Raw genomic sequence first — 57,671 nt, forward strand, 5'->3', positions numbered from 1 at the left:
TGCACGGCGGCGCGTGAGCGGCAAATCGTCTTCAGCGCCGACGACGTGTGCGCCTTCCGCACCGTCTACGACAACATCGTGCGGGAAGGCGAAAGGGCCAATCCCGTCGCCAGCGGACGCGTCAAGCAATCGACCACGGTCAACCTGCTGCGCCGCTTCCGTCAGTACGGCGACGCCGTCTTGCGCTTCATCGGCAACTTCACGGTGCCGTTTACAAACAACACGGCCGAGCGTGCAGTCCGTATGCCAAAAGTGAAACAGAAGGTTTCCGGCTGCTTCCGCACGCTTGATGGCGCCGAGTATTTCTGCGTCATTCGCTCCTGCCTCGACACCCTGCGCAAGCAAGGCCACAACATGCTTGCCGTGCTGCAGCAGGCCTTCGCCGGCACTCCTATTCAGTCAGCTGCATAGCGGCTGAATAGTTACCCTAAAAGTTATATTTCCACTAGGTTATTTCATTGGATAGCGCCGAGCGCCTGCGCTTATTCTGAATTGATCACATAACGTAATGCAAAGACATTACTTTTACAATATTGCCGTACTTGCATCCAAGTGCGGCCACCCCGCCCAAGAGAACCCCGAGGAGATTACCCGTGAAGTTGAAAAAAATCGCACACCTGATTGCCCTGATCGGCGTCGTCGGTCCGGCAATGGCGCAGGAGGCGCAACCGCAGCAATCGCAGCAATCGCAGCAAGCGATGCAGCGCGTGGAAATCACGGGTAGTTCGATCAAGCGGATCGCCAAGGAGGGCGGGCTGCCGGTTGAAATCATCACCAAGAAACAGCTGGAAGAGCAGGGCATTGTCACCGCCGAGCAACTGATCATGACGCTCAATGTCAACGGCAACGGTTCGGACAATCTGGCCAGTAACGCCGACGTCACCTCTGGCGCCCAGCGCGGCAACAACGGTGCGTCGTCGGCCAACTTGCGCGGCCAGGGCGCCGACAGTACCCTGGTCCTGCTCAATGGCCGCCGCGTGGCGACCCACGGCATGAAAGGTTCGGCAGTCGACCTCAACTCGATCCCGTTCGCAGCAGTCGAGCGCGTTGAAGTGCTCAAGGACGGCGCCTCGGCGATCTACGGCACCGATGCCATCGGCGGCGTGATCAACTTCATCCTCAAAAAGAATTACACCGGGCTCGAAGCGCAGGCATTTACCGACGTTGCCCAGGCCGGTGGCGGTAACATCAAGCGCGTGTCGGTCGTCGGCGGTTTTGGTGACCTGAACGAAAAAGGTTTCAATATCCTCGTCACCGCCGCCCACAGCGAGAACGCGGCCTTGCGCGGCAACCAGCGCGACTTCATCAACACGTTCCAGCCTGACCGCGGCCTGTCAGTCGACACCCGCGGCGCGCCGTTCGCCAACCTGTTCGCCACCACCGTCGGCCCGTCGTTCATGGCGCGCACCGGCGGCACTGGCCCGACCATTCCGGGCGCAAGCACCCAGACCTATAACGGCATTAGCCTGCTCGACCTGCCGGGCGGCGCCGGTTGCGCAACCATCGACGGCATGGGCGTGTACGATGAAAAACTGTGGGATACCGCCTCCGCCAAATACGGTTGCGCATGGGATACTGGTCGCGCCGCCGTGCTGCAGCAGCCTGTGTCGAGCGACAACGGCGTGATCCGCGCCACCATGAAGCTGGGCACCAGCCAGGTGTTCGCCGAAGGCGTCGCTTCGCAAACCACGGTCAAGAAGAGCTTCTCACCGAACCAGGTCTCGCCAAGCTCGTTGAACTTCCCCGCCAGCACGTTCTACCCGAGCACCGGCGCTGCCTATAACGGCGTCGTCAACGCCATGGTCGCGGCATTCCCGACGCTCGAAGCGAACCGCGGCCTGCCGTTGGCTTACCGCTGGCGCTGCATGGACTGCGGCAACCGCGAAATAGAAACCACCACCAAGGCTGGCCGCTTCCTGATCGGCGCCGATGGCCCGATCGGAAAATTCGACTACCGCGTCGGCATTTCGCGCGCCTCCAGCGAGTCGCAGTCGACCGTCGGCAGCGGCTACAACTATACCGTAGCGCTGGGCGCCGCCCTCGGCACCGGCATCGTCAACCCGTTCCTGAAAGCCGGCGAAAAGCAAACCCAGGCAGCGACCGACCTGATCAACAGCACTTCGGCCAAGGGCGTTGTCCTCTATGGCGGCAAGACTACCCTGACCCAGGCCGACGCCGCGATTTCAGGCGAGCTCTACATGTTGCCAACCGGCGCCATCCTCGGCGCCATCGGCACCGACCTGCGCCGCGAAGAGTACGCGTTCAATGGCGACGCGCGCGCCGCCACTGCCCGCCCGGCGATCCTCAATGCGCCGTTCGACGATGCCAATGCATTGCTGCACGCGCAGCGCGACATCCGCGCCTTCTACGGCGAAGTGATGATTCCGGTAATGAAGTCGCTTGAAGTAACGCTGGCCGGTCGCCAGGATCACTACACCGGTTTCGGCAGCACCTTCAACCCGAAAGTATCGTTCCGCTTCCAGCCGGTCGACCAGCTGCTGTTCCGTGGTTCGTACAATACCGGTTTCCGCGCGCCGTCGTTCAACCAGCTGTTCAACGGCATCACCGAGTCGCCGTACGCCGGCAAGGACCTGGCCGACCCGGCCAAGTGCCCGGGGGCGAAAGCGGACAGCACCAAGCCGGGCTGTGAGTCGATCACGCCGACCACCGTGACCGGCGGCAAACCTACCCTCGGACCCGAGACCGCCAAGCAGGCCACCATCGGCGTCGTGTTCGAGCCATCATCGCGTTTCTCGGCCAACCTCGACCTGTGGGAAGTGCGCAAGGAAAATACGATCGACTCGATCACCGTGGCCACCTTGCTCGCCAACTACGAGCTGTTCAAGGATAGCTTCCTGCGCGACAGCGCCGGCAACCTGATAGGTGTCGACCAGCGCTGGGTCAATGCCGGCAGCCGCATCACGCGCGGCATCGAAGTCGGCGCCCGCACCAACGGCAAGGTTTGGGACGGCGTATGGTCGGCCGGCATCGACGGCTCTTACCTGCTGGAGAAGAAATCCCGCGCCAACGACAACGCCCCGTTCGGCGCCAGCGAAGTGGGCAAATTCACGTTCACCGGTGATCTCGGCCTGAAGTGGAAGCACACTGCCAACGTCAGTTTCAAGAAGGGCGACTGGAGCACGGCCTTGTACAATGTCTACCGCGCCGGATACAAAGACCAGGTGTTGCCAGGCGTCGCCAATGGTTTGGTCAAGCCAAGCAATTACCAGTCGAAAGTCGATCCATACTCGATCTTCCACGCCAGCGTCAGCTACGGCGGCATCAAGAACCTGACCCTGACCGCCGGCGTGAAGAACATCTTTGACCAGGATCCGCCGTTTGCCATCACATACGACGGCAACACCGGCGCCGGCAGCTCGTGGGAGCCACGCGTGGCCGATCCACGCGGCCGTTCGTTCAACCTGTTCGCCAATTACAAGTTCATATAATTGCAGCAAGGTAGCAAGCTGGCGGCCCGTTGCACATGCCTTTCGGCCCTTGTGCAGCGGGCTTTTTTCATTTGCATCCACCTAGTCAGCGAGCAGCGATGTCGAGCAGTAGCAAACCAATCAGCCGGCGCGGCTTCGGCACGTTGGTCGCAACCGCGCTGGCGCTGCCCGGCGTGGTCGCCGCCGCCGATGCGCATCCGCACCGGTTGCACCATCCCAGGAAACGACCGTTGATCAAACCACCCCGCCTGCGCGAAGGCGATCTCGTCGGCCTGATCGCGCCGGGCGGCCACGCCAGCGATGCGTCAATCGAGAAATCGGTGCGCCGGATCGAAGCACTCGGCTTTCGCTGCAAGCCTGGCGCCAACCTGCGCGCGGTGCACGGCAACTACGCCGGCTCGGTGCAGCAGCGATTACATGACCTGCACGCCATGTTCGCCGATCCCGAAGTAAAAGCGATCTGGTGCCTGCGCGGCGGCTCCGGCTGCATTTCGCTGCTATCGAAGCTCGACTATGCGCTGGTGCGCGCCAACCCGAAAGTGCTGCTCGGTTACTCCGACATCACCGCGCTGCACCTAGCAATCGGGCGCCACGCCGGCCTGGTGACGTTCCACGGTCCGGTGGCGTCGTCGACGCCGTCCGTTTATTCGACCGCCCACATGCTGGCGGTGCTGATGGATCCGCAGCCGACCTACACCATTCCGATGGCAATGGAAAACGACCTGCGCGCCCGCGTCGAGCCGCATTACGCGATCCGCACGGTGCACGCCGGCCAGGCAAGCGGAATTTTGACGGGCGGCAACCTGAGCATGGTCAGCGCGCTGGCGGGCACGCCTTACGCCGCCGATTTGCGCAACAGCATCCTGTTCATCGAGGAAGTCAACGAGGCGCCTTACCGGATCGACCGCTGGCTGACGCAGCTCGATTTGTCGCTCGGCCTTGGCACGGCGGCGGCGGTGATGATCGGCATCTGCGACAACTGCGGCGGCACCGACGAGGACATCACGCTGACGTTGGAAGAGACGCTCGACATCCACCTGCAGCCCTTGAAAGTGCCGGCGGTGACGGGTTATTCGTTCGGCCACATCGGCAACCAGTTTACGCTGCCGATGGGGGTGCGGGCCAGGCTCGATACCGAGCGGCAGACGGTGACGTTGCTGGAGGCAGCGGTCAGCTAATCACACAGTCATTGGTTCCCCGCATTCGCGAGGACGACTGCTCACTTCGATCATCAGTGCGTGACGATCTGCGACAGCACCGAAAACGCGGCGCCGGCCTGCGACTGGTCGAGCAGGATGGTCAGCTCGGAAAACGTGCACATCATGTTGACCACGCTGATCTTGTCCCACGCCAGTTTCTTCAGCACCGAGTGATACACGCCCGGCGTGCGCCGCGTTTCGGGATTGAGCCGCAGCGTCAGCGCAGTCAGATTGTCGACCCGCGCCAGCAGGCGCTCGCCGGCGAATGCCTGTTCGACCATGCGATCGAGCGGGCGGCTGCACGCCACCAGCACTTCGTGCACGCCGCGCGTGACGCTGACGAAGGCGCCGGGACAGGACTCGGCCAGTGCCAGCAGCTGGCGCTGGCATTCGTTGCTGCTGTCGGACAGGCGGTAGGTTGAAATGGCCAAGTCGGCGCGGGTGGTCAATTCGCCCGTGCGCGGCGCCAGCACAATCGGCGCTGCCCGGTCCTGCGGCGGCAGGCGCTCCGAAATGCGACGCAGCGCCATCACCACGGCGGCCTGGCCAACCGGCTTCCACAGGTCCGATTCAAGCTGCGGGCGCAACTGGCGCGCCAGTTCGGACAGGTTGATTAGGCCAGCGGCGATCCCTTCGGTCAGGAAGGGCGACTCTGACACTAACTGTTCAACTTTGTTGGCGATCGAGAGCATAGGTATTCGATTTCCCCTCCGGGCCGAGGCGCCCGGTACAGTACTTGTTCAATTGTTCGCCAAGCCGGCCGGCCAGATGCATCGCGCGCGAACGAGGGTTGGCTCCTGCGTCGTGCTTGACGTCGCCGCTGGTTGCGTGTGGCTGGCGAATGTGGATGGTTGCGTATGGCCAGGTTTGCCTGGGCGGGCAGCGTGGCGCCGGTCAGCGCGCGCCGGCCGTATAAGGCGCGCGGCCGCTAGATTGCGGTGAAGTCATGTTGGTCTCTTGAATGGCGCCGTAGGCGGACGCTTGCCCGGTGCTTTTTATCGACGCCACCTGACGTTTCCGCCGGTAACTTGTAACGAGTGTAGGCCCTATTTATTAGAAATTGCAATCAAATTGCGCTATTGAATCTATCGAATTGTTTCGTTTTTGCAGCACCAGCGTGCGAAATCGTTTGCCGTACTGAAGCGAACGCAAAAATGCGATGTATGCATATACAAAAACAAAACATTAGTTGGCATTCATTAAAAACCACCAATTAATAAAAAGCTATTAGTTTGAACAGCTTATCCAAATGCCGCAGTTCGGTAGTGTTGCAAAATTGCCAAAGTGTGCTGAAAAAGCGCCGATTCGACCGAAAAACTTGCGGGGGATGCTGCTGCGCGCCAGCCGATGTCACATTCCAGCCATGGAGTAAAAGTCTGTCCAGCAAGACTCATCGTGATTAAAAATGTCCAGATTTAACATTTTTTGCGGGCTCGTCCAAATTGGCGAGATTTTTGACTTGCCCGGCATCAAGGGAATACCGTCGCTTTCTCGATGGCGATGGCGCGGTGGCATACACCGTCTGGCTGTGTCGAGGCACACGATAAATCAGATCTACGACCCACCCAATGGAGAAGACAATGAATTTACGCAAAACCCTGATCGCCGCATCGTTGGCCGCGCTGCCGATGATGCTGTGCAGCGAAGCGGTGGCCGCCGGTCCGATGATGGGCTCGCCGATTGTTGCCGCCGCCGCATCGGACCACGGCGCGCTGGTCGCCAAACTTCACGCCGCCAACGACAAGCGCGGCCTCGACGCCAACCACGGCTACGCCGTCGCCAGCGCGCATCCGGGCGTCGCCGGCACCAGGATCAGCCGCGTCGACCACACCTATAAAGGCGTGCGGGTGTTCCACTCCGAATCGGTGCTGGTCACCAACGACGCCGGCAAGATCGTCAGCGAATCGGTGACCGACCGCCGTTCCGGCCTCGGTTACGGCGCTGCCAGTGGGAAAATGTTTGGCCGCTTTGCCAGCTTCAGCGTGCAGCCGTCGATATCGGCGGCGGCGGCGATCGATTCGGTGGTGGCGGCCGTTTCGCCCGGCGCGGTGCATGCGGCCAAGCCGAGCACCGAGCTGATCGTGTTCCCGATCGTTGTCTCGGTGCGGGTGCCGGCGGCGGCCAACAAGATCGAGAGCGACCTCAACGCCCTGGACCTGGAACAGCAGGTCACCGGCTACGAGCTGGCCTATCTGGTGCAGACCCGCATGATTGCCGGCGGCAACCGGCCGGTCTATGTCGACACCGTGGTCAGCGCCAGCGACGGCCGCGTGCTCAAGCAGTGGCAGGCGCTGCAGACCGTGACCGGCACCGGCAACAGCCAGTACAACGGCGTCGTGCCGATCAGCACCACCTTGTCGGGCAGCACCTATACGATGAAGGATGCCAACCGCGGCATCGGCGGCGCCTTTGGCGCGATGGCAATCACCAACGCCAACCACGGCACCACTGCCGGCGCCATCTATACCAACACGACCAACACCTGGGGCGACGGCCAGCAGTACATCGCCGGCGGCAGCACCACCAATGCCAACGGCCAGACCGCTGCGGTAAATGCGATGTGGGGGCTGATGAACGCCTACGACATGATGAAAAATACGCTCGGCTGGCAGTCGCTCGATGGCAACAACACCGCCACCTACATTGCCGTCCACGTCAACACCGCCTACGACAATGCTTACTACAGCGACACTTGCAAGTGCATGTTCATTGGCGACGGTTCGTCGTTCAAGAACCTCGGTGCGATCGACGTGATTGGCCACGAAATGGGCCACGGCGTCACCGCCGCCACCAGTAACCTGACCTACTCGGGCGAGTCCGGCGGCTTGAACGAGTCCAGTTCCGACATCAACGGCGAAGCGGTGGAAGCCTATGCGCGCGCCGGCGGCACCGGCACCACCATCCCGAATACCGGCAACGACTGGGTCACGGGCCTTGAAATCAGCAAGACCGGCACGCCGCTGCGCTACCTCTACAAGCCGAGCAAGGACGGCAGCAGCCCGAACGCCTGGAGCAGCACCGTCGGCAGCCTCGACGTGCACTACAGCAGCGGCCCGAACAACCGCATGTTCTATTTCCTCGCGCAGGGTTCCAACTCGACCTCGACGAGCGACTATTACAGCGCTTATTTGAACAAGGCACCGCTGGCGATGACCGGCATCGGCACCGACAAGGCCTACCGTATCTGGTTCCGCGCGCTGACCACCAAGTTTACCGCCTCCACCAATTACGCCGACGCCCGCGCCAAGGTGCTGCTGGCGGCCCAGGAACTGTACGGCGTGGGCAGCAAGGAAGCGACCGCGGTGCAGCGCGCATACGCGGCGATCAACGTCGGCGCCGACGTCGCCGAAGCGGCTAGCGGCGGCGCGGTGGCGATCAGCACGAACCCAGCCAGCGTCACCGTGACCGCGGGCGCGGTCGCCAATTTTTCCGTCACCGCGACCGGTGGCAGCGCGCCCTACACGTACCAGTGGCTGCGCAACGGCGCCAGCATCGCCGGCGCCACCGCGGCCAGCTACAGCCTGACGGCGCAAACGGGCGACAACGGCGCCGGCTTTAGCGCCAGGGTCACCGACTCGGCCGCAACGCCAGGCAGCGCGACCAGCAGCACCGCCACGCTGACGGTGTCCTCAGGCGGCGCGACCGAGAGAATCGTCAACGGCAGCTTCGAGTCGGGCACCACCGGCTGGGCCGGCACCACCGGCGTGATCGGCGCTTACGCCGGCCAGAGCGCGTACGACGGCACCCGCTTTGCCTGGCTCGGCGGCAACGGCGCCACGGCCAGCGAAACCATCACCCAGGCAGTGGCGATCCCGTCGGCGGCCACCGCGGCTTCGCTGACGTTTGCGCTGCACATCGACACGGCCGAGACCACCACCACCAGCGCATACGACAAGCTGGTGGTGACGGTGAAAAATTCGGCCGGCACGGTATTGGGCACCCTGGCGACGTATTCCAACCTGAACAAGGCAACCGGCTACCAGGTCCGCAGCTTCAACCTGCTGGCGTACAAGGGCCAGACGGTGACGCTGTCGTTCGCCGTGAAGGAAGACGCGTCGCTGCAAACTTCATTCGTGGTCGACAAGGTCAGCCTGGTGACGCAGTAAGCACGGCAAGCCCCAGATAAGCCCCGGCTTCGGCCGGGGGTTTTTTTCGTCGCGCCTTTGCGCGATAGGTATTTTTCTTGCGCTGGCGAAACACCAAGTGGCCCGCGCCCTGCGCGCCATCAAGCCTCCGCTCCAGCGCTCGCTCGAAGCGCGCAATCCCGCGGCATCGTTCAAGCGCAATCACGTCTGAGTATGGACGAGCCAGACCACGCGTCCGGCCAGCACCATTTTTTCATCGACCGCCCCCTTGCTCGCCGTATTTCCTCTCGTGTTGTGCAACGCCGCACTGGTGGCCAGCAGTACACCGGCGGCAGCACCACCAACGCCAACGCCCAGACCGCGGCGGTGAATGCGATGTGGGGCTTGATGAACACCTACGACATGCTGAAAAACACCCTCGGCTCGTATTCGCTCGACGGCAACAACACCGCCACCTACATCGCCGCCCACGTCTTCAGCAACTACGACAATGCCTTCTACGACGACCGTTGCAAGTGCATGTTCATCGGTGATGGTGCGTCGTTCTACAACCTCGGCGCGATCGACGTGATCGGCCACGAGATGTCGCACGGCATCACCGTCGCCGCCACGTCCAATCTCACCTATTCGGGCGAATCGGGCGGCCCGAACAACCGCATGTTCTACTTCCTGTCGCAGGGCTCGAACGCCAGCGCCAGCAGCGACTACCACAGCGCCTATCTGAGCGGTGCGCCGCTGGCAATGACGGGCATCAGCACCGACAAGGCTTGCCGTATCTGGTTTCGCGCTGACCATCCAGTTTACTGCCTCGACCAATTACGCCGGCGCCCGCGCCCGGGTGCTGTTGTCAGCCCAGGAACTGTACGGCGCCGGCTTCAGCGTCAGGGTAACCGATTCGGCCAGCGTGACCACACTGACGGTGTCGTCGGGCACCACGAGCGAGAAAGTCGTCAACGGCAGCGTCGAGTCCGGCACTAGCGGCTGGGACGGCAGCACCTCGGAGACCAGCGCCGAGATTGCCTACGACAAGATGGTGGTGACGGTAAAAAATTCCGCTGGAACGATGCTGGCCATGCTGGCCCCCTACAGCAACCTGAACCAGGCGCCCGGATACCAGGTCCGCAATATCGACCTGCTGGCCTACAAGGGACAGACGGTGACGCTGTCGTTCGCCGCGACCGAGGATGAATCGCTGCAGACCTCGTTCGTGCTCGGCGGCGTCAGCCTGGTGACCCAGTAAAGGCGGCAAATAACAAACCACTGCATATCCGGCTACAGCGCGCGCGCGATCAATATCTTCTGGATGTCGCTGGTGCCTTCGTAGATCTGGCACACGCGCACGTCGCGGTAGATGCGCTCGATGGGGAAATCGCTGACGTAGCCGTAGCCGCCGAATACCTGCATCGCCTCCGACACCACCCGTTCGGCCATCTCGGAGGCGAACAGCTTGGCCATCGCCGCCTCTTTCAGGCACGGCAAGCCGGCGTCTTTCATCGACGCCGCATGGCGGATCAGCTGGCGCGCCGCTTCGATCTTGGTCGCCATGTCGGCCAGCTTGAACTGCACCGCCTGGTGCTCGAAGATCGCCTTGCCGAAGCTTTCGCGCTCGCGCGCGTACGCCAGCGCGGCGTCGAACGCGGCGCGTGCCATGCCGACCGATTGCGCAGCGATGCCGATGCGCCCGCCTTCGAGCCCCGACAGCGCGATCTTGTAGCCTTGCCCTTCCTCGCCGATCAGGTTTTCAAGCGGAATGCGGCAGTTCTCGAACAGGATCTGCGCCGTGTCGGACGAGTGCTGGCCCATCTTCTGTTCCAGCCCGGCGACGATGTAGCCGGGGTTTGAGGTCGGTACCCAGAACGCGCTGATGCCGCGCTTGCCGGCGGCCTTGTCGGTGACGGCCATGACGATGGCGACGTCGCCGTATTTGCCGCTGGTAATGAATTGCTTGGTGCCGTTGATGACGTATTCGTCACCAACGCGGCTGGCGGTCGTGCGCAGCGCCGAGGCGTCGCTGCCGGTGTGCGGCTCGGTCAGGGCGAAGGCGCCGAGCATGTCGCCGCGCGCCAGCGGGCGCAGCCACTGTTCTTTCTGCGCGTCGTTCGCATACATCATGGCGATGCTGCACACCGGGCAGTTGTTGACCGAGATGATGGTGGACACGCCGCCATCGCCGGCGGCGATTTCTTCCAGCACCAGCGCCAGCGACACGTAATCGAGTCCCGCGCCGCCAAGGTGTTCCGGCACGGCGACGCCGAATGCGCCGAGCGCGGCCAGCTCTTGTAGTTCTTCCTTTGGAAAATGGTGTTCCTTGTCCCAGCGCGCCGCGTTGGGCGCGAGGCGCTCCTGCGAAAAGCTGCGCAGCGCGTCGCGGATCATCTGGTGTTCTTCGGTCAATATCATGCGGTCTCGCTTGTTGTCCGTGCTTGGGAGTTGAGGCTCACCACGCGATCGGGGTGCCGTCGTAATTGTAAAATTTGCCGTTATCAAGCGCGCTCAAACGGGCCAGGGTGGCGCGTAATCCGGCCACGCTTTGTTCGACCGGCAGGTCGGCGCCAAGGCCGCCCATGTCGGTTTGCACCCAGCCCGGATGGAAGGCCAGGCAGGTGGCGCCTTGCGGGCCAAATTCGATGCTCGCGTCTTTCAGCACCGAGTTGAGCGCGGCCTTGCTGGCGCGGTATAGCGAGCCGTTGGCGGCAGTGCGCGAACCGATCGATCCCATCCGCGAAGACAGTACCGCCAGCTTTCCGCGCGATGCCGCCACAATCGGGGCCAGCAGCGGCAGCAGCCGCATCGCCGCCAGCACGTTGGTGTGCATGACGGCGTCGAACTCGGCGTCGGTCGGAAAACCGTCGTTGCGCGGACCGTACAGGCCGGCGACCAAGAAGGCGACGTCGAGCTGTTCGCCGTCCAGGTGCCAGCCCAACGCCGCGATCGAGTCAACGCTGGCGACGTCGAGGTCAAGCGCCTCTGCGCCCATCGCCGACAGGGCCGCGCACTGCGCTTCCGTGCGCGCGGTAGCGATGGTACGCCAGCCGTCGGCCAGGTACTGGCGCGCCATCTCGCGGCCGATGCCGCGCGAGGCGCCCACGATCAGCGCGGTCGGCATGGCTACGCCATTTCGAACGCCATCGCCGTCGCTTCGCCGCCGCCGATGCACAGCGCCGCGACGCCGCGCTTGCCACCGGTCTTTTTCAACGCGCCCAGCAAGGTGACGATGATGCGCGCGCCGGAGGCGCCGATCGGGTGGCCCAGCGCGCAGGCGCCGCCGTGGATGTTGATCTTGCTGTGCGGGATATCGAGTTCGTGCATCGCCGCCATCGGCACCGCGGCGAACGCTTCGTTGATCTCGAACAGGTCGACGCCGGCAGCGCTCCAGCCGGTTTTGGCCAGCAGTTTTTGCAGCGCGCCGATCGGCGCCGTGGTGAACAGGTTCGGCTCCTGGGCGTGGGTGGCGTGGCCGACGATACGGGCGATGACGGTCAAACCCAGTTTGGCGGCGGTCGATTCGCGCATCAGCACCAGCGCGGCGGCGCCGTCGTTGATCGACGACGACGAGGCGGCGGTGATGCTGCCGTCTTTTTTGAACGCCGGGCGCAGCGACGGTATCTTGTCGAGCTTGGCCTTGAGCGGGCCTTCGTCCTTGTCGATGACGGTGTCACCAAGCCGACCGCTCACGGTAACCGGCGCGATTTCCCACTTGAAGTGGCCTTCGCTGGTGGCGGCCTGGGCGCGCTTGACCGACTCGATGGCGAACGCATCCTGCGCTTCGCGGGTGAACGCATACTTGGTGGCGCATTCTTCGGCGAAGGTGCCCATCGATCGGCCGCCGCCGGTTTTTTCGTCTTTGCTGTAGGCGTCTTCCAGGCCGTCGAGCATCATGTGGTCGTACATCATGCCGTGGCCGATGCGGTAGCCGCCGCGCGCCTTCGGGATCAGGTACGGCGCGTTGGTCATCGATTCCATGCCGCCGGCGACGATCACTTCGGCGCTGCCGGCAAGCAGCGCGTCATGCGCGAAAATCGTCGTCTGCATGGCCGAGCCGCACATTTTCGACAAGGTCACGGCGCCCGCCGACAACGGCAGGCCGGCCTTGATGGCGGCCTGGCGCGCCGGCGCCTGGCCCTGGCCGGCCATCAGGCAATTGCCGAAATAGACGTGCTCGACGAGGTTCTTGTCGACGCCGGAGCGTTCGACGGCAGCGGCGATGGCGACGGCGCCGAGGTCGTTCGCGCTCTTGGAAGAAAAATCGCCCTGGAACGCGCCCATGGGTGTGCGGGCTGCGCCGACGATAACGACTGGATCATTCATTGTGAAGGTTCTCCATATAAGGGGAAGTATAGACCGGCGGTGTTGCGCTTGCCGGGGTGGTCAGGGTGATCGGAGTCGATGTTGATGAAGCGAGATTGCAAAAACGGATCTGCTGCGGGTACGGATAGACGTCTTCAATAAAACCATCCAGGATGCGCTGTTTGCGCGCTTGCCAGAAATCGCGGGTGAGCAAGTCGGCGTGGTGGGCCATGAAGGCCTTGCGGATCTTGGCGTTGCCGAGCAAGAAGACGCCGAACTGTTCGGGAAACACGTCGTGCTTGCCGATCGAATACCAGGGCTCGGCCGACATCTCGTCTTCCTCGTTGCGTGGCTGCGGGATGTCGCGGAAATTACAATCGGTGATGTACTCGATCTCGTCGTAATCGTAGAACACCACGCGGCCATGGCGGGTCACGCCGAAGTTTTTATACAGCATGTCGCCCGGGAAAATGTTGGCCACCACCAGCTCCTTGATGGCATTGCCGTATTCGACGACGCCGTGCTCGATCAGCGCGTCGTTGCCGGCCTGCTCGGCCTTGGACAAAAAAATGTTCAGCGGCACCATGCGGCGCTCGATGTACAGGTGGCGCAGGATGATCTGGCTGGCCTCGATCTCGACCAGCGACGGCGCATGGTGCATCAGTTCGGCGATCAGTTCCTCGGAAAACCGCGCAAGCGGGAAGGCAACGTTGGAATACTCGAGCGTGTCGGCCATGCGGCCGACGCGGTCGTGGTTTTTCACCAGCAGGTATTTTTCCTTGATCTGGGCGCGCGTGGTTTCCTTCGGCGCTGGAAAAAAGTCCTTGATCACTTTAAACACGTACGGGAACGACGGCAGCGCGAACACCAGCATGACCAGGCCGCGGATGCCGGGAGCGATCTCGAAGCGGTCCGAGGTGTGCTTCAGGTGCTGCAGGTAATCGCGGTAAAACAGCGTCTTGCCTTGTTTTTGCAGGCCGAGGATGGTGTAGATTTCGCTCCTGGGTTTGCGCGGCAGCAGGCTGCGCAAAAATTGCACGTAGGCCGACGGCACTTCCATGTCGACCAGAAAATAGGCGCGGGTGAACGAGAACAAAATCGCAATCTGTTCCTGCTCGTACAGCACGGTGTCGAGCACCAGCTCGCCCTGGCCGTTGTGCAGGATCGGCACGACGAACGGATACTCGCGGTTGCCGTTGATGCCCTTGCCGACAATGTAGGCGCCCTTGTTGCGGTAAAACAGGCTGGAGAGCACCTGGATCTGGTGGTTCGGTTCGAGCGTGTCGGGGCCGAAAAATAGTTTCAGCCGCGCTTCGACCTGCGCGATGTCGCCGTCGAGGTTGGCAAATTTGGTGTCGAGCTGGAAGTTGGTGACCACGCGCTCGAGCGTGAAGCGCAAGCCGTCGACGTGGGGATAGTAGACGCGGTAGGTCGGCAGCAGTTCTTCAGTTTCGATGTACTCGGTGGACACTACCGGCCGCACGAAAATAAAATCGTTGTGAAAATAAGTTCGGTGCAGGATGTTGCAGCAAACCGAATTGAAAAAACTTTCGGCAAGTTCCGGCTGCTTGTAGTCGGACAGCATGCCAATGTAGTGCAGCTTCAGTTCGCGCCACACTTCGTCCGTCAGCTCGCTGTGCGAATACTCGTCCTCCAGCGCCTGCACGCATTCCTGCACGCGCTGGTCGTAAAAGCCGATGCGCTCGCGCGCCGCCTGCTGCGCTACCGCCCACGCGCCGGTTTCGAAATGGCGCTTGGCGCGCTGACTGGTCTGGCGAAACAGGCGATAGTGCTTGTCGAAGCCGTCGAGAATCGTGCGCGCGATATCGAATGCGATCTGGGAGGACAGCAGTTTCGGGAACGCGGCTTGGGTCATCGTGCTTCTCGTTTAAGTTGAACCACTACATTCTACCGCCGTCGTCCTGGCAAATGCGGGGACCCCATTTTGCACGCGGCACTGAAACGCCAGCAAATGAGACCACCGCGTTCGCGAGGGCGACGTTAGCTGGTTTCGGCGTACAGTTCACGCCCGATCAGCATGCGGCGAATTTCACTGGTGCCCGCACCGATCTCGTACAGCTTGGCGTCGCGCCACAGCCGCCCGACCGGATAATCGTTGATGTAGCCATTGCCGCCCAGCGCCTGAATCGCTTCGCCGGCCATCCAGGTCGCCCTCTCCGCGCTGTACAAAATGGCGCCGGCGGCGTCCTTGCGCAGGTTGCGGATCGCTTCCGGCGAGGTGGCGCGGTCGCACGCCTGGCCGACCGCGTAGACATACGCGCGGCACGCCATCATGGTCGAGTACATGTCGGCCAGTTTTCCCTGCATCAGCTGAAATTCGCCGATCGGCTGGCCGAACTGGCGGCGCTCATGCAGGTAGGGCACCACCGCATCCATGCAGGCGGCCATGATGCCGAGCGGGCCGCCCGACAACACGCTGCGCTCGAAGTCGAGGCCCGACATCAGCACGTTGACGCCCTTGCCGAGGCCGCCGAGCACGTTTTCGGCCGGCACTTCGCAGTCGACAAATACCAGTTCGCCGGTGTGCGAGCCGCGCATGCCGAGCTTGTCGAGCTTTTGCGCCACCGAAAATCCCTTGTAGCCTTTTTCAACCAGGAAGGCGGTCATGCCGCGCGCGCCCGCTTCCAGGTCGTTCTTGGCGTACACCACCATCACGTCGGCGTCGGGGCCGTTGGTGATCCACATCTTGGTGCCGTTCAGGACCCAGCGGTCGCCCTTGAACTCGGCGCGCAATTTCATGCTGACGACGTCGGAGCCGGCGTTCGGCTCGGACATGGCGAGCGCGCCGACGTACTCGCCGGAAATGAGCTTGGGCAGGTATTTGCGCTTCTGCTCTTCGGTGCCGTTGCGCTTGATCTGGTTGACGCACAGGTTCGAGTGGGCGCCGTACGACAGGCCGACCGAGGCCGAGGCCCGCGAGATCTCTTCCATGGCGACGATGTGGGCCAAGTAGCCCATCTGGGCACCGCCGTACTGCTCGTCGACCGTGATGCCGAGCACGCCGAGCGCGCCCATCTTGCGCCACAAGTCCATCGGGAACTGGTCGCTGCGGTCGATTTCCGCAGCGCGCGGGGCGATTTCGACGGCGGCAAACTGTTGCACCGCTTCGCGCAGGGCGGCGATATCTTCGCCATGATCAAAGGTCAAGCCAGGCAAGTGCAACATGTAATCCTCACGGAAATTGGGCAAAAGAGGATAATACGCCGAAGTGACGTTAACGTAAACGTAAAGTAAAGCCGGGTCAGGTGGCAGCCTGGACTTGCGTCGCCTCGGCCAGCATGCGCCGGCATTCGTCCTCGTGGGCGGCGATTTCGCCCAGCGCCATTTCGATGTCGGCGCGCTGTTGTTCGAGTGTTTCGCGCTGGTGGGCCAGAATGCCGAGGAAGCGGTTCATCTGCGCCACGGTGTCTTTCGGCGACTCGTACATGTCGACGATGCTCTTGATTTCCGACAAGGTCAAGCCGAGGCGCTTGCCGCGCAGCGTCAGTTTGAGGCGGGTGCGGTCGCGCGCCGTGTAGACCCGGCTGCGCCCGCCGGCGCCTTCGCGGCTCGGGGTGAGCAGGCCGTGGTCTTCGTAAAACCGGATGGCGCGCGCGGTGATGTCGAATTCACGCGCCAGTTCGGCGATGGTATAGGTTGGCATGGCGGTCGTGGTGGCGGTAAAAAACGATAAAAATTGCAAAATCCGGAATCGCTTAGAATGGCGTGGACATTTTCCGTTTACGTCAACGTCAAGCACATTGTAGCGCGCCACCCGGCTTTATGAATACCGAAAGATCCGCCATGAATGCTCTCGAGTCGCAACTTGCCTACCCGTTCGGCGATGTTCTGCCCGCCATCGGCGCCGTCCACCAACTGGCCCCGGGCCTGGGTTGGCTGCGCATGCCGCTGCCGTTCGCACTCGACCATGTCAATCTGTGGCTGATCGCCGACGAGGGCGAGGCCGGGGCGGGCTGGAGCGCCGTCGATTGCGGCGTCGCCAACGATGCGACACGCGATGCGTGGCAACAGGTGTTCGCCAACGGCATGGATGGATTGCCGCTGTTGCGGGTCATCGCCACCCATTGCCATCCGGACCATATCGGCCTGTCGGACTGGTTGTGCCGCCGCTTCGACGCGCCGTTCTGGATCACCACCGGCGAATACGGTTTCGCTCGCATGATGTCCGCTGCGCTGCCCGGGGTTGACGGCACTGCGGCGATTCCCCATTTCCAGCGCCACGGCCTGGCCGGCGCCGAACTGCTCGAACAGATGCAAACGCGGCGCAATTATTTTCCATCGCTGGTGCCGGCCGTGCCGGCGTCGTACGCGCGCATGCAGGACGGCCAGCAGGTCGCCATCGGCGAGCACAGCTGGCGCGTGATCACCGGCTTCGGCCATTCGCCCGAGCACGCGGCGCTGTATTGCGCGGCGCTGGGTGTGCTGATCTCGGGCGACATGGTGCTGCCGCGCATCTCGACGAATGTGTCGGTGTTTGCGATCGAACCGGAAGGCAATCCCTTGCAGTTGTACCTCGATTCGCTGGCCAGGTTCGAAGACTTGCCGGCCGACACGCTGGTGCTGCCATCGCACGGGCGGCCTTTTCGCGGCCTGCACACGCGCATCTGTCAACTGCGCGCCCACCATGCGGCGCGCCTGGCCGAGGTCGTCGAAGCCTGCGCGAGCCCTTGCTCGGCGATGGACATCGTGCCGATCATGTTTCGCCGTCCACTCGACGCCCACCAGCTCACGTTCGCGCTGGGCGAAGCGCTGGCCCACCTGCACAAGTGCTGGAATGATGGCGTTGTGCGGCGGGCAATCGGCGCCGATGGCATCATCCGCTTTAGCGCATAAACAGGGGTGAGGGTTGAGGGCCGCGCGTTACGTAAAAGCGGACTGAACCATGAGTTTCAGCGGTATCTCGCACTTTTTTCAGTCGATTGAATGCTATCGGGCGGTGCGCGTTTCCTGCGCCGTATATACTCATTAAACTGTTACTTAGGTAGAGGAAACGGTCACGATTGGCTTGGCAGGTCAAGCAACTGACTTTCATCCCTATGCGTGAAATAGTGTTAACGATGAATTCATCCAACGAACGGGAAAGTTTCAGTGCGCGCTTGCAACAGTCACTGAAGAACGCCCATTACTCGCCCGACAGCCCCACCCGCCTGGCCCGCGAATTTAACATCCGCTTCGACGGCCGTCCGATCACCGTGCACGCAGCCCGCAAATGGTTGGTGGGAGAAGCTATTCCTACGCAGGAAAAACTGCGCATGATTGCCCAATGGCTGGGCGTGCCGGCGGAATGGCTGCGTTTCGGCGGGGCCGATGCTGCCACGCCACATGGCGACGCCTTGAACGGCTTGGCGCGCTTCTATTCGGAAGATGTCAAGTTAATCGCCGATTTACAGCGGCTCGATGAACATCATCGCCAAATCGCGCGCGAATTTGTCCGCATGCTGGTGAGAGTCAATAACCAAAAGTAGCAATTCGTATGTATTTGTGTGTAAATTACTTTGTTCTTCTGCACTTAAAAGACACATTAATTTCGATAAATCTCACATTTTGATGTCGCCGCGCCTTTGACCGCTTCAACACACTTGAACAAGTGTAACAAGTGTTCCCAACGTAGATTTGTCATTGCATCCGCGCGCAATTAATGCACAATATTAAGATTGCTTGCGCGCCAGGCCGGTGCAATGCAGTGCAGTGCAAAACCTGATAGTGGGCCATAATCACAGCAGTGACGGCCACTATTGTCACCTTGATACGAAACCAAGCCAAGGATCGTTGTCATATGAAAAGCAACTACAGCAACACCGCGCAACTCAAGGATTTGATGACAGTTCCGCCAATGACGGCAGCCCAGCATGCGGAAGTGATGCGCAAACGCATCCAGCACCGCAGGATGGTCGAGGAAGCAAAAGAGATGAAGAAGGCCGACTGCTGTCAGTTCGACAAGCGCTAACCGGCGCGCTCGGCCCGGGCATTCGCCTGAGTCAGGCGTCGGCGGGTGGCTTCATGCCGGCCCAGCGCGGCGCCAGCGCGTGCTCGATTGCGAACAAGTCGAGCACCCGCGCCACCGTATGGTCGACCATGTCGCCGATCGATTGCGGGCGATTGTAAAAGCTCGGCAGCGGCGGAAAAATAATGCCGCCCATTTCCGTCACCGCCGTCATGTTGCGCAAGTGCGCCAGGTTGAACGGCGTTTCGCGCACCATCAACACCAGTCGGCGGCGCTCCTTGAGCACCACGTCGGCGGCGCGCGCGATCAGGTTGTCGGACAAGCCCAGCGCCACCGCGGCCAGGGTTTTCATCGAGCACGGCGCGACGACCATGCCGTCGGACTGGAACGAACCGCTGGCGATCGCGGCGCCGACGTCGCGGTTCTTGTGCACCACATTGGCCAGCGCCTCGACATCGCGCCGCTGCATGCCCACTTCCTGGTGCAAGGTCAGGTTGGCGGCGTCGGAAATGACCAAGTGCGTCTCGACGCCGCCAATTGCCGCCAGTTGCTGCAGCAGCCGCACCCCATACACCGCGCCAGTGGCGCCGGTGATGGCAATGACCAGCCGCCGCGGCCGCGAATCAGGCATCGAGCAAGGTTTTGAGTTCGCCCGATGCGAACATCTCGTTCATGATGTCGGTGCCGCCGACGAATTCGCCCTTCACGTACAGCTGGGGAACGGTCGGCCAGTTCGAAAAATCCTTGATTCCCTGACGCACTTCCGGATCGTCCAGCACGTTGACGGTGGCGATGTTCTCGACGCCGCAGGCTTTCAGGATCTGGATCGCGCGGCCGGAAAAGCCGCATTGCGGGAACTGGGCAGTGCCCTTCATGAACAATACGACCGGGGTGGTGCTGACGGTCTCTTTGATCCAGGTTTGTACGTCGCTCATGGCTGCCTCGGTGAAAAAAATGAATGGATGACGGCATTTTATAAGAAAACGCCGCTGCTAGTGGCGGCAGCAGGAAATTGCTTGCCGATCAGCCGCGCAGCTTGGCGAACGCTGCCGCCATGCTGCCACTGGCCGGCGCCGGCGACTTCTCTTGCTTCTGGTGCTGCGCCAAGCGCTTGCCATCCACGCGGTCGCCGCGCTGCTCGACCTTCGCACCCGGCTGCGGCGCGCTGTCGGTCAGGCGCATCGTCAGCGCGATGCGCTTTCTCTTCTCGTCGACTTCCATCACCTTCACCCGCACCACCTGGCCGGCTTTTACCACCGAATGCGGATCTTTTACGAACGTGTTCGACAGCGCCGAAATATGCACCAGCCCGTCCTGGTGCACGCCGATGTCGACAAAGGCGCCAAACGCCGCCACGTTGGTCACCACGCCTTCCAGGATCATGTCGGGGCGCAGGTCGCGCAGCTGCTCGACGCCTTCCTTGAAGGTTGCGGTGGTAAATTCCGGCCGCGGATCGCGTCCCGGCTTTTCCAGCTCCCTCAAAATGTCGGTAATTGTCGGCACGCCGAATTTATCGTCCGCGTAGCGTGCCGGATCGAGCGTTTTCAGCAGCGCCGCGTCGCCGATCACCGCCTTCATGTCGCGCTCAATATCGGCCAGGATTTTTTCGACCAGCGGATACGATTCCGGGTGCACCGCCGAAGCGTCGAGCGGATTGGCGCTGCCCATCACGCGCAGGAAACCGGCCGCCTGTTCGAAGGTTTTTTCGCCCAGCCGCGGCACCGCTTTTAGCGCGGCGCGCGAAGCGAACGCGCCTTTCAGGTCGCGGTAGGTGACGATGCTTTGGGCCACGGAGGACGACAGGCCCGACACGCGCGCCAGCAGCGGCGCCGACGCCGTGTTGACGTCGACGCCGACCGCGTTGACGCAATCCTCGACGACTGCGTCGAGCGAGCGGGCCAGCTGGCTTTGCGACACGTCGTGCTGGTACTGGCCGACGCCGATCGACTTCGGATCGATTTTTACCAGTTCGGCCAGCGGATCTTGCAGCCGGCGCGCGATCGATACCGCGCCGCGCAGCGACACGTCCATGTCGGGCAGCTCGCGCGAGGCGAATTCGGAGGCCGAGTACACCGAGGCGCCCGCTTCCGAGACGACGATCTTGGTCAATGTGAGTTCAGGCAGTTGCTTGATCAGGTCCTGCGCCAGCTTGTCGGTTTCGCGCGAGGCGGTGCCGTTGCCGATCGAGATCAAGGACACCTTGTGCTTGGCCGCCAGCTGGCCGAGCAGGTGCAGCGAGCCGTCCCAGTCGTTCCTCGGCTGGTGCGGGTAGATCACCGCGGTGTCGACCACCTTGCCGGTGGCATCCACCACCGCCACCTTGACGCCGGTGCGCAGGCCCGGATCGAGGCCCATGGTGGCGCGCGGGCCGGCCGGCGCGGCAAGCAAGAGCGCCTTCAAGTTCAGCGCGAACACGTTGATCGCATCAAGTTCGGCTTTTTCGCGCAGCGCGCCCATCAACTCGGTCTCGAGGTGCATGAAGCTTTTCACGCGCCAGGTCCAGCGCGCGGTGTCAAGCAGCCACTTGTCGGCCGGGCGGCCCAGGTTCTTGATGCCGAAGCGCGCCGTGATGCGCCCTTCGCAGGGATTGTGCGGGGCGTCCCATTTCGGCTTCTCCGGCTCGGTGTCGAGCCGCAGGACGACGTCGAGCATGCCTTCGCGGCGCCCGCGCAGCAGCGCCAGCGCGCGGTGCGACGGCACCGTGCCGAGCGTTTCCGAATAGTCGAAGTAGTCGGCGAATTTTTCGCCCTCGTCCTCTTTGCCGGCGACCACTTTCGAGGCGACGATGCCGTGCTCGCGCACGTACTCACGCAGCGCCTGCAGCAACGTTGCGTCTTCGGCGAAGCGCTCCATCAAAATCTGGCGCGCGCCATCCAGCGCCGCCTTGATGTCCGCCACGCCGGGATTGTTGCCGTTGCCGTCGTCGCTGACAAACGCCTCGCGCAGGTAGCTAGCCGCTTCCTCTTCGGGATGGACGGTCGGATCGGCCAGCAAGCCGTCGGCCAGCGGCGCCAGCCCCGCCTCGATCGCGATCTGCGCCTTGGTGCGGCGCTTCTGTTTATATGGCAAATAAAGGTCTTCGAGGCGGGTCTTGTCGAGCGCATGGGTGACGGCGTCCAGCAGGATCGGGGTCATCTTGTTCTGTTCGGTGATCGAGGCGATGATCGCCGCGCGCCGGTCCTCCAGTTCGCGCAGGTAGCGCAGCCGCTCTTCCAGCAAGCGCAGCTGGATGTCGTCGAGGCCGCCGGTCGCTTCCTTGCGGTAACGCGCAATAAACGGCACGGTGGCGCCTTCGTCGAGCAGGGCGATGGCGGCGGCAACCTGCACCGGTTTGGCGGCAAGTTCAAGGGCAAGGCGTTGTTCGATAGTTGGGAGCATGGGGGCCATCTTGATGAGTCAAGCCTGGAATGATACGCAATCGCGGCCAAACCGCCAGGTTTGACAAATTTGATGTGTGCCGATAGCCGGCAGGCGGGCCGTTGTCAAATTTTCGCGAAGGTTGATCTTTCTCAACATTACAGCGCGCCGCCATTGGCAGGGATACGACAATCGACCAGCCTGCCGATCGGCGCGCGGGTCCGCCCCTGTTGCACTGACCGGCTTGTTTTGGTGGCGGTTTGGAGCGATGATGTCAGACCGGCTCGTCCGGCAAAGGCACAAACCGCACGGACGCGCTCTGACACAAAGCTTTGGCTAGGTGGTAATGCAGCCTGTTGCATCCAGTAATGTTTTTCTTTAGCGTGCGATCCTCAACAAACAAGAGCCCGCAGATGACGCATAATACCGGCTCTTGCCTTTTTTGATACGGAATGCACAGATCTATGCGAACAATGGATTTACCGCGCGACGAACTCACTGAAGCCCCGGCAACTGCACCGGCTGCCGCACCAGCACCACCGGCAACGCCGGTCACTGGATTGCCGGCCCCGGTCGCCAGCTGGCTGCAGCGGGTCGATGCAGCCGCCCACCCGCGCCCCAAGCTCTCGGTTGAAATCAAGGATCCCAAGCTCGCCCAATACAAGTTCGTCTACGTGCTGGCGCCAACCAGCGGCGGGCGCCACGTTGCGTTGTGCTTGTGCAAAGCCCGCTTGCGGCCGAACGGCGAAGTGGCCGCCGCCAGTCCGGTGTCCGAAGTGTTCTCGCTGTTGTCGGCGCCGCCCGCCTATCTGGAGGGTGTCGACGAGGACCTGGTGCGCTTTTTTATTGCCATGCGCAGCGGCGCTTCGCAAAGCAGCAGCGCGACCGAGCCGAAGGGCAAGATCGGCGCGATCCTGCTGCAAATGTTGCTCGAACAAGACAAGCTGCTGTGGGCGAATTCTTGGCCCGACATGGCCAGCGGCCTGGTCTATCCGCTGCAGGCCGGGCCGATGCGCAAGGCCAACCTGGTGTGGCGTGACGAAGGCCGCACCGCCCGCCTCGGCTGGCAGGTGGCGCCGGCGCCGGGCGCCACCCACAACGCGGCCGACCAGATCGACTACATGCTGCCGACCGATCCGCCGTGGTATATCGACAACCTGTCGTGCGGCGCGCTGGAACTGAACCGCGGCGGCGTCGACATCTCGTTGGCCGAGTTGCAGGCGCTGGTGGCGCAGGCGCCTGCACTCGCCGGCAACGACAAGCGCCGCGTCTCGCAACTGCTGCTGGCGCATGGCCTGCAGGGGCTGATGCCGCTGCCGCAACCGTTGACCCAGCGCCTGCGCGGCGACGTCAAGCCACGCCCCTACCTGTTGCTCGATTCGGTGCAACTGGCCGACGGCGCGACGCCGCGCTGGCACGATGTCGCAGTGCTTTCCTACGATTACGACGGCGAACGCGTCGCGTTCGACCCGGACCAGCGCGTGGTGCGCCAGGTTGGCGACGTCACCGAAGTGATCGCGCGCGACGCCGATGCCGAAGCAGCGGCGCTGGCGGCGCTGGCGGAGCTTGGCTTTCGCAAGCCGGCCACGGCGCCCCTGAGCGGCCTGGCCGGCGCGCTACAGCTCGACAGCCAGGCCCATTGGCTGCGCTTCGCCGAGGGCGACCTCGATCTGCTGCTGGAGACCGGCTGGCACGTGCAGCGCTCCAAGCATTACCGCTACGACGTGGTGGCGGTGGAAGACTGGTACGCCCAGATCGACCAGCCGGCCGAGGCGGGCAACGCCTGGTTCGAGCTCGAACTGGGCATCGTCGTCAATCAGAAGCGGGTACCGCTGCTGCCGGTGCTGGTGCAACTGATCCGCAGCGCGCCGAGCGACTTCGACCCGGACGTGCTGGCCGCGCACGGCGAGGCCGACCAGATGCTGGCGACGTTACCGGACGGGCTGCGGGTGGCGCTGCCGTGGGGCCGCCTAAAACCCATCCTCGGCGCCCTGGGCGAATTGTATTTCAGCGACAAGATCAAAAATAAGGTCCGGCTGTCGACGCTCGACGCCGGCCGGCTCGAGGAACTGGCGCGCGGCACACAGTTGCGCTGGTTTGGCGGCGAGCGGCTGCGCGAGACCGGTCGCAAGCTCAGCTTGTTCGGGGCGGTCCAGAAAGTGGCGGCCCCGGCCGGCTTGCGGGCGACCCTGCGCGACTATCAGGCCGACGGCCTGGCGTGGATGCAGTTCCTGCGCGAATACGACCTGGCCGGTATTTTGGCCGACGACATGGGCCTGGGCAAGACGGTGCAAACCCTGGCCCACATCCTGGTCGAAAAGGAAGCCGGCCGTTTGACCTGTCCGGCGCTGGTGATCGCCCCGACCAGCTTGATGACCAATTGGCAGGAGGAGGCGGCGCGCTTCGCGCCTGGCTTGCGCGTGCTGCTGCTGCAAGGCAAGGAGCGGCTCGACCTGTTCGACCAGATCGACGCGGCCGACCTGGTGCTGACCACCTACGCGCTGCTGCCGCGCGACGAGGAAAAACTGCGCGAGCACGCCTACCACCTGGTCATCCTCGACGAATCGCATTACATCAAGAACAACCGTTCGAAGGCGGCCCAGAGCGCCGGCCTGCTGACGTCGCGCCATCGGCTGTGCCTGACGGGCACGCCGCTCGAAAACCACCTCGGCGAACTGTGGTCGCAGTTTCACTTTTTGCTGCCGGGCCTGCTGAACGACGAAAAAACCTTCAACAGCCAGTTCCGCCACCCGATCGAGCGCCAGGACGACCCGCTGCGGCGGGCGTTACTGAACCGCCGCATCAAGCCATTTTTACTGCGCCGTACCAAGGACAACGTGGCCAAAGAATTGCCGCCTAAAACGGAAATGGTGCGCAAGGTCGAGCTGTCGGGGGCTCAGCGCGACCTGTACGAAACGGTGCGTCTGGCGATGGACAAGAAGGTGCGCGACGAGATCGACAAAAAAGGCGTGGCGCGCAGCCAGATCGTGATCCTCGAGGCGCTGCTCAAGCTGCGCCAGGTCTGCTGCGACCCGCGCCTGGTCAAGACCTTGCCTGCCAAAAAGCAGGGCAGCGGCTCGGCCAAGCTGATCGACCTGATGCAGATGGTTGACGACCTGCTCGACGAAGGCCGCAAGATCCTGGTGTTTTCCCAGTTCACCAGCATGCTGGCGCTGATCGAGGAAGAACTCGACGCGCGCCGCATCCCCTATGCGCTTCTCACCGGCGACACCCGCGACCGCGCCGCCCAGGTGGCCGCCTTCCAGCAGGGTGCGGTGCCGATTTTTCTGATCAGCCTGAAGGCCGGCGGGGTCGGCCTGAACCTGACCGCGGCCGACACCGTGATCCACTACGATCCGTGGTGGAACCCGCAAGCCGAGAACCAGGCCACCGACCGCGCTTGGCGCATCGGCCAGGACAAGCCGGTGTTCGTCTACAAGCTGATCGCCAAGGGAACGCTGGAAGAAAAAATCCAGCTGCTGCAGCAAAAGAAAGCGGACCTGGCACAATCGATCCTGGCCGACGGCGAATCGCACAAGATGGTGCTGACGCAGGACGACCTGCAGGCGATCTTCGCCCCTCTCGAGGAATAGGACCGATCGATGACTCAATGACAGCGACCGCCGGCGCCGACCAGTTCCGCACGATTGCCGAGATTGGCGGCGATGTCGCCTGGATCGTCGATTGCGCCAACGGTTTGCCGCGCTATATCAGCCCGTGCCTCGAACAGCTGCTCGGCTACAACTTCGACGATGTTTACGACCAGATGAACGGGGGCGCTCCGGATAGCGCGCTGGCCTGCCTGTGCGCCGGCCTGCCGGCGCGGCTGGCGCGCTATGCCGCCGGCGACCTGGCGCGCGTGCGCGTGGTGCGCCAGTTCGACCAGCCGCACCGCGACGGCCGCCTGGTGCCGGTCGAAGTCGTCTCCAGCTTGCTGTTCGACGCCGCCGGCCGCCCTGACGTGCTCGTTGGCATCGTGCGCGACCTGACGGTGCAACGTGAGCGCGAGGCCGAACAGCGCCGCTTCGCCGGCATGCTGAACCATGAGTTTCGCACCCCGCTGTCGACCATCGACGGCGCCATCCAGCGGCTCGAATCGACCGGCGCCAACGCCGACGGGCCAACGCGCGAACGTTACCGCAGGATCTCGACAGCGGTCGAGCGCCTGATCGGCATGCTCGACGATTACCTGTCGCCCGAGCGCGTCGAGCAGATCGGCGGCAAGCGCCCCGCCGACAGCATCGACCCGCGCCAGTTGCTGGGTGACGCCGGCGGGTGGGTAGTGGCGGCCGGGCACCGCGTGACCCTCGATTTCGGCGACCTGCCCGCCAGCCTGCGCTGCGAACCCCAGGGTGTGCGGCTGGCCTTGAAAGTATTGGTCGATAACGCCTTGCAGTACGGGCCGGTCGAGGCGCCTGTTGCGCTGTCGGGCCGGCGCGCCGGCGGCGGCGTTGAGCTGCTGGTGCGTGACTTCGGCTGCGGGGTGCCGGCGGCGGAAACGGCGCAGATTTTCGCCAGGTCCTGGCGCGGCAGCAATGCCGGCGCGCGGCCTGGCTCCGGGCTGGGGCTGTACATGGCGCGCTCGGTGATCGAAGTGCACGGCGGCATGTTAAGTGTGCGCAACGCTGAACCGGAAGGCGCCGAATTTCGCATCTGGCTGCCGGTACGTCAGTCGACAGGGAAAAATGTTGCATCTAGCGGTCACACAAGTGATAATTCCGGTAACAATTACAGGTTGGCACCGGGTATCAAAAATACCGGGGGTTAATAAAACACAATAAAAATGGCCAACCCATGACGCAGATATTGATTGTTGAAGACAACGGCGACTACGCCGGAGACATGGCCGAGTTCCTGACCGAGCTCGATCATGAGGTGACGATTGCCACCACCGCGGGGGAAATGTGGGCTGCGCTGACCAGGACGCCGGCGGCGGTGGTGGTGCTCGACCTTGGCCTGCCGGACGAGGACGGCTTCAACGTGATTCCCCGCATGCGCCAGCTGTACCCGGAGATTGGCCTGCTGGTGCTGACCGGCCGGGTTGCCTTCGACAACCGTATTCTCGGCCTGCGCCTGGGCGCTGACCATTACCTCACTAAACCGATCAAGTTCCCCGAGCTGGCCGCCCACATTGAGGCGCTCGACCGGCGCGTGCGCCCGCAAGAGCCGACCCCGGCGCCAAGCAAGTGGAACCTGCGAGTAAGTGCTCGCCAACTCGAGCTGATGGGCACGGTGATCGACCTCACCGAGAAGGAATGCAACTTCCTCCACCTGCTGACCATCAACACCCGTCCGGTACCGCGCCAGACCATCGTCGCCGGCATGGGCAGTGACGATCCGGACGCCAGCCGCCGGGTCGACATGCTGGTGTATCGTCTGCGTAAGAAAGCGCGCAGCGGCCTCGGCCAAGACCTGCCGCTGCGCAGCGCCTACGGCGAAGGCTACAGTTTGTCGGCGGGTTTTACGCTGTCGTAGACTGCTTGCGCGGGTGATCGAAAGGCGTGAGATTAAATAGGGACAGGTTAATGGGGCGTCCGGTAAAATAGGTCTCGCTCCACTTCCTGCGCCCCGCTATCGACTTTATGGCCCGCCTGCCCCGACTCATCGTCCCCCACCAGCCCCACCATATCGTCCAGCACGGAAACGACCGTCAGCCAATTTTCCGCGAGCCGGAGGATTGCCGGCGCTTTCTCGGCTGGCTGCGCGACAGCGCCAGACAATACAAGGTCGCCATCCACGCCTACGTCCTGACGCCGGCCCAGCTGCAGCTGCTGGCCACACCAAGCGACGAGGAGGGCCTGGCGCAGGCCATGCAACGGGTTGGCCGCTATTACGTTCCCTGGTACAACGCGAAATATGCCCGCTCCGGCAGCCTGTTCCAGGGGCGTTTCAAGACGTCGGTGATCGATGCGGCGGCATATTTCTTGCAATGCAGCCTTTACATTGAACTGGCGCCGGTGCGTGCCGGGTTGGCAACAGAGGCGCTGGCCTATCCATGGTCGAGTCACGCCCACCATGCCGGGGTCAGTCTTGACGCGGCAATTACCGACCATGCGTCGTACTGGGCGCTGGGCAATACGCCGTTCCAGCGCGAGGCGCTCTATAAACAGCTGGCCGAACGCTCGCTCACAAGCGCGCAGCTGCAAGTGATCGAGAAGTCGGTCCTAAAAGGCTGGCCGCTCGGGTCCGACGCGTTCAAGGCAAACCTGGAAAAAAAAGCGCAGCGCCAGGTGTTGCCGGCCAAGCGCGGGCGGCCGTTGAAGGCGAAGCCATCTGCCACAGCAACTGGGCCAAGCTGATCGACAATTCATATTGGCATTGTGCCATCGGACTACTTCAAAACCGCATTAACCATGTCCCTATTAATTTCTTGGCGCGACAATTAAATAATTAATTCGACTCCGACCCTGATTATTTCGATTGAACTTTCTGCTGCATTGCACTATTCTCGATCCTTACTCGAATAATAGCTGTGGAGAATGCGCATGATTGCCCAAGGTTTGTACGATCCGTCGAATGAACACGATGCCTGCGGCGTCGGTTTCATTGCCCATATCAAGGGCAACAAGAGTCACTCCATCGTCGAACAGGGCCTGTCGATCCTGAAAAACCTCGACCACCGGGGTGCGGTCGGGGCCGACGCGCTGATGGGCGACGGCGCCGGTATCCTGATCCAGATTCCCGATCAATTTTACCGCGACGAGATGGCAAGGCTTGGCATCGAACTGCCGCCGCCCGGCGAATATGGGGTCGGCATGGTCTTCCTGCCGAAGGAAAACGCCTCGCGCATCGCTTGCGAACAGGAAATCGAACGCGCCACCCGCATCGAAGGCCAGGTCGTGCTCGGCTGGCGCAACGTGCCGATCGACGACACCATGCCGATGTCGCCCACCGTGCGCGCCAAGGAACCGGTGATCCGCCAGATTTTTATCGGCCGCGGCCCGGACATCATGGTCACCGACGCGCTCGAGCGCAAACTGTACGTGATCCGCAAATCGTCCGGCCACGCGATCCAGGCCTTGAAACTTTTGCACGGCAAGGAGTTTTTCGTGCCGTCGATGTCGGCCCGCACCATCGTCTACAAAGGCCTGCTGTTGGCCGACCAGGTCGGCGTCTACTACAAGGATTTGCAAGACCCGCGCTGCATTTCGGCGCTGGCGCTGGTGCACCAGCGTTTTTCGACCAACACGTTTCCCGAGTGGCCGCTGGCCCACCCGTACCGCCTGATCGCCCACAACGGCGAGATCAACACCGTCAAGGGCAATTTTAATTGGATGCGCGCGCGCGAAGGCGTCATGAAGTCGGCCGTGCTGGGCGACGACCTGCACAAGCTGTTCCCGCTGATCTATGAAGGCCAGTCCGACACCGCCTGCTTCGACAACGCGCTCGAGTTGCTGATCATGGCCGGCTACCCGATCGCCCAGGCGATGATGATGATGATCCCGGAAGCGTGGGAAAACCACGGCACGATGGACGACAACCGCCGCGCCTTCTATGAATACCACGCGGCGATGATGGAGCCGTGGGACGGCCCGGCCGCGATGGCGTTCACCGACGGCCGCCATATCGGCGGTACCCTCGACCGGAACGGCCTGCGACCGGCCCGTTACATCGTCACCGACGACGATTTGGTGGTGATGGCGTCGGAGTCTGGCGTGCTGCCGATTCCGGAGTCGAAGATCATCCAGAAATGGCGTCTGCAGCCGGGCAAGATGTTTCTGATCGACCTGGAGGCCGGCCGCATCATCGACGACAAGGAACTGAAGGACACCTACGCCAACGCCAAGCCGTACAAGGCGTGGATCAACTCGGTGCGCATCAAGCTGGGCGAAATCAAGCTGACCCAGAGCCAGCTTGGGCACAACCGCGCCAAGGAGTCGCCTCGCAGCGGCGCACCGGCCCAGGGCGAAAAGACTGCCGCCACCGTGCTCGACCGCCAGCAGGCGTTCGGCTACACCCAGGAAGATTTAAAATTTCTGATGGCGCCGATGGCCTTGCTGGGCGAGGAAGCGACCGGCTCGATGGGCAACGACTCGCCGCCGGCGGTGATGTCGAACAAGCTCAAGCCTTTGTACAATTACTTCAAGCAGCTGTTTGCCCAGGTCACCAACCCGCCGATCGACCCGATCCGCGAAGCGATGGTGATGTCGCTGGTGTCGTTCATCGGCCCGAAACCGAACCTGCTAGATACCAACAACGTCAACCCGCCGATGCGCCTGGAAGTGTCGCAGCCGGTGCTCGGCTTCGACGACATGGCGCGATTGCGCGCCATTAGCGCGCATACCGGCGGCAAGTTCAAATCGTACGAATTGAACATCTGCTACCCGGTCGCCTGGGGCAAAGAGGGCATTGAAGCGTCGCTCGCGTCGCTGTGCGCCGAAGCGGTCGACGCCGTCAAGTCCGGTCACAACATCCTGATCGTATCCGACCGTAACGTCTCGAGCGACCAGGTGGCGATCCCCGCGCTGTTGGCCACCTCGACCATCCACCAGCACCTGGTCGGGCGCGGCCTGCGCGCCTCCACCGGCCTCGTGATCGAAACCGGTTCGGCCCGCGAAACCCATCATTTTGCTTTGCTGGCCGGTTACGGCGCCGAAGCCGTCCATCCGTACCTGGCGATGGAAACGCTGGTCGAACTGGCGCAAAGCCTGGGCGACAATTTGTCGAGCGAAACCGCCGTTTATAACTACACCAAGGCGATCGGCAAGGGTTTGCTGAAGGTGATGTCGAAGATGGGCATCTCGACCTACATGTCGTACTGCGGCGCGCAGATTTTCGAAGTCATTGGACTGAACAAGTCGCTGGTCGACAAATACTTCAAGGGTACGTCGTCGAGCGTCGAAGGGATCGGCGTGTTCGAAGTGGCCGACGAGGCGCTGCGTTTGCACAGCCTGGCGTTCGGCAACGACCCGATCCTGGCCGAGTCGCTCGACGCCGGCGGCGAGTACGCCTTCCGCGTGCGTGGCGAAGAGCACATGTGGACGCCGGACGCGATCGCCAAGCTGCAGCACGCGGCGCGAGCCAACAATTTTTCCAGCTACAAGGAATACGCCCAACTGATCAACGACCAGAGCCGCCGCCACCTGACCTTGCGCGGCCTGTTCGAATTCAGGCTTGACCCGACCCGCGCGATCCCGATCGACGAAGTCGAGCCGGCCAAGGACATCGTCAAGCGCTTCGCCACCGGCGCCATGTCGCTCGGCTCGATCTCGACCGAAGCGCACGCGACATTAGCGATCGCCATGAACCGCATCGGCGGCAAGTCGAACACCGGCGAAGGCGGCGAAGATCCGGCGCGCTACACCCAGGAACTGAAGGGCATCCCGATCCGCCAGGGCCAGACCATGGCGTCGGTGATCGGCGCCTCCAACGTCGTCGTCGACATCCCGCTGCAGGACGGCGACTCGCTGCGTTCGCGCATCAAGCAGGTGGCGTCGGGACGCTTCGGCGTTACCGCCGACTATCTGAACTCGGCCGACCAGATCCAGATCAAGATGGCGCAGGGCGCCAAGCCCGGCGAAGGCGGCCAGTTGCCAGGCCATAAAGTGTCGGAATACATCGCCAGCCTGCGCTTTTCGGTGCCCGGCGTCGGCCTGATTTCGCCGCCGCCGCACCATGACATCTACTCGATCGAGGACTTGGCCCAGCTGATCCACGATTTAAAAAATGCCAATCCGCGCGCCTCGATTTCCGTCAAGCTCGTATCCGAAGTGGGCATTGGCACGGTTGCCGCCGGCGTCACCAAGGCGAAAGCCGATCACGTGGTCGTCGCCGGCACCGACGGCGGCACCGGCGCCTCGCCGCTGTCGTCGGTCAAGCACGCCGGCACGCCGTGGGAGCTGGGTCTGGCCGAAACCCAGCAAACCCTGGTGCTCAACGGCCTGCGCAGCCGCATCCGGGTGCAGGCCGACGGCCAGATGAAGACCGGCCGCGACGTCGTCATTGCCGCCATGCTGGGCGCCGACGAAATCGGTTTCGCCACCGCGCCGCTGGTGGTCGAAGGTTGCATCATGATGCGCAAGTGCCACCTGAACACCTGCCCGGTCGGCGTCGCGACGCAAGATCCGTTGCTGCGCGCAAAATTCGCCGGCAAGCCTGAGCACGTGGTCAACTATTTCTTCTTCGTTGCCGAAGAAGCGCGCCAATTGATGGCGCAACTGGGCATCCGCACCTACGACGAACTGATCGGCCGCGCCGACCTGCTCGACAAGTCGAAAGCGATTACCCACTGGAAGGCTAGCGGGCTCGATTTCTCGGCCATTTTCTATCAGCCGAAGTCGCCGGGCGGCACGCCGATTCACCATACCGAAACGCAAGACCACGGTCTCGAAAAAGCGTTGGACCACAAGCTGATCGCGCAGGCGCGGGCGGCGCTGGAAAAAGGCGAGCGCGTCTCGTTTATTTCGCCGGTGCGCAACGTCAACCGCACCGTCGGCACCATGCTGTCGGGCGAAGTGGCCAAGCGCTACGGCCACGCCGGCTTGCCGGACGATACCATCCACATCCAGCTGCAAGGTACGGCGGGCCAGTCGGCCGCGGCGTTCCTGGCGGCCGGCATCACGATCGACCTGGTGGGAGAGGGCAACGATTACGTCGGCAAGGGTTTGTCGGGCGGGCGCATCATCGTGCGGCCGAATACCGAGTTCCGCGGCTGGGCGGTGGACAACATCATCGTCGGCAACACCGTGCTGTACGGTGCGATTTCCGGCGAAGCCTTTTTTAACGGCGTCGCCGGCGAGCGTTTCGCGGTGCGTAATTCGGGCGCGACGGCAGTGGTCGAAGGCTGCGGCGACCATGGCTGCGAATACATGACCGGCGGCACCGTTGTCGTGCTCGGCGAGACGGGGCGCAACTTCGCCGCCGGCATGTCGGGCGGCGTGGCGTACGTGTACGACCCGGCCGGCGACTTCGAAAAGCGCTGCAACACGACGATGGTCAATCTCGAGCGCGTGCACAGTGCCAATGAGCAGGACGACGTATCCGGCTGGCACAGCCAGAGCCGCGAAAGCGCGCGCGAGGCGGACGAGACCATCCTCAAGCGGCTCATCGAGCGCCACTTCAAGCACACCGGCAGCACCCGAGCCCGCTTTCTGCTCGACAACTGGACCGAAGGCCGTGGCAAGTTCGTCAAGGTGTTCCCGACCGACTACAAGCGCGCGCTGGAAGAAATGCACAACAGCAGCATGGAAGAAGCCGCCGAGCAGATCGCTGCCTGAGACTACTGCAGCTAATGCACACTAATAAGAGGATGTATCGTGGGTAAAATCACCGGTTTTATGGATTTCAAGCGCCAGGACGAGGAATATCTGCCGGCGCCGGCGCGCGTAAAAAACTACCAGGAGTTCGTCCTGCACCTGTCCGATCCCCAGGCCAAGGTGCAGGCGGCGCGCTGCATGGATTGCGGCATCCCGTTCTGCAACACGGGCTGCCCGGTCAACAACATCATTCCGGACTGGAACGACCTGGTGTATCACAACCAGTACCGTGCGGCGCTCGATAACCTGCATTCGACCAACAACTTCCCTGAGTTTACCGGCCGCGTCTGCCCGGCGCCGTGCGAGTCGGCCTGTACCCTCGGCATCAACAACGACCCGGTCGGTATCAAGTCGATCGAGCACAAGATCATCGACACCGGCTGGGAGCACGGCTGGGTGGTGCCGCAGCCGCCTGAAAAACTCACCGGCAAGAAGGTCGCGGTGGTCGGTTCCGGCCCCGCCGGCCTGGCGGCGGCGCAGCAGCTGGCGCGCGTCGGCCACGCCGTCACCGTGTTCGAAAAAAGCGACCGTCTCGGCGGCTTGCTGCGCTACGGCATCCCCGACTTCAAAATGGAAAAATCGCACATCGACCTGCGGATAAAGCAGATGGAAGCGGAAGGCGTGGTGTTTCGCACCAGCGTGCTGGTCGGCAAAGACTTCCCGGCCTCGGTCAACAACTGGGCCAAGGAAACGATTTTTCCCGAGGACCTGGAAAAGGATTTCGATGCCGTCATCATCGCCGGCGGCGCCGAACAGCCGCGCGACTTGCCAGTGCCCGGGCGTGAACTGAAGGGCGTGCATTACGCGATGGATTTCCTGCCGCTGCAAAACAAGGTCAACGCCGGCGACAAGCTCAAGGACCAGATCAAGGCCAGCGGCAAGCACGTCGTCGTCATCGGCGGCGGCGACACCGGTTCCGACTGCGTCGGCACCTCGAACCGCCACGGCGCCGCGTCGGTGGCACAATTCGAACTGATGCCACAGCCGCCGGAGCAGGAAGACAAGCCGCTGGTGTGGCCGTACTGGCCAACCAAGCTGCGCACTTCGTCGTCGCACGAAGAAGGCTGCGAGCGCGACTGGGCGGTGGCCACCAAGCGCTTCGAGGGAAAAGGCGGCAAGGTCGACAAGCTGATCGCCTGCAGGGTTGAATGGAAAGACGGCAAGATGGTCGAGGTGCCGGACTCCGAATTCGAGATGAAGGCCGACCTGGTGCTGCTGGCGATGGGTTTCGTGTCGCCGGTGCAGCAGGTGCTCGATGCCTTCGGCGTCGAGAAAGACGCCCGCGGCAACGCCCGCGCCGCTACCGATGGCGAAGGCTGCTACGCGACGTCCGTGCCAAAAGTGTTCGCCGCCGGCGACATGCGGCGCGGCCAGTCGCTCGTCGTATGGGCCATCCGCGAAGGTCGCCAGTGCGCCCGCGCGGTCGACGAGTTTTTGATGGGGTCGTCGGTGCTGCCGCGGTAAGCATCAAGCATTCAGGCATGGCTGAAGATGTAGAGCAGAGACAGGCCGGCGCGAAAGCGAACAGCACCGTGGAAAATATGCGTGATGCCTTTGAGGCGAACGGTGCTGCCTAGCAGATGTGCCAGGTCGGTGAGTCGAACAAAGTTGTCGAGTAAATGCGTACCTTCATTTCCTGTTCGAAGAAGGGAGGGCTTGGTGACCCAAGCCCTGAATGTATGGATGAATCGGGAACGCGTCGGCCGCTGGAGCGCTGACCGCGCGGCGCGAAATGCGCCTCGCCGACTCACATTGCGGACCGGATCCTTGCTATTTACATACATACGTGTACTTTTAATTGGTGAAAGCTTTTTTCACGCCAGCGTGTTTCAAACCCAGTAAAAACAACAGCTTACGGCTGGAAATATCTGACCCGCCGTTCATTAGTGTTGTATTCTTGGCGCGCACGCCTGCGCCAAAAGGGCCCCGCGCCAGCAGGGATTGCCCTTTCTGCACTACAATACGCAATCCCAAATACCGAATAGCCCCGTGTCCAACCTTGTCGAAATCCGCGATTTGCAATTTGCATACGGAGAGCGCGTCATCCTGTCGAATCTTTCCATGGACTTCCCGCGTGGTAAGGTCGTGGCCGTCATGGGCGGCTCCGGTTGCGGCAAGACGACCGTGCTGCGCCTGGTCGGCGGCCAGATCCGCCCACAGAAAGGCGAAGTCAAGGTCGGCGGCGAAGTCGTACACCAGCTCGACACCGACGGCCTCTACCGCTTGCGCCGCAAAATGGGCATGCTGTTCCAGTTCGGCGCGCTGTTTACGGACTTGTCGGTGTTCGACAACGTCGCCTTCCCGCTGCGCGAACACACCGACTTGCCGGAAGAGTTGATCCGCGACCTGGTGCTGCTCAAATTGAACGCGGTCGGCCTGCGCAATGCACATAAACTCAAGCCGGCCGAGATTTCGGGCGGCATGGCGCGTCGCGTCGCGGTGGCGCGCGCCATCGCGCTCGACCCGGAACTAATTATGTACGACGAGCCGTTCGCCGGGCTCGACCCGATCTCGATGGGCGTCACCGCCAACCTGATCCGCAAACTGAACGACGCGCTCGGCTCGACCTCGATCCTCGTCTCGCATGACGTGCATGAGTGTTTCTCGATCGCCGATTATATCTATTTCATGTCTGCCGGCAAAATCGTCGCGCAGGGCACGCCAGCCGAACTGCGGGTGTCGCTTGATCCCTACGTCAAGCAGTTCGTCAACGCCGAAGCGGACGGCCCGGTGCCGTTCGACTATCCGGGCAAGACACTGGCCGACGATCTCGGTCTGGGAGCGCGGGCATGATCGGCAATCCTATCGCCGCCCTCGGCCGCACTGTGCTCGATATCCTGTCCAGCGTGGGCTTCGCCACCCGCTCGTTCTTCGGCCTGCTGCAGGTGTCGCCCGGCGCGATGCGCCGGCCAAGCCTGATCTCCGAACAGATCCACTTCATCGGCAATTACTCGCTGGTGATCATCATCGTCTCGGGCCTGTTTGTCGGCATGGTGCTTGGCCTGCAGGGTTACATCACGCTCACGCCCTACGGCGCGGAACAAAAGCTTGGCCAGGTTGTCGCACTGGCGTTGGTGCGTGAACTGGGGCCGGTCGTGACGGCGCTGCTGTTCGCCGGCCGCGCTGGCACTTCGCTGACCGCCCAGATCGGCCTGATGAAGGCCGGCGAGCAATTGTCGGCAATGGAAATGATGGCGATTAACCCGATCCAGCGCGTGCTGGCGCCGCGTTTCTGGGCCGGCGTGATCGCGATGCCGTTGCTGGCAACCATCTTCAGCGCCGTCGGCGTGCTCGGCGGCTACCTGGTCGGCGTGCAGCTGATCGGCGTCGACGAAGGCGCTTTCTGGTCGCAGATGCAGGCCAACGTCGACGTGCGCGCCGATGTCCTCAACGGCGTCCTGAAAAGCCTGGTGTTTGGCGTCGCGGTCACTTTCACGGCGCTGTTCCAGGGCTATCACGCCGAGCCGACGCCGGAAGACGTCTCGCGCGCCACTACCCGGACCGTGGTGATCGCCTCACTGATGATATGGGGCCTCGACTTTGTGATGACCGCCCTGATGTTCAACAAATAAGTTCAAAAAATAAAAGTAAGCTGAATCCGGCACCGTCGCCCGAGCCAATAACAAGTATTAGGAAATAATTATGCACCGTAAAATGATCGACGTATGGGTCGGCCTGTTTGTCCTGTTGGGACTGGCGGCGCTGCTGTTCCTGGCGCTCAAGGCCGGCAACATGAGCACGCTGTCGTTTGGCAAGACCTACGCCATCACTGGCAAGTTCGACAATATCGGCGGCCTCAAGCCGCAGGCGCCCGTGAAAAGCGCCGGCGTGGTGGTCGGCCGGGTCGGCGACATCCGTTTCGACGACAAAAATTTTCAGGCGATCGTGACGCTCGAGATGGACACGGGCTACAAGTTTCCAAAAGATAGCTCGCTGAAAATCCTGACCGCCGGCTTGTTGGGCGAACAGTACATCGGCATGTCGCCGGGCGGCGACATCGTTAACCTGGCCGCCGGCGACCGGATTACCCAAACGTCTTCGGCAACGGTGCTGGAAGACTTGATTAATCAATTTATCTACAGCAAGGCTGCAGACGGAAAGGACGCCTCCAAATGAGCACACGATCGAATTCCCTGCTGACTTCCTGGCGCGGCATTGTGTTGGCGCTGGCCGCGGCCTCGACCCTGGCTGGCTGCGCCACCGGCCCCAACCCGCGCGACCCGTACGAAAAATTCAACCGCAAGATGTTCGCCTTTAACGATGCGGTCGACCGGGCCGCCCTCAAGCCGGCCGCGTCCGCCTACAAGCAGGTGCTGCCGACCTTCGTGCAGACCGGCGTGTCGAATTTTTTCGGTAACCTGTCGGACCTGTGGACCGGCGTTAACAACCTGATGCAGGGCAAGGGCGCCGATGGCCTGTCGGACCTGACCCGCTTTTCGCTCAATTCGACGTTCGGCCTTGCCGGCCTGCTCGATATCGGCTCGGAAGCTGGTTTGCCCAAGCATAACGAAGATTTCGGCCAGACCTTGGGCGCTTGGGGCGTCGCTCCCGGCCCCTACCTGATGCTGCCGCTGCTGGGGCCGTCGACAGTGCGCGACGCGCTCGTCGTCCCGGTCGACATCGCCGCCGATCCGTGGGCCTACAAGCATCCGGTCGGCTGGCGCAACTTCGGCACCGCCGTGCGCGCGGTCGATCAGCGCGCCGCCGTGCTCGATGCGTCGAACCTGATGGAAGAAGCCGCGCTCGACCGCTACGAATTTATCCGCGACGGCTTCCTGCAACGCCGCCTGAGCCGCATCACCGACAACGGTGAGCAGAAGATCAAGTTCAGGAAGAACATCAAGAAGGACGACGCGCCGGCCGGTGCAAAAAGCATCAAGGCGGCTTATCCGGACGATCCGGGCGCGACCGTCCCGGCCGGGGCTGCACCTGCATCCACACCGTCATCCGCACCCGCACCCGCTGCCGCGGTACCATCCGATGCACAGAATATCCGCGCCGCTTATACTGACGATCCAGGTCCGACCGACACCGCGTCGGAGGTCAGACAGTGGGCCGCGGCGCCGGCTATGTCATCCAAACCGGCGTCGAAGTAGTTAACCCGACACTGTCACCGCCATCCGAGAGCGGTTTGCAGCTTGTGTCACCCGCAAACATGAAAGAGGGCTTATGAAACTGATCAAACACCTTATCGCGATGAGCGCCATCGCATTCACCGCCTTCGCGGTTGCCGCGCCGGCGCCGGCCCCTGTCGGCAACGAAGCGCCCGATGTACTGGTCAAGCGCATCAGCAACGACGTGATCGAAACGGCCAAGGCCGACAAGGACATCCAGGCCGGCGACGTCAACAAGGTCACCGCACTGGTCGACGCCAAGATCCTGCCGTACATCGACTTCCAGCGCATGACCGCGCTGGCCGCCGGCCGCTTCTGGCGCGATGCCACGCCGGCGCAGAAAACCGCGTTGTCGAACGAGTTCCGCACCCTGCTGGTCCACACCTATTCCGGTGCGCTGTCGCAGATCAAGAATGAAACCGTCGAGTTCAAGCCGATGCGCGCCGACCCGGCCGACACCACCGTTGAAGTGCGGTCCCAGGTCAACGTCCAGCGCGGCGAGCCGATCCAGCTGAACTACCGCCTAGCCAAGGGGCCGTCGGGCTGGAAGATTTTCGACATCAACGTGCTCGGCGCGTGGCTTGTGGAAACCTATAAAGGCACTTTCGCGTCCGAGATCGGCAAGGGCGGCATCGACGGCCTGATCAAGAAGCTGGCCGAGCGCAACCAGCAGCTGGCCAACAAGCCGGTCAAAGCGGCCAGGTAAGCCGGCCGCATTGAGATGATTGCAACCACTTCGAAGCCGCCGCTGGAACTGCTGACGTTCCAGACGGCGCGCGGCGCGCTCGAGCGCGGCCTGGCTGCGCTGCGCGCCGGCCAGACCGTGTTCGACTTGGCTTCGGTCAAGCTGGCCGACTCGTCCGGCGTGGCGGTGCTGCTGGAGCTGCAGCGCCAGGCCCGCACGGCCGGCTTGAGCGTATCGTTCATTAACCTGCCGGTCAGCCTCCAGAGCCTGGCCACGCTGTACGGCGTCGAGTCACTGCTGGCCGAAGCAGCCACCAGTGCGCCGCACCACTGAGGCATTGAATCGCCTTTAAAAAGGGGGCGCAGCGCGCCCCCTTTCCAATTTCTCTTTTCGTATTTCGCCCCTTTCGCCGGCCCCTTGCTGCTCATCCGGCAATTTCCCCTATAATTGTCAGTCCCCCTGCGAAAATTGATCCGCCTGATTAACCATGTACAACCAACGACAAGAATGACAGCAGCGATTCAGATTACCAACGTCGAGAAGAGCTACAAGTCCCTGAAGGCCCTGGGTGGCGTTTCGCTGACAATTGCAGAAGGCGAGTTTTTCGGGTTGCTCGGGCCCAACGGCGCAGGCAAGACCACCCTCATTTCCACCATTGCCGGGTTGATCCGCCCAGACAGCGGCAGCGTTGCCATCCACGGCCACGACGTCGTCACGGATTTTCGCGCGGCGCGCAAGATGCTTGGCGTCGTGCCGCAGGAACTGGTGTTCGATCCTTTTTTCACGGTGCGCGAAACGCTGCGCCTGCAGTCCGGCTATTTCGGCCTGAAAAACAACGACAAGTGGATCGACGAGGTGATGGAAAACCTCGATTTGACTGGCAAGGCCGACGTCAACATGCGCGCCCTGTCGGGCGGCATGAAGCGGCGCGTACTGGTGGCGCAGGCGCTGGTGCACAAGCCGCCCGTGATCGTGCTCGACGAACCGACCGCCGGCGTCGACGTCGAACTGCGCCAGGGCTTGTGGAAGTTCATTTCGCGCCTGAACCGCGAAGGCCATACCGTGGTGCTAACTACCCACTACCTCGAGGAAGCGCAAGCCATGTGCCAGCGCGTGGCGATGCTGCGCGCAGGTAAAGTGGTCGCGCTCGACACCATGAGCGCGCTGATCCGCCGCATCTCCGGCTCGCAGCTGATCGTGCACCTGGCCAGCGGCACTCTACCGGCAAGCCTGCGCCATTTGGTCGCGCACGATGCGCTGGAGGACCACGAGTACAACGGCAAGCCGGAAAGCCACACGTACAGTTTGCGTGTCAACGACTACGCCGAAGTCGAGCAGATCCTGGCAAAGCTGCGCGAATCGGGCGTCGTCATTGGCGAAATGCAATTGCAACAAGCTGACCTGGAAGACATCTTCTTGCAGATCATGGACGGAGGTTCGCTGTGAGCTCAGGCACAAAATTCGTCTCTGTCGGTTTCCAGACCCTGCTCTACAAGGAGACGCTACGCTTCTGGAAGGTGGCCACTCAAACCGTCGCCGCGCCGATTCTCACCGCCATGCTGTACCTGCTCATCTTCGGCCATGTGCTCGAAGGGCGGGTCGAAGTCTATCCGGGGGTGTCGTACACCGCCTTCCTGATCCCGGGTCTGGTGATGATGAGCGTGCTGCAAAACGCCTTCGCCAACTCGTCCTCGTCGCTGATCCAATCAAAAATCACCGGCAACCTGGTGTTCATCCTGCTGCCGCCGCTGTCGCATTGGGAAATCATTTCGGCTTACGTGCTGGCGTCGGTGGTGCGCGGCCTTACGGTCGGCGCCGGCGTATTCGTCACCACCGCCTGGTTTGCCGACCTCAGCTTCGTGGCGCCGCTGTGGATCGCGGTGTTTGCCCTGTTGGGGGCCGCCATCCTCGGCACCATGGGCGTGATCGCCGGCATCTGGGCCGAGAAATTCGACCAGCTGGCGGCGTTCCAGAATTTCTTGATCATGCCGGCCACGTTCCTGTCGGGTGTGTTCTATTCGATCCATTCCCTGCCCCCTTTCTGGCAGGCGGTCTCGCATTTCAATCCATTCTTTTATATGATCGACGGATTCCGCCACGGCTTCTTCGGCCAGTCCGACATGTCGCCGTGGACCAGCCTTGCCGTCGTCAGCGCGTTTTTTGCGATCCTGGCGACGATTGCCGTCAACCTGTTAAAGCGCGGCTACAACCTGCGTCACTAATTTTATTTTGGAGCTTATCTTGGCTACTACACCAGAACTGATCCACAGCTACATCAGCGCCGGGCTCGAATGCACCCATCTCGAGGTGGACGGCGACGGCCAGCACTTCAACGCCATCATCGTGTCAAACGCGTTTGCCGGCAAGCGCCCGATCCAGCGCCACCAGATCGTCTACGCCGCGCTGGGCGACCGGATGCGCGAGGAAATCCACGCGCTGTCGATGAAAACGCTCACCCCAGAAGAATATCAAGGATAACCATGGACAAGCTCCAGATTGTCGGCGGCAAGCGCCTTGATGGCGACATCACCATTTCAGGCGCCAAGAACGCCGCCTTGCCAATCCTGTGCGCCGCCCTGTTGACCGCGGACGACCTTGAACTGTCGAACGTGCCGCACCTGCACGACGTCAAGACCATGCTCAAACTGCTGGCCCAGACCGGGCTGACGGTGCAACAGGATGGCGAGACGGTAATCCTCAATGGCGGCGCCATCGATACCCTCGAGGCGCCTTATGAACTGGTGAAAACCATGCGTGCCTCCATTTTGGTACTGGGGCCGTTGCTGGCGCGCTTCGGCCAGGCCAAGGTATCGCTGCCGGGCGGCTGCGCCATCGGCTCGCGCCCGGTCGACCAGCACATCAAAGGCCTGGAAGCACTCGGCGCCGAGATCACCATCGAAGCCGGCTACATCTACGCCAAATGCGCCAAGCTGAAAGGCGCGCGCATCCGCACTGAAATGATTACCGTCACCGGCACCGAGAACCTGCTGATGGCGGCCACCCTGGCCGACGGCGAAACCGTGCTGGAGAACGCCGCCCAGGAACCGGAAGTCACCGATCTGGCCAATCTGCTGGTGAAGATGGGCGCAAAAATCGACGGTATCGGCACCGGGCGCCTGGTGATCCAGGGCGTGCCGTCGCTGCATGGCGCCAGCCACGCGGTCATTTCCGACCGCATCGAGGCGGCCACGTTCCTGTGCGCGGTGGCGGCCACCGGCGGCGACATCCTGCTCAGGAACACCCGTACCGACATCATGGACGCGGGCCTCGACAAACTGCGCGAAATCGGCCTTGTGATGGACATCAAGGCCGATTCGATCCGCGCCACCATGGCAGGCCGTCCGCGTCCGGTGACGTTGTCGACCACCGAGTATCCGGGCTTTCCGACCGACATGCAGGCCCAGTTCATGGCCGTCAACAGCATCGCCGACGGCGCCAGCCGCGTCACCGAGACGATTTTCGAGAACCGCTTCATGCACGTGCAGGAGATGAACCGCCTCGGCGCACACATCAGGATCGACGGCCACACCGCCAGCATCACCGGCGTGGCGCGGCTCGTCGGCGCGCCCGTGATGGCGACCGACCTGCGCGCGTCCGCCTCGCTGGTGATCGCCGCCATGGCCGCCGAAGGCACCACCGTCATCGAGCGTATCTACCATCTCGACCGTGGCTACGACCGGATGGAAGTAAAATTATCGAACGTCGGCGCCGACATCGTGCGGATCAAATGAGCGCATCTTCTCCATTTGCCATCCCGGCCAGCGGCCAACTGATCCTGGCGCTGTCGAAAGGGCGCATTTTCGACGACACCTTGCCGCTGCTGGCGGCGGCTGGCATTGTCGTCACCGAAGACCCGGAGACGTCGCGTAAGCTGATCCTCGCCACCAACGACCCGAACGTGCGCGTCATCATCGTGCGCGCCTCCGACGTGCCGACGTACGTGCAGTACGGCGCCGCCGACTTCGGCGTGGCCGGCAAGGACGTGCTGATGGAGCATGGCGGCGAAGGGCTGTACCAGCCGATCGACCTGAAAATTGCCGCCTGCCGCATGTCGGTGGCGGTGAACGCCGGCTTCGACTACGACAGCGCGGTGCGCCAGGGCGCGCGCTTGCGCGTGGCCACCAAGTTCGTGCAAACGGCGCGCGAGCACTTTGCCGCCAAAGGCGTGCACGTCGACCTGATCAAGTTGTACGGCTCGATGGAGCTGGCGCCCCTGGTCGGCCTGTCCGACGCCATTGTCGACGTTGTCTCGACCGGCAATACGCTGCGCGCCAACAACCTGGTCGAAGTCGAAACCATCATGCAGATTTCGTCGCGCCTGATCGTCAACCAGGCTGCGTTAAAACTCAAGCGCGAACGGCTCCAACCCATCCTTGACGCGTTCGAACGCGCGTCCTCGGCGATCCCCTCCACACTGTAAGGCTGATTCCACCATGTCGCTACTGATCCGCAAGCTCGATTCCACGCAAGACGGTTTCCGCCAGAAGCTCGATGCGCTGCTGGCCTTCGAGGCGTCGACCGACGACGCCATCGAAGCGGCGGTGACGACGATCCTGCACGACGTCAAACAGCGCGGCGACGCCGCCGTGCTGGAATACACCAACAAGTTTGATCGTATTCCCGGCGGCGGCGCAGCCGGCATGGCCCAATTCGACATTGGCCAGGCCGAACTCGATGCCGCGCTTGCCGGCCTGCCGGAAGCGCAACGCGCCGCGCTGCAGACGGCCGCCGAACGGATCCGCGTCTTCCACGAACGTCAAAAGCAGGAGCTGCAAGGCTTCAGCTACACCGAGCCGGACGGCACCGTGCTGGGGCAGCGCATCACGCCGCTCGACCGGGTCGGCATCTACGTCCCCGGCGGCAAGGCGGCTTATCCCTCGTCGGTGCTGATGAACGCGATTCCCGCCAAGGTCGCCGGCGTGGCCGAAATCATCATGGTGGTACCGACCCCGGACGGCGTCAAGAACCAGATGGTGCTGGCCGCCGCCGCAATTGCCGGCGTCACGCGGGTGATCACCATCGGCGGCGCGCAAGCCGTCGGCGCGCTGGCCTACGGTACTGCGACAATTGGCGCGGTCGACAAGATCGTCGGCCCCGGCAACGCGTATGTTGCCGCCGCCAAGCGCCGCGTGTTCGGTACTGTCGGCATCGACATGATCGCCGGTCCGTCCGAAATCCTGGTGCTGTGCGATGGCACCACCGACCCGGACTGGGTGGCGATGGACTTGTTTTCGCAGGCCGAGCACGACGAACTGGCGCAAGCCATCATGCTGTGCCCGGACGCCGATTACATTGCGCAGGTGGAGGCGAGCATCGACAAGCTGCTGCCGACGATGCCGCGCCAAAGCGTCATCCGCACGTCGCTGCTTGAGCGCGGCGCGCTGATCAAGGTGCGCGACATGATGGAAGCCTGCGAGATCGCCAATGCGATTGCCGCCGAACACCTCGAAATTTCGGCCGAGAACCCGCAGCAGTGGGCCGACCTGATCCGCCACGCCGGCGCCATGTTCCTTGGCCGCTTCTCGTCCGAGTCGCTGGGCGATTACTGCTGCGGTCCGAACCACGTGCTGCCGACCTCGCGCACGGCGCGCTTCTCGTCGCCGCTGGGCGTGTACGATTTTCAGAAGCGCTCGTCGATCCTGTACGTGTCCGAAGCCGGTGCCCAGACGCTCGGCCTAATCGCGGCCGAACTGGCGTATGGTGAAGGCTTGCAGGCGCATGCCCGCAGTGCCGAGTTGCGGCTTCAACCGGTACGTTTCAAGCAACCGTCATGAGCGACTGGCGCAACCGGGTCTTCTGCGAAGATGCGCTGGACGGCCTGGCGCGCGTTCCGGACGGCTCGGTCGACCTGATCCTGACCGACCCGCCCTACAACCTGGGCAAGGACTACGGCAACGACTCGGACCAGCAAAGCGTGGCCGATTTCCTGGCCTGGACCGAACAGTGGGTCGACAAGGCGCTGCCGAAGTTAAAGGCCAACGGCAGCCTGTACATTTTTTCGACCTGGCGCTTTTCGCCGGAGATTTTCGTCATGCTCAAGCAGCGCATGACGATGATGAACGAAATCATCTGGGACCGCCGGGTGCCGTCGATGGGCGGCAGCGTGCGCAGCTTCACGTCGGTGCACGACACCGTCGGTTTTTTTGTCAATCGCAAGGATTATTACTTCGATCTCGATGCGGTGCGCATCGCCTACGACGCCGAAACGAAAAAAGCGCGCTCGCGTTCGATTTTCATCGGCGCCAAGTGGTTGGAGATCGGCTACAACCCGAAGGATTTATGGAGCGTGTCGCGCCTGCACCGCGAACATCCCGAGCGCGCCGACCACCCGACCCAAAAACCCCTCGAGATCATCGAACGGATGGTCAAGGCGTCGTGCCCGCCAGGCGGGGTCGTGCTCGACCCGTTCATGGGCAGCGGCACCACGGCGCTGGCGGCCCAGCGCTGCGGCCGCGATTTCGTCGGCTTCGAGCTCAATCCGGCGTACTGCGACATCATCGAAGCCCGGCTCGTGGCGCCTGTGCTCAAGGCCGGCGGTAAGCGTAAAAGCGTCAAGAAAATCAAGCCTGAAGAAGTTATTAGCTGAGAAAGCCACCATGTCATTCATCGACCAACTGATCAGCAACACCATCCGCGCCGACGTGCGCGCCGCCAGCAGCTACAAGGTGGCCGACAGGCCCGGTTTCCTCAAGCTCGACGCGATGGAAAACCCGTACCAGCTGCCGGCGCCGCTGCGCGCCGAACTGGCGACGCGGCTGGCCAAGGCCGAGCTGAACCGCTACCCGGCGTCGTACGAGGCCCTCAAACAGGCAGTCTGCGCCAAGCTGGGCGTGCCGCCGGACTACGGCGTCATCCTCGGCAACGGCTCGGACGAACTGATTTCGCTGATCGCCACCGCCACAGCACGCCAAGACCGCCGCGCTGTCATCCTGGCGCCGACGCCGGCTTTTGTCATGTACCAGCGCTCGGCCCAGTTCGCCGGCATGGATTTTATCGGCGTGCCCTTGAACAGCGACTTCACGCTCGACATGCCGGCCATGCTGGCGGCCATCGCGCTGCATAAACCGTCGGTGCTGTTTCTGGCCTATCCGAACAACCCAACTGGCAACCTGTACGATGCCGCCGACATGGCCGAGCTGATCGATGCGCTGGGCGACACCGGCATCGCCGTCGTTGACGAAGCCTACGAGCCGTTCGCCCGCACCAGCTTCATGGCCCACCTGCCGGAGTTCGACAACCTGGTGGTGATGCGCACCCTGTCCAAGCTGGGCCTGGCCGGCATCCGGCTCGGCTACATGTCGGCCGCGCCCGCGCTGCTGGCCGAGTTCGAGAAAGTGCGCCCGCCCTACAACATCAACGTGCTGACGATGATTGCGGCCGAATTCGCGCTCGAGCATCTGGACGTGCTCGAAGCCCAGGCGGTCAAGATCAATGCCGCCCGCACGGAACTAGCGGCGGAACTGGCGCTGTTGCCCGGTGTCGAAGTGTTTCCATCGGCGGCAAATTTCCTGCTGTTCCGGGTGAAAAACGCCGACGATACGTGCGAGAAACTATTAGCTGCCAAGGTGCTGGTCAAGAATTTGGGTAAAATGGGGCCGCTGGCACATTGTATTCGCGTCACCGTCAGCACGCCTGAAGAGAATTCCGCATTTTTGACTGCCCTCCGGGCAGCGCTGAAACCATAGAGCACCGTCCATGACCCGCACCGCAGAAATTACCCGCAACACCAACGAGACGCAAATCCGCGTCGCGATCAACCTCGACGGCACCGGCCAGCAAAAGCTGAACACCGGCGTGCCCTTCCTCGACCACATGCTCGACCAGATCGCCCGCCACGGCTTGATCGACCTCGACATCGAATGCGTCGGCGACCTGCACATCGACGCCCACCACACCGTCGAAGACACCGGCATCACGCTCGGCATGGCGTTCGCCAAGGCGATCGGCGACAAGAAAGGCATCCGCCGCTACGGGCATGCGTATGTACCGCTCGACGAAGCACTGTCGCGCGTGGTGATCGACTTTTCCGGCCGCCCGGGCCTGGAAATGCACGTGCCGTGGAAGCGCTCGATGATCGGCAGTTTCGACGTCGACCTGGCGCACGAATTTTTCCAGGGCTTCGTCAATCACGCACTGGTGTCGCTGCACATCGATAACCTGCGCGGCGAAAACGCCCACCACCAGTGCGAAACCGTGTTCAAGGCGTTCGGCCGCGCGCTGCGCATGGCCACCGAACTCGATGCGCGTTCGGCCGGCACCATTCCATCGACCAAAGGCAGCCTGTGAGAATGACCTGCGCGACGTCGCCATCATGAATAAAATTGTCGTCGTCGATTACGGCATGGGCAACCTGCGTTCGGTAGCGCAGGCCTTGCGCGCGGTCGCACCGGAAGCGGAGGTGCTCATCTCCGGCACCCCACAAGACATCGACAGCGCCGACCGCCTGGTACTGCCGGGCCAGGGCGCGATGCGCGACTGCATGCTCAGCCTGCGCGAATCGGGCGTGCTCGACGCGCTGTTGCGCGCTTCCAGGACGCGCCCGATGATGGGCGTGTGCGTCGGCGAGCAGATGCTGTTCGAGCGCAGCGAGGAAGCCGACACTGCCGGCCTGGGGCTACTGCCAGGCCGCGTGGTGCGCTTCCAGCTCGACGGCCAGCTGCAGGCCGACGGCTCGCGCTTCAAGGTGCCGCAGATGGGCTGGAACCGGGTCAGGCAGCTGCGCAGCCACCCGGTGTGGGAAGGCATCGACGACGACGCCTACTTCTATTTCGTGCACAGCTACTATGTCGACCCGGTCGACCCGGCCGACGCGATCGGCGAAACCGATTACGGCGCGCCGTTTTGCAGCGCGGTGGCACGCGATAACATCGTCGCCACCCAGTTCCACCCTGAAAAAAGCGCGGCCGCAGGCCTGCGCCTGTATAAAAATTTCGTTCACTGGAAGCCGTAGCTTTTCGCTCCCGCGCTTCCATACAACTGACCCACCTAACCGCCACTTAACCGATAACCGACACGACCATGCTGCTCATTCCTGCCATCGACCTGAAAGACGGTCACTGCGTTCGCCTCAAACAGGGCGATATGGAACTTGCCACCGTCTTCTCCGAAGACCCCGCCGAGATGGCCCTGCACTGGCTCAAAAAGGGCGCGCGGCGGCTGCACCTGGTCGACCTGAACGGCGCTTTTGCCGGCAAGCCGAAGAACGAAGCGGCCGTCAAATCGATCCTGCAAGTGGTGCAAGAGTTCGCCCTCGATAACGATATCGACGAGATCCCGGTGCAGCTGGGCGGCGGCATCCGCGACCTCGACACCATCGAGCGCTACCTCGACGACGGCATCACCTACATCATCGTCGGCACCGCCGCGGTGAAAAACCCCGGCTTTTTGCACGACGCCTGCGGCGCCTTCCCGGGCCACATCATCGTCGGCCTCGACGCGCGCGACGGCAAGGTCGCAACCGACGGCTGGAGCAAGATGAGCGGCCACGACGTGACGGACCTGGCAAAAAAATTCGAAGGCTACGGCATCGAGTCGATCATCTACACCGACATCGGCCGCGACGGCATGATGGGCGGCGTCAACATCGAAGCGACCGTCAAGCTGGCGCAATCGGTGCGCATCCCGGTCATCGCCTCGGGCGGGGTGCATAACCTGAAAGACGTCGAAGACCTGTGCGCGGTGCAGGAAGAGGGCATCGAAGGCGTCATCTGCGGGCGCTCGATCTACGAAGGCACGCTCGACCTGGCGCAAGCCCAGCTGCGCGCCGACGAGCTTTCCGGCGACGCCGGAGCCGGGGTTGGGGTATAAAGCGCATGCTCGCCAAACGCATCATTCCTTGCCTCGACGTCACTGACGGGCGCGTCGTCAAAGGCGTCAATTTCACCGAGCTGCGCGACGCCGGCGACCCGGTCGAAATCGCCCGCCGCTACGACGGCCAGGGCGCCGACGAGATCACTTTTCTCGACATCACGGCATCCAGCGACGACCGCGACCTGATATTGCACATCATCGAAGCGGTGGCCAATACCGTATTCATCCCGCTCACCGTCGGCGGCGGCGTGCGCCGGGTCGAGGACGTGCGCCGGCTTTTGAATGCCGGCGCCGACAAGGTCAGCATGAACACCTCGGCGGTAACCAATCCCGAACTGGTGTTCGAAGCGTCGCAAAAATACGGCTCGCAGTGCATCGTGGTGGCGATCGACGCCAAAGAGGTCGCGCCCGGCAAATGGGAAGTATTTACGCATGGCGGGCGCCGTGCCACCGGCCTGGACGCCATCAAATGGGCGCAGAACATGGAGCGGCTCGGCGCCGGCGAAATCCTGCTTACCAGCATGGACCGCGACGGCACCAAGATCGGCTTCGACCTGGGTCTCACGCGCGGCGTGTCGGACGCGGTCGGCATTCCGGTGATCGCCTCGGGTGGCGTCGGCGGCCTGCAGGACCTGGCCGATGGCATCAAGCTCGGGCACGCCGACGCGGTGCTGGCCGCCAGCATTTTCCACTACGCTCACCACACGGTGCAGGAAGCGAAGCGCTTCATGGCCGCGCAGGGCATCCCGATGCGCCTCGACTAAAGGAACCCCGCATGACAACCATAGCCATCACCGCCAACAACGCCAAGTGGCTCAAGAAAGTGCGCTGGGACGAACACGGCCTGGTGCCGGTGATCGCGCAGGAAGCGGCGACGGGCGACGTCTTGATGTTCGCCTGGATGAACCGCGACGCGTTGTACAAAACCGTCGAACTGGGCGAGGCCGTGTACTGGAGCCGCTCGCGCAAAAAGCTGTGGCACAAGGGAGAAGAGTCCGGCCACGTGCAGAAGGTGCTCGAGATCCGGCTCGACTGCGACGAAGACGTGGTGCTGCTGAAAATCGACCAGGCCGGCGCCATCGCCTGCCATACGGGCCGTCATTCGTGCTTTTACCAAAAATTCGACGGCGAAGCGCTAGGGGGCGACTGGCAGGCCGTCGATCCGGTATTGAAAAATCCGGAGTCCATTTATACTCAACCGAAGACCAAGAAATAAGCGTGACCCTATGAGCGTGACCCTGAACCGCCTGGCTGCCGTGATCGAATCGCGCAAGATCGAAAACGGCGGCGATCCCGACAAATCGTACGTCTCGCGCCTGTTCGCCAAGGGCGACGACGCGATCCTGAAAAAAATCGGCGAGGAAGCCACCGAAACGGTGATGGCGGCAAAAGACGCGCGGGTCGACGGCGACACGTCGAAAGTGCTTTACGAGTGCGCCGACCTGTGGTTCCACTCGCTGGTGATGCTGGCCCAGTTCAACCTGACGCCGCAGCAGGTGCTCGACGAACTGGCGCGCCGTGAAGGCATTTCCGGCATCGAAGAAAAAGCCGCCCGCAAGGACGAACCGCGCGACGCGCTTGACACCGACAAGCATTAAATTAAACAATCAATTGGTCCGGAGCCTGACGTGGAAAACTGCCTGTTTTGCAAGATCGCTTCAAAACAAATCCCGTCGTCGGTGGTGTACGAGGACGACGACCTGATGGCGTTCAAGGACATCCATCCGGCCGCGCCGGTGCACTTGCTGGTGATCCCGAAAATTCACCTGGCAACGCTGTCCGAATGCGACGCCAGCCATGCCGGCCTGCTGGGCAAGATGCTGGCGCTGGTGCCGCGGCTGGCCGCAGAGAATGGCTGCGCCGTTACTTATGATGCCGACGGCACGCCGGGCGGCGGCTTCAAGACGATGATCAATAGCGGCCCTGACGGCGGACAAGAGGTGTACCATCTTCACCTGCACCTGTACGGCGGGGCCCGCCCTTGGCGGGGCCAGCGCTGATACGGGGCACGAACGTCGCGCTTCGTCTATACTGGTGCGGACAATTCCACGAATTCAAGGCGCGCTGCGCCGGGCAAGGAGAATAGCATGGGTTCAATGAGTATTTGGCACTGGGTGATCGTACTGGTGGTGGTGATGCTGGTGTTCGGCACCAAAAAAATCAGCAACATGGGTTCCGACATCGGCAAGGCCGTCAAGGGCTTCAAAGACGGCGTCAAGGGTAGTGAAGAAGAGAAATCAGGCGTCGTCGTGCCACCTTCCCAGGTTGCCGACAAGACCACCATCGACGTCGAGACGAAAGAGAAAACCAAGTTCTGACGCGCCGCGCCTTAGCTCTGCGGGCGCACGTTGATTAACTTTGCCCATCCATGATCGACCTTGGACTTTCCAAACTCGCCATCATTGGCGTCGTCGCGCTGATTGTCATCGGACCCGAGAAGCTGCCCAAGGTGGCGCGGATGGTCGGGTCGCTGTACGGCCGTGCCCAGCGCTACCTGCACGAAATCAAATCCGAAGTAAGCCGCGAAATCGAACTCGACGAACTGCGCAACCTGCAAAAGGAAGTGTCGGAAGCGGCGCATTCGATCAAGGCCGATGTCGAACATTCGATTGCCCAGGATTTCGACGACGTCGAAGCGTCATGGCGCGGCCACATCTCAGACGACAGTGCCAGCGACAAGGTAGCGGCGAGCATGTTCGGCCTCAAGCGCAAGGCGCGCGACTTCCGCCGCAAGAAGCTCATGCGTAACTCCGCCGTTCCAGGCTGGTACAAGCAGCGCCACGGCGGCAAGACGCACGTCATGTCGGGCGCGGCGCGCGTCAAGAAATTCCGTCCACACGGCTCCACATTCTCTTCCTTCTTCTAATGACAGACAAAGCAGCGGGCGAAGAGACCTTCATCTCCCACCTGATCGAATTGCGCAACCGCCTGGTCAAGGCCTCGATCGGCATTGCCATCCTTACCGCCGCGCTGATGCTGTGGCCAGGCCCGGCGCAAATTTACGACTTCATCGCCCGCCCGATGATCGACTCGCTGCCGGCCGGCTCGAAGATGATCGCCACCGGCGTCATCGCGCCGTTCCTGGTGCCGATGAAGGTGACGCTGGTGATCGCCTTTATCTTGGCGCTGCCGTGGGTGTTTTACCAGATGTGGGCTTTCATCGCCCCGGGCTTGTACCAGCACGAAAAAAAGCTGGTGCTGCCGCTGGTGGTGTCGTCGTCGCTGCTGTTCATGGGCGGCGTGGCCTTCTGCTACTTCCTGGTGTTCGGCCGCGTGTTCAAGTTCATCGGCGACTTCGCCCCGAGCTCGATCGCCGTCATGCCCGACATCGAAAACTACCTCGATTTCGTGATGTCGATGTGCCTGGCCTTCGGCGCCACCTTCGAAGTGCCGGTCGTGGTGGTGATTTTGGTGCGGATGGGAATTGTCAGCGTCGCCAAGCTCAAGGAAATGCGGCCGTACACCATCGTCGGCGCCTTCGTCATTGCCGCCATCGTGACGCCGCCCGACGTCGTCAGCCAGCTGGCGCTGGCGGTGCCGATGTGCCTGCTGTTTGAACTGGGCCTGCTGGTGGCGCCGGCCTTTGTCCGGGCCACCCAGGCGCCGGAAGAGACTGCCTGACTTCGACATCCCGTTGCCCGTCGCCCCAGGTTTTGGCGGGCCCAGCAGTCGGTGATAAAAAGGTGAATCTGAAACCGTGTCCTGAACGTAAAAGAGTGTGCTTCGACCACTTCTTAACTACTTTCAAGGACCTACCATGAACAAGCTCGTCACCACTGTCATCGCCGGCGCCTGTATCGCCCTGTCGTCCACCGTCTTTGCCGCCAACGTGATGGTCGGCGGACAGTCGATGATGGCCTCGAAGGACATCGTCGACAATGCCGTGAACTCGGCCGACCACACCACCCTGGTCGCGGCGGTAAAAGCGGCCGGCCTGGTCGACACCCTCAAGGGCAAGGGACCGTTCACTGTCTTCGCACCCACCAACGCCGCCTTCGGCAAGCTGCCGGCCGGCACGGTCGACACCTTGGTTAAGCCGGAAAGCAAGCCAACGCTGACCAAGGTGTTGACGTACCACGTGGTGCCGGGCAGGTATGATTTCATGGCGCTGTCGGGCGCCATCAAGAAGGGCAACGGCAAGGCCGACCTGGCCACCGCCAGCGGCGGCAAGCTTCATTTCATGATGAACGGCGTACACAACATCACCGTGACCGATGAAATGGGCGGCGTGGCCAACATCAGCACCTACGACGTCTACCAGTCGAATGGCGTAATCAATGTGATCGACACCGTGCTGATGCCGAAGTAAGACAGCGCGCACGAAAAACAGGCGCGGTCCTTTGGGGGCCGCGTCTTTTGTCGGGATGTTGTCGGGCCGTTGTCGGGCTGCTGTCAGTTACGGGCAGTTACCAATCACGTAATAGGCGACCGAAGTCTGCGCCAGCGTCGTGGTATAGAACGTGTTGTTCAGGCCCATGTTCTGGTTCGAGCCGTTCGCCAGCGCGTAGCCGCCGCTGTCGTGGGCCCGTCCTGCCTGCACGTGGTTGTAGTTGCTGGTGTTCGTTGCGGTGCAGGTAAAGCTTGACGTCGTGCTGCCGGCCACCGCCGCCGACAACGCGCTCTCGACTGAACCGGCGCCAACGGACGACACCTGGAAATTGTAGCTGGTGGACGCTGTCAGGCCGGTGCTGGTGTATGACGTCGCCGTCACTGGCGTCGCCGTGATGTTGATGCCGTTGCGGTAGACGTTGTAGCCGGTGGCACCGCTGGCGAGGCTCCACGACAGCGCGATTGAACTGGCGGTGCGCGCGCCCACGGCCAAGCCCGCCGGCGGCAGGATCGCCGGCGCCGGGCCGACCAGGAACTGGGCGATGCCGCATGCCGCCGACGTCAAACCGGTGCCGCTGCCGGTGGCCGTCACGCTGCCGGTGTAGTAGCCGTTCGCCAGCGGTGAATAGGTCTTGGTGAAGCTGGCGCCGCTGCCGGCGGCGGCGTCGCTGACTGGCGTCGCCCCGCTCAGCACCACCTTGTAGCTGCCGATGGTGCCGGCCGCGTCAACGCCGGCGCCCGATACCGTGACGTCGTTGCCGGCCACGCTGGCGCTGCACGAGGTCATTGCGGGCGCGGCCACCGTGCTGACGCGCAGGTTATTTTTAAACCAGAAATTCATCACGAACGCTGGATAATTGACGTGGGTCGCATCGACGTAATTGGTGTTCTGGCCGCCGCTGCCGGCCGGCCAGGCGTGGGCCATGCCGGTAACCGCCATTTCCGAGGTGCGCAGCTTGCCGTTGCTGTCGGTATAGGCGATGTTGCTGCCGCCGGTAGCGACGGTTTGCGTGGCGCCCTTGGAAAAGGCGCCGCCATACGTCAGCCGCATCGCCGCCGCATCCATCGGCCCATACGCCTGGGCCACCGTATAGTCGGTGGTGCCCCATACCACGCTGGCGATTTGGGTGGCGAACTTCGGCAGGTTGCTGCCGGCCAGCGCCTTGCAGTTGTTGGCGGCGGTAGTTGCCGTATAGCCGGACGGTACGATGCCGATCTGCGCGGTGGTGGTGCCCGGCGGCGGCCCGGCGTTGATGCCAATGCCGGCGAAGATGTCGGGCGCGAAGCAGCCGAGCGCCATGGTTTCGCCGCCGCCCGACGACAAGCCGGTGACGTACACCTGGCTCGGGTCGATCGCGTATTGCAAGTTGGTGACGAAGCGGTTGACCAGGTCGAGCAGGACCGCATCGTGGCCGCTGGTGCGGCTGTGGCTGGTGCTGGCGTAATCCCAGCAGTGGTTGCCGTAGACGTTGCCGGTGGCATTCGGCGCCAGGATCACGGCGCCGTACTGGTCGCCCATCGCCTTCCAATTAAAACCGCCGTCGGCGGCATTGATGACGTCGCCCGCCGCGCTCTGGCTGCAGCCGTGCAGCACCAGCACCAGCGCGCGCTTGCCGGCCAACGTCGGCTGGCTCGCCGGCCAGTAGAAATAACCGGTCAGGTTGCCGCCGTTGCGGGTGTCGGCGGCCCAGGTCTGGTTGCTGCTCCAGGCACCGGGGCCGGCGCTAACTTGCGCCTGGGCCTGGGCCTGGGCGTGGCCAAACAGGCAGGGGGCGAGGATCAGCAAGGGTGCGGCGGCGCGCGTGAACCGCCGTTGGAAAGCGAATGCCATGAAGGTCTCTCCGATCTGAGGATGAAGCAGGGTGGCCGGCTTTGCGCTCTGTAACCGTGCAGGTGTGCTGCTATGGACTGGTTGCCAGGGACAGTCTGGTGCGGCTGGGCGTGGTCAGCCACTGCCCGCCGGACGACGCGACTGCGTTTCAGTGAGAAAGCATGGGCAGCTGCGCGGAAAAGAAGGCGGGCCGCGGCGATAAAACCACTAAATGTAACGGACCAATTCTAGTCCTGAATATCGCCGCCGATGTGGTGATTTAAAGCAAGCTCACTGTGCGTTTTCGCACACGCAACATTGCCGGGAAGATCAGGCGCATGGCCCTTGTCGCACGCTACGCCTGGTCATCAATAGCGTGACCAGGTTGATCAGTGCGGCCGTGGCTAGCCAATCACGGGTGGGCCGCCCACTGCCGGTAGCAGTGTTGTTCGCGCCAAAGCCGGTTACCGTCAAGGTCGGCGGACGGGCGGGAAATGCATCGTCGTCGAGCGGTTCAACATGATCGACCGGACGCGTTACGAGCCGTATGGACTTGCTGCCGGCAAGACAACGCCGCGATGGGCTTTACCGGACATGTTGTTGAAAAAGCGCAGCGGCGACGGCGCCAGTTGATTACTGCATCAGCTCCCTGATGACCTTCACCGGCGCGTTGCCGTAGCCAAGAAACTGTTCATGAAAGTCTTTCAGCACGAACTTCGACCCGAGCGCCTGCTTGCGCTGCTCGCGCAGTTCCATGATTTCGCTGTAGCCGCTGAAGTAGCTGGTCAGCTGGACCGAGGACAGCTGCACCCGGCGCCATTTTTCGCCCGCTTCGGCCGGCGTCTGAAACGCCTGGCGCACCAGCAGGTCCATCGCCTGCGGCTGCGTCATGCCCTGCACGTGGACGCCGTAGTCGAGGATGGTGTTGGTCACGCTGCGCAGGTTCCACTTGGCGTACATCAGCCACATCTCGGGGGCGTTGTCGCCGTAGCCCGATTCGAGCATCATGCGCTCGGCGTACACCGCCCAGCCTTCGATCATGGCGCCGTTGCCGAACAAGGATTTGATCAGCGATGGCGACTTGTTGGCGTACACCAGCTGGGCGTAATGGCCGGGGATCGCTTCGTGGATGTTCAGAATTTGCAGGATCCAGGTGTTGTACTCGCGCAGGGTGCTTTCGGCCTCCTGCGCCGTCAGGCTGGTGAGCGGCGTGACGTTATAAAAAGTGCGGTCCTGCGGACGGTACGGGCCGGGCGCGTCGATGCTGGCGCCGGCCACACCGCGCTGGTACAGGGGCGTTTCGCGCACTTCGAGCGGGCGCTTCGGGTCGAGGTTCAGCAGGTTGTTCTTGACCACAAACTCCTGCAGCTGGCCGATCTGGCGGCGAATCTCGGGAAAAAAATCTTCGCGCGCGACGTGGCTGGCCGAGAGTTTGTCGATCACCATGCCGATTTTCCGGGTGCGGTCGGCCGGTTTGGCGGCGCTGCCCATGGTTTTGGTCCACAGTTCGTCGGCCAGCTTATCCATCCGCCCCAGCAGTTCCTCACGCGCGCCCAACGCCTTCTGGTAAGTCTGCTCGGCGGTGCTGGCGGACTGGATGTCGAAGCCGAACTTCGTTTCGTACAGGTCCTTGCCAAGCCTGAACGAGCGCGCGCTGTGCGTCGCCTGCTGACGCTTGTCCAGATCGGTGAGGAAATCGAGGTAACCGATCAGCGCGCTGCCGGCGTTGGCGATGCGCTGCGCGAAGATGGCTTTTTCCTGCTGCGTGAGGATCGATTCCTGCGCCGCCTTGCCAAGATCGGCCAGCACCGTCATCACGCCCGGCGCCTGGGCGATCGCCAGTTGCGTGTGTTCGTGGGTCGGGTTGACAAGACTGGCCTGCGCCGCCAGGTAGTAGGCCGGCACGTTGGCGATGCGCCTGAGCAGGGTGCGCAGGCGCTGCGGCTTGGCGGCGTAATCGGTGGTGAGGATCAAATCGATCGGTTGGGCGATGTTGTACAACGCCGGGTTCCATTCGTGCTCGCGCAAGGTCGCCAGGTGCCAGCGGTCAGCCTTCACCTTGTTGAGCACCAGTGTCAGGTCGGTGCGCTGTTTGGACGACAACTGGCGCGCGTCGATCTTCCCAAACCTTTGCAGCCACTCGTCGGCGAAGGTAATCCGGTGGGCGCGGGTGGCGGCGTTGGGAATCGTCAGGCCGGCGGCGCCGTCGAATTTGCCGGACGAAATCGCACTTTCCGGATCGAGCTTCCACAAGGCGTTCAGGAACCTCTGGCTGGTGCTGTCCATCCAGCGGTCCGACTTGCGTTCGGTCGGGACGGACGATAGG

General features: G+C 62.7%; 52 protein-coding genes (1 of these 52 running past the window's edge). 40 read left to right on the forward strand and 12 right to left on the reverse strand.

Features of this window, described 5'->3' with window-relative positions; all coding sequences use genetic code 11:
* From CR103_RS06355 to CR103_RS06365, 3 genes are all read left to right on the forward strand, one after another.
* Positions 1 to 411: IS66 family transposase (locus CR103_RS06355; RefSeq protein WP_143752537.1), on the forward strand; the 411-nt coding region annotated here is incomplete at its 5' end.
* Positions 412 to 593: 182 nt separating this feature from the next.
* A complete protein-coding gene (locus CR103_RS06360; protein WP_099915169.1) occupies positions 594 to 3,449 on the forward strand; it encodes a TonB-dependent receptor domain-containing protein in 2,856 nt (951 codons plus the stop codon).
* Between the two features lie 98 nt (positions 3,450 to 3,547).
* The gene (locus tag CR103_RS06365) at positions 3,548 to 4,627 is read left to right on the forward strand and encodes a S66 peptidase family protein (RefSeq protein ID WP_099915170.1); all 1,080 of its coding nucleotides are present in this window, start codon (positions 3,548 to 3,550) and stop codon (positions 4,625 to 4,627) included.
* A gap of 53 nt (positions 4,628 to 4,680) precedes the next feature.
* On the opposite strand, the gene CR103_RS06370 is transcribed toward CR103_RS06365, so the two are convergent.
* Positions 4,681 to 5,307: a hypothetical protein gene (locus tag CR103_RS06370; RefSeq protein ID WP_229442826.1), complete on the reverse strand. Its 627-nt coding sequence runs from the start codon at positions 5,305 to 5,307 to the stop codon at positions 4,681 to 4,683.
* Between the two features lie 921 nt (positions 5,308 to 6,228).
* Here CR103_RS06370 and CR103_RS06375 point away from each other — a divergent pair.
* The 3 genes from CR103_RS06375 (at position 6,229) to CR103_RS24065 (ending at position 9,973) form a co-directional block, all read left to right on the forward strand.
* Positions 6,229 to 8,754: a M4 family metallopeptidase gene (locus CR103_RS06375; protein ID WP_099915172.1), complete on the forward strand. Its 2,526-nt coding sequence runs from the start codon at positions 6,229 to 6,231 to the stop codon at positions 8,752 to 8,754.
* 192 nt (positions 8,755 to 8,946) lie between these two features.
* On the forward strand, positions 8,947 to 9,711 hold the full coding sequence (locus CR103_RS24060; RefSeq protein ID WP_370659421.1) for a hypothetical protein: 765 nt from the start codon (positions 8,947 to 8,949) through the stop codon (positions 9,709 to 9,711).
* A complete protein-coding gene (locus tag CR103_RS24065) occupies positions 9,638 to 9,973 on the forward strand; it encodes a hypothetical protein (RefSeq protein WP_370659422.1) in 336 nt (111 codons plus the stop codon). The genes CR103_RS24060 and CR103_RS24065 overlap by 74 nt, the downstream gene beginning before the upstream one ends.
* 32 nt (positions 9,974 to 10,005) lie before the next feature.
* Here CR103_RS24065 and CR103_RS06385 read toward each other — a convergent pair whose 3' ends face one another.
* From CR103_RS06385 to CR103_RS06410, 6 genes are all read right to left on the reverse strand, one after another.
* Complete coding sequence (locus tag CR103_RS06385; protein WP_099915173.1) at positions 10,006 to 11,133, reverse strand: acyl-CoA dehydrogenase family protein; 1,128 nt, start codon at positions 11,131 to 11,133, stop codon at positions 10,006 to 10,008.
* A gap of 37 nt (positions 11,134 to 11,170) precedes the next feature.
* Complete coding sequence (locus CR103_RS06390) at positions 11,171 to 11,839, reverse strand: SDR family oxidoreductase (protein WP_099915174.1); 669 nt, start codon at positions 11,837 to 11,839, stop codon at positions 11,171 to 11,173.
* A gap of 2 nt (positions 11,840 to 11,841) precedes the next feature.
* Complete coding sequence (locus tag CR103_RS06395; RefSeq protein WP_099915175.1) at positions 11,842 to 13,041, reverse strand: acetyl-CoA C-acyltransferase; 1,200 nt, start codon at positions 13,039 to 13,041, stop codon at positions 11,842 to 11,844.
* Positions 13,034 to 14,896: a bifunctional isocitrate dehydrogenase kinase/phosphatase gene (gene aceK, locus CR103_RS06400; protein ID WP_099915176.1), complete on the reverse strand. Its 1,863-nt coding sequence runs from the start codon at positions 14,894 to 14,896 to the stop codon at positions 13,034 to 13,036. Before aceK ends, CR103_RS06395 begins: the two co-directional genes overlap by 8 nt.
* A 125-nt stretch (positions 14,897 to 15,021) precedes the next feature.
* Positions 15,022 to 16,206: an isovaleryl-CoA dehydrogenase gene (locus tag CR103_RS06405; RefSeq protein WP_099915177.1), complete on the reverse strand. Its 1,185-nt coding sequence runs from the start codon at positions 16,204 to 16,206 to the stop codon at positions 15,022 to 15,024.
* A gap of 76 nt (positions 16,207 to 16,282) precedes the next feature.
* A complete protein-coding gene (locus CR103_RS06410; RefSeq protein WP_099915277.1) occupies positions 16,283 to 16,684 on the reverse strand; it encodes a MerR family transcriptional regulator in 402 nt (133 codons plus the stop codon).
* A gap of 140 nt (positions 16,685 to 16,824) precedes the next feature.
* Here CR103_RS06410 and CR103_RS06415 point away from each other — a divergent pair, with 140 nt between their 5' ends.
* From CR103_RS06415 to CR103_RS22525, 3 genes are all read left to right on the forward strand, one after another.
* The gene (locus CR103_RS06415) at positions 16,825 to 17,874 is read left to right on the forward strand and encodes an MBL fold metallo-hydrolase (protein ID WP_099915178.1); all 1,050 of its coding nucleotides are present in this window, start codon (positions 16,825 to 16,827) and stop codon (positions 17,872 to 17,874) included.
* A gap of 224 nt (positions 17,875 to 18,098) precedes the next feature.
* Positions 18,099 to 18,506, forward strand: coding sequence for a hypothetical protein (locus CR103_RS06420; RefSeq protein WP_099915179.1), 408 nt, complete (start codon positions 18,099 to 18,101; stop codon positions 18,504 to 18,506).
* Positions 18,507 to 18,817: 311 nt separating this feature from the next.
* Positions 18,818 to 18,988: a hypothetical protein gene (locus CR103_RS22525; protein ID WP_180279301.1), complete on the forward strand. Its 171-nt coding sequence runs from the start codon at positions 18,818 to 18,820 to the stop codon at positions 18,986 to 18,988.
* Positions 18,989 to 19,019: 31 nt separating this feature from the next.
* On the opposite strand, the gene CR103_RS06425 is transcribed toward CR103_RS22525, so the two are convergent.
* The 3 genes from CR103_RS06425 to CR103_RS06435 all read right to left on the reverse strand — a co-directional run bounded on the left by CR103_RS06425 (position 19,020) and on the right by CR103_RS06435 (position 22,363).
* Positions 19,020 to 19,616, reverse strand: coding sequence for a UbiX family flavin prenyltransferase (locus CR103_RS06425; RefSeq protein WP_099915180.1), 597 nt, complete (start codon positions 19,614 to 19,616; stop codon positions 19,020 to 19,022).
* On the reverse strand, positions 19,609 to 19,920 hold the full coding sequence (gene grxD, locus CR103_RS06430) for a Grx4 family monothiol glutaredoxin (protein ID WP_099915181.1): 312 nt from the start codon (positions 19,918 to 19,920) through the stop codon (positions 19,609 to 19,611). Before grxD ends, CR103_RS06425 begins: the two co-directional genes overlap by 8 nt.
* An 88-nt stretch (positions 19,921 to 20,008) precedes the next feature.
* Positions 20,009 to 22,363 (reverse strand): Tex family protein, encoded by a 2,355-nt coding sequence (locus tag CR103_RS06435; protein WP_099915182.1) that lies wholly within the window; start codon positions 22,361 to 22,363, stop codon positions 20,009 to 20,011.
* Positions 22,364 to 22,815: 452 nt separating this feature from the next.
* Between CR103_RS06435 and CR103_RS06440 the strand changes: the two genes are divergently transcribed.
* The 31 genes from CR103_RS06440 to CR103_RS06590 all read left to right on the forward strand — a co-directional run bounded on the left by CR103_RS06440 (position 22,816) and on the right by CR103_RS06590 (position 53,515).
* Positions 22,816 to 25,935: a DEAD/DEAH box helicase gene (locus CR103_RS06440; RefSeq protein ID WP_099915183.1), complete on the forward strand. Its 3,120-nt coding sequence runs from the start codon at positions 22,816 to 22,818 to the stop codon at positions 25,933 to 25,935.
* A gap of 17 nt (positions 25,936 to 25,952) precedes the next feature.
* A complete protein-coding gene (locus tag CR103_RS06445) occupies positions 25,953 to 27,110 on the forward strand; it encodes a PAS domain-containing sensor histidine kinase (RefSeq protein WP_099915184.1) in 1,158 nt (385 codons plus the stop codon).
* 26 nt (positions 27,111 to 27,136) lie between these two features.
* The gene (locus tag CR103_RS06450) at positions 27,137 to 27,817 is read left to right on the forward strand and encodes a response regulator transcription factor (protein ID WP_099915185.1); all 681 of its coding nucleotides are present in this window, start codon (positions 27,137 to 27,139) and stop codon (positions 27,815 to 27,817) included.
* Between the two features lie 107 nt (positions 27,818 to 27,924).
* On the forward strand, positions 27,925 to 28,641 hold the full coding sequence (locus tag CR103_RS06455) for a transposase (protein WP_099915186.1): 717 nt from the start codon (positions 27,925 to 27,927) through the stop codon (positions 28,639 to 28,641).
* A 186-nt stretch (positions 28,642 to 28,827) separates the two neighbouring features.
* On the forward strand, positions 28,828 to 33,558 hold the full coding sequence (locus CR103_RS06460) for a glutamate synthase-related protein (protein ID WP_099915278.1): 4,731 nt from the start codon (positions 28,828 to 28,830) through the stop codon (positions 33,556 to 33,558).
* A gap of 39 nt (positions 33,559 to 33,597) precedes the next feature.
* Positions 33,598 to 35,061: a glutamate synthase subunit beta gene (locus CR103_RS06465; RefSeq protein ID WP_099915187.1), complete on the forward strand. Its 1,464-nt coding sequence runs from the start codon at positions 33,598 to 33,600 to the stop codon at positions 35,059 to 35,061.
* A 525-nt stretch (positions 35,062 to 35,586) separates the two neighbouring features.
* Complete coding sequence (locus CR103_RS06470; protein WP_099915188.1) at positions 35,587 to 36,390, forward strand: ABC transporter ATP-binding protein; 804 nt, start codon at positions 35,587 to 35,589, stop codon at positions 36,388 to 36,390.
* Positions 36,387 to 37,169: a lipid asymmetry maintenance ABC transporter permease subunit MlaE gene (gene mlaE / locus CR103_RS06475; RefSeq protein ID WP_099915189.1), complete on the forward strand. Its 783-nt coding sequence runs from the start codon at positions 36,387 to 36,389 to the stop codon at positions 37,167 to 37,169. Before CR103_RS06470 ends, mlaE begins: the two co-directional genes overlap by 4 nt.
* A gap of 70 nt (positions 37,170 to 37,239) precedes the next feature.
* Complete coding sequence (gene mlaD, locus CR103_RS06480) at positions 37,240 to 37,713, forward strand: outer membrane lipid asymmetry maintenance protein MlaD (RefSeq protein WP_099915190.1); 474 nt, start codon at positions 37,240 to 37,242, stop codon at positions 37,711 to 37,713.
* Complete coding sequence (locus tag CR103_RS06485; protein WP_099915191.1) at positions 37,710 to 38,693, forward strand: MlaA family lipoprotein; 984 nt, start codon at positions 37,710 to 37,712, stop codon at positions 38,691 to 38,693. The genes mlaD and CR103_RS06485 overlap by 4 nt, the downstream gene beginning before the upstream one ends.
* 73 nt (positions 38,694 to 38,766) lie before the next feature.
* Complete coding sequence (locus CR103_RS06490) at positions 38,767 to 39,417, forward strand: MlaC/ttg2D family ABC transporter substrate-binding protein (protein WP_099915192.1); 651 nt, start codon at positions 38,767 to 38,769, stop codon at positions 39,415 to 39,417.
* A 15-nt stretch (positions 39,418 to 39,432) separates the two neighbouring features.
* The gene (locus CR103_RS06495) at positions 39,433 to 39,729 is read left to right on the forward strand and encodes an STAS domain-containing protein (protein ID WP_099915193.1); all 297 of its coding nucleotides are present in this window, start codon (positions 39,433 to 39,435) and stop codon (positions 39,727 to 39,729) included.
* Positions 39,730 to 39,903: 174 nt separating this feature from the next.
* Positions 39,904 to 40,842 carry an ABC transporter ATP-binding protein gene (locus tag CR103_RS06500; protein WP_099915194.1) on the forward strand — a complete coding sequence of 313 codons (939 nt, stop codon included), beginning with the start codon at positions 39,904 to 39,906 and terminating at the stop codon, positions 40,840 to 40,842.
* Entirely contained in the window at positions 40,839 to 41,618 is a 780-nt protein-coding gene (locus CR103_RS06505) for an ABC transporter permease (RefSeq protein WP_099915195.1), read from the forward strand. The genes CR103_RS06500 and CR103_RS06505 overlap by 4 nt, the downstream gene beginning before the upstream one ends.
* A 19-nt stretch (positions 41,619 to 41,637) precedes the next feature.
* Positions 41,638 to 41,874: a BolA family protein gene (locus CR103_RS06510; protein ID WP_099915196.1), complete on the forward strand. Its 237-nt coding sequence runs from the start codon at positions 41,638 to 41,640 to the stop codon at positions 41,872 to 41,874.
* 2 nt (positions 41,875 to 41,876) lie between these two features.
* A complete protein-coding gene (murA, locus tag CR103_RS06515; RefSeq protein WP_099915197.1) occupies positions 41,877 to 43,127 on the forward strand; it encodes a UDP-N-acetylglucosamine 1-carboxyvinyltransferase in 1,251 nt (416 codons plus the stop codon).
* On the forward strand, positions 43,124 to 43,816 hold the full coding sequence (hisG, locus tag CR103_RS06520) for an ATP phosphoribosyltransferase (protein ID WP_099915198.1): 693 nt from the start codon (positions 43,124 to 43,126) through the stop codon (positions 43,814 to 43,816). Before murA ends, hisG begins: the two co-directional genes overlap by 4 nt.
* Before the next feature lie 13 nt (positions 43,817 to 43,829).
* The gene (hisD, locus tag CR103_RS06525; RefSeq protein ID WP_099915199.1) at positions 43,830 to 45,170 is read left to right on the forward strand and encodes a histidinol dehydrogenase; all 1,341 of its coding nucleotides are present in this window, start codon (positions 43,830 to 43,832) and stop codon (positions 45,168 to 45,170) included.
* Positions 45,167 to 45,982, forward strand: coding sequence for a DNA-methyltransferase (locus tag CR103_RS06530; RefSeq protein WP_099915200.1), 816 nt, complete (start codon positions 45,167 to 45,169; stop codon positions 45,980 to 45,982). The genes hisD and CR103_RS06530 overlap by 4 nt, the downstream gene beginning before the upstream one ends.
* A gap of 10 nt (positions 45,983 to 45,992) precedes the next feature.
* Positions 45,993 to 47,081, forward strand: coding sequence for a histidinol-phosphate transaminase (gene hisC / locus CR103_RS06535; protein ID WP_099915201.1), 1,089 nt, complete (start codon positions 45,993 to 45,995; stop codon positions 47,079 to 47,081).
* Between the two features lie 10 nt (positions 47,082 to 47,091).
* A complete protein-coding gene (gene hisB / locus CR103_RS06540; protein ID WP_099915202.1) occupies positions 47,092 to 47,682 on the forward strand; it encodes an imidazoleglycerol-phosphate dehydratase HisB in 591 nt (196 codons plus the stop codon).
* Positions 47,683 to 47,707: 25 nt separating this feature from the next.
* Complete coding sequence (gene hisH / locus CR103_RS06545; protein ID WP_099915203.1) at positions 47,708 to 48,346, forward strand: imidazole glycerol phosphate synthase subunit HisH; 639 nt, start codon at positions 47,708 to 47,710, stop codon at positions 48,344 to 48,346.
* Between the two features lie 68 nt (positions 48,347 to 48,414).
* Entirely contained in the window at positions 48,415 to 49,203 is a 789-nt protein-coding gene (gene hisA, locus CR103_RS06550; RefSeq protein WP_099915204.1) for a 1-(5-phosphoribosyl)-5-[(5-phosphoribosylamino)methylideneamino]imidazole-4-carboxamide isomerase, read from the forward strand.
* Between the two features lie 5 nt (positions 49,204 to 49,208).
* Entirely contained in the window at positions 49,209 to 49,970 is a 762-nt protein-coding gene (gene hisF / locus CR103_RS06555; RefSeq protein ID WP_099915205.1) for an imidazole glycerol phosphate synthase subunit HisF, read from the forward strand.
* 11 nt (positions 49,971 to 49,981) lie between these two features.
* Positions 49,982 to 50,422: a phosphoribosyl-AMP cyclohydrolase gene (hisI, locus tag CR103_RS06560; RefSeq protein ID WP_099915206.1), complete on the forward strand. Its 441-nt coding sequence runs from the start codon at positions 49,982 to 49,984 to the stop codon at positions 50,420 to 50,422.
* A 10-nt stretch (positions 50,423 to 50,432) separates the two neighbouring features.
* A complete protein-coding gene (locus CR103_RS06565; RefSeq protein ID WP_099915207.1) occupies positions 50,433 to 50,804 on the forward strand; it encodes a phosphoribosyl-ATP diphosphatase in 372 nt (123 codons plus the stop codon).
* Positions 50,805 to 50,834: 30 nt separating this feature from the next.
* Positions 50,835 to 51,206 carry a histidine triad nucleotide-binding protein gene (locus CR103_RS06570; protein ID WP_099915208.1) on the forward strand — a complete coding sequence of 124 codons (372 nt, stop codon included), beginning with the start codon at positions 50,835 to 50,837 and terminating at the stop codon, positions 51,204 to 51,206.
* A gap of 87 nt (positions 51,207 to 51,293) precedes the next feature.
* Positions 51,294 to 51,524: a Sec-independent protein translocase subunit TatA gene (tatA, locus tag CR103_RS06575; protein ID WP_099915209.1), complete on the forward strand. Its 231-nt coding sequence runs from the start codon at positions 51,294 to 51,296 to the stop codon at positions 51,522 to 51,524.
* Positions 51,525 to 51,574: 50 nt separating this feature from the next.
* The gene (tatB, locus tag CR103_RS06580; protein ID WP_099915210.1) at positions 51,575 to 52,072 is read left to right on the forward strand and encodes a Sec-independent protein translocase protein TatB; all 498 of its coding nucleotides are present in this window, start codon (positions 51,575 to 51,577) and stop codon (positions 52,070 to 52,072) included.
* Complete coding sequence (gene tatC, locus CR103_RS06585) at positions 52,072 to 52,827, forward strand: twin-arginine translocase subunit TatC (protein WP_099915211.1); 756 nt, start codon at positions 52,072 to 52,074, stop codon at positions 52,825 to 52,827. Before tatB ends, tatC begins: the two co-directional genes overlap by 1 nt.
* Before the next feature lie 136 nt (positions 52,828 to 52,963).
* Complete coding sequence (locus CR103_RS06590) at positions 52,964 to 53,515, forward strand: fasciclin domain-containing protein (protein ID WP_099915212.1); 552 nt, start codon at positions 52,964 to 52,966, stop codon at positions 53,513 to 53,515.
* Between the two features lie 87 nt (positions 53,516 to 53,602).
* Here the strand turns inward: CR103_RS06590 and CR103_RS06595 are convergent, their stop codons facing one another.
* Both CR103_RS06595 and CR103_RS06600 read right to left on the reverse strand, forming a co-directional pair.
* Positions 53,603 to 55,366 (reverse strand): extracellular catalytic domain type 1 short-chain-length polyhydroxyalkanoate depolymerase, encoded by a 1,764-nt coding sequence (locus tag CR103_RS06595; RefSeq protein ID WP_099915213.1) that lies wholly within the window; start codon positions 55,364 to 55,366, stop codon positions 53,603 to 53,605.
* Between the two features lie 612 nt (positions 55,367 to 55,978).
* Positions 55,979 to 57,671: the 3' portion of a DUF885 domain-containing protein gene (locus CR103_RS06600; RefSeq protein ID WP_099915214.1), read on the reverse strand. Its footprint extends 182 nt past the window's final position; the window shows 1,693 of its 1,875 coding nt (coding positions 183–1,875); its start codon lies beyond the right edge, outside the window; it ends in the stop codon at positions 55,979 to 55,981.

The organism is Massilia psychrophila (assembly GCF_002760665.1).
In the GTDB taxonomy this organism is placed as follows: domain Bacteria; phylum Pseudomonadota; class Gammaproteobacteria; order Burkholderiales; family Burkholderiaceae_D; genus JAFCUW01.

What these genes read in the sequence shown, in the direction of transcription:
- CR103_RS06365 (WP_099915170.1), top strand. Translation starts at nt 3,548, where the DNA reads ATGTCGAGCAGTAGCAAACCAATCAGCCGGCGCGGCTTCGGCACGTTG.
- CR103_RS06375 (WP_099915172.1), top strand. Translation starts at nt 6,229, where the DNA reads ATGAATTTACGCAAAACCCTGATCGCCGCATCGTTGGCCGCGCTGCCG.
- CR103_RS24060 (WP_370659421.1), top strand. Translation starts at nt 8,947, where the DNA reads ATGGACGAGCCAGACCACGCGTCCGGCCAGCACCATTTTTTCATCGAC.
- CR103_RS06385 (WP_099915173.1), bottom strand. Translation starts at nt 11,133, where the DNA reads ATGATATTGACCGAAGAACACCAGATGATCCGCGACGCGCTGCGCAGC.
- CR103_RS06390 (WP_099915174.1), bottom strand. Translation starts at nt 11,839, where the DNA reads ATGCCGACCGCGCTGATCGTGGGCGCCTCGCGCGGCATCGGCCGCGAG.
- CR103_RS06395 (WP_099915175.1), bottom strand. Translation starts at nt 13,041, where the DNA reads ATGAATGATCCAGTCGTTATCGTCGGCGCAGCCCGCACACCCATGGGC.
- aceK (WP_099915176.1), bottom strand. Translation starts at nt 14,896, where the DNA reads ATGACCCAAGCCGCGTTCCCGAAACTGCTGTCCTCCCAGATCGCATTC.
- CR103_RS06405 (WP_099915177.1), bottom strand. Translation starts at nt 16,206, where the DNA reads ATGTTGCACTTGCCTGGCTTGACCTTTGATCATGGCGAAGATATCGCC.
- CR103_RS06410 (WP_099915277.1), bottom strand. Translation starts at nt 16,684, where the DNA reads ATGCCAACCTATACCATCGCCGAACTGGCGCGTGAATTCGACATCACC.
- CR103_RS06415 (WP_099915178.1), top strand. Translation starts at nt 16,825, where the DNA reads ATGAATGCTCTCGAGTCGCAACTTGCCTACCCGTTCGGCGATGTTCTG.
- CR103_RS06420 (WP_099915179.1), top strand. Translation starts at nt 18,099, where the DNA reads ATGAATTCATCCAACGAACGGGAAAGTTTCAGTGCGCGCTTGCAACAG.
- CR103_RS22525 (WP_180279301.1), top strand. Translation starts at nt 18,818, where the DNA reads ATGAAAAGCAACTACAGCAACACCGCGCAACTCAAGGATTTGATGACA.
- CR103_RS06425 (WP_099915180.1), bottom strand. Translation starts at nt 19,616, where the DNA reads ATGCCTGATTCGCGGCCGCGGCGGCTGGTCATTGCCATCACCGGCGCC.
- grxD (WP_099915181.1), bottom strand. Translation starts at nt 19,920, where the DNA reads ATGAGCGACGTACAAACCTGGATCAAAGAGACCGTCAGCACCACCCCG.
- CR103_RS06435 (WP_099915182.1), bottom strand. Translation starts at nt 22,363, where the DNA reads ATGCTCCCAACTATCGAACAACGCCTTGCCCTTGAACTTGCCGCCAAA.
- CR103_RS06440 (WP_099915183.1), top strand. Translation starts at nt 22,816, where the DNA reads ATGGATTTACCGCGCGACGAACTCACTGAAGCCCCGGCAACTGCACCG.
- CR103_RS06445 (WP_099915184.1), top strand. Translation starts at nt 25,953, where the DNA reads ATGACAGCGACCGCCGGCGCCGACCAGTTCCGCACGATTGCCGAGATT.
- CR103_RS06450 (WP_099915185.1), top strand. Translation starts at nt 27,137, where the DNA reads ATGACGCAGATATTGATTGTTGAAGACAACGGCGACTACGCCGGAGAC.
- CR103_RS06455 (WP_099915186.1), top strand. Translation starts at nt 27,925, where the DNA reads ATGGCCCGCCTGCCCCGACTCATCGTCCCCCACCAGCCCCACCATATC.
- CR103_RS06460 (WP_099915278.1), top strand. Translation starts at nt 28,828, where the DNA reads ATGATTGCCCAAGGTTTGTACGATCCGTCGAATGAACACGATGCCTGC.
- mlaE (WP_099915189.1), top strand. Translation starts at nt 36,387, where the DNA reads ATGATCGGCAATCCTATCGCCGCCCTCGGCCGCACTGTGCTCGATATC.
- mlaD (WP_099915190.1), top strand. Translation starts at nt 37,240, where the DNA reads ATGCACCGTAAAATGATCGACGTATGGGTCGGCCTGTTTGTCCTGTTG.
- CR103_RS06485 (WP_099915191.1), top strand. Translation starts at nt 37,710, where the DNA reads ATGAGCACACGATCGAATTCCCTGCTGACTTCCTGGCGCGGCATTGTG.
- CR103_RS06490 (WP_099915192.1), top strand. Translation starts at nt 38,767, where the DNA reads ATGAAACTGATCAAACACCTTATCGCGATGAGCGCCATCGCATTCACC.
- CR103_RS06495 (WP_099915193.1), top strand. Translation starts at nt 39,433, where the DNA reads ATGATTGCAACCACTTCGAAGCCGCCGCTGGAACTGCTGACGTTCCAG.
- CR103_RS06500 (WP_099915194.1), top strand. Translation starts at nt 39,904, where the DNA reads ATGACAGCAGCGATTCAGATTACCAACGTCGAGAAGAGCTACAAGTCC.
- murA (WP_099915197.1), top strand. Translation starts at nt 41,877, where the DNA reads ATGGACAAGCTCCAGATTGTCGGCGGCAAGCGCCTTGATGGCGACATC.
- hisG (WP_099915198.1), top strand. Translation starts at nt 43,124, where the DNA reads ATGAGCGCATCTTCTCCATTTGCCATCCCGGCCAGCGGCCAACTGATC.
- hisD (WP_099915199.1), top strand. Translation starts at nt 43,830, where the DNA reads ATGTCGCTACTGATCCGCAAGCTCGATTCCACGCAAGACGGTTTCCGC.
- CR103_RS06530 (WP_099915200.1), top strand. Translation starts at nt 45,167, where the DNA reads ATGAGCGACTGGCGCAACCGGGTCTTCTGCGAAGATGCGCTGGACGGC.
- hisC (WP_099915201.1), top strand. Translation starts at nt 45,993, where the DNA reads ATGTCATTCATCGACCAACTGATCAGCAACACCATCCGCGCCGACGTG.
- hisB (WP_099915202.1), top strand. Translation starts at nt 47,092, where the DNA reads ATGACCCGCACCGCAGAAATTACCCGCAACACCAACGAGACGCAAATC.
- hisH (WP_099915203.1), top strand. Translation starts at nt 47,708, where the DNA reads ATGAATAAAATTGTCGTCGTCGATTACGGCATGGGCAACCTGCGTTCG.
- hisA (WP_099915204.1), top strand. Translation starts at nt 48,415, where the DNA reads ATGCTGCTCATTCCTGCCATCGACCTGAAAGACGGTCACTGCGTTCGC.
- hisF (WP_099915205.1), top strand. Translation starts at nt 49,209, where the DNA reads ATGCTCGCCAAACGCATCATTCCTTGCCTCGACGTCACTGACGGGCGC.
- hisI (WP_099915206.1), top strand. Translation starts at nt 49,982, where the DNA reads ATGACAACCATAGCCATCACCGCCAACAACGCCAAGTGGCTCAAGAAA.
- CR103_RS06565 (WP_099915207.1), top strand. Translation starts at nt 50,433, where the DNA reads ATGAGCGTGACCCTGAACCGCCTGGCTGCCGTGATCGAATCGCGCAAG.
- tatA (WP_099915209.1), top strand. Translation starts at nt 51,294, where the DNA reads ATGGGTTCAATGAGTATTTGGCACTGGGTGATCGTACTGGTGGTGGTG.
- tatB (WP_099915210.1), top strand. Translation starts at nt 51,575, where the DNA reads ATGATCGACCTTGGACTTTCCAAACTCGCCATCATTGGCGTCGTCGCG.
- tatC (WP_099915211.1), top strand. Translation starts at nt 52,072, where the DNA reads ATGACAGACAAAGCAGCGGGCGAAGAGACCTTCATCTCCCACCTGATC.
- CR103_RS06590 (WP_099915212.1), top strand. Translation starts at nt 52,964, where the DNA reads ATGAACAAGCTCGTCACCACTGTCATCGCCGGCGCCTGTATCGCCCTG.
- CR103_RS06595 (WP_099915213.1), bottom strand. Translation starts at nt 55,366, where the DNA reads ATGGCATTCGCTTTCCAACGGCGGTTCACGCGCGCCGCCGCACCCTTG.